Consider the following 57,671-nt stretch of genomic DNA (forward strand, 5'->3'; position numbering starts at 1 on the left):
GCTGAAGCTCAGGCTGATGACGCGGAACGTGTCGGCGACGCGGCGCTCGTCGTCCTCCTCGTGCGTCGCGTCGAAGTCGTAGCCGATCGAGACCTTGTAGTCGAGGAGCGCCATGTACTTGCCGAGCGCGTCCTCGTAGAGATCCTGCTTGTAGAGGGTCCAGCCGAGCTTGTAGAGCGCCAGCTCGTAATAGGACGACTTCGCGCCCATCGCGGTGATCGCGCCATAGGCGCTCTCGGCGTCGCGGAAGCGCCGGCGCATGAAGAAGTACTCGCCGCGGCGGTACTGGACCTCGTCGACGTGCGGCGAGCTCGGGTTGGCGCGGATGAGACGCTCCATCGTCGCGATCGCCTCGTCGGTCTGGCCCAGCTCGTCGAACGCGCGCGCCTTCTGATAGAGGATCTGGTCGCTGTCCTTGTAGTTCGGGTAGTCCGCGAGGAGCTTGTCGTAGAGCGCGATCGCCTCCCGCGGCCCTTCGGGATCGGCGGCCTGACGGTCCCAGGCGACCTCGCTGCCCGTGGTCGTGCGCTGCTCGAAGTCCTCGTCGGACTCGCGGGCGCCGGCGGGCAACGGCGCTTGCGCCTTCGCCGCCGTCGGCACCGCTGTCGGCGGCTTCTGGAGCCCGAACTGCTTCTCGAGCTTGAGATCGGCGAGGCGGCGCATCGCCTCCGGCGTCATCGAGGTCTCCGGCGTCTCGTCGAGAAACTTCCGGTAGCCGGACATCGCCTGATCGAGGCCGCCTTCGACCTTCGCATCCTTCACGTCGGGCTTGACGCTCCGCAGCTCGGCCAGCGTCCCCGTCTTCGGGGCCTCGTGATGCGCGGGAGCGCAGCCGGCGACCAGGACCGGCACGACGACGGCGACGAGGGCGCGGCGGCGCATCACCGCTTCTCCTCGTCCGCGGACTGCGCGCGCGCCGCACGGTCGTAGCTGTCGGCGACCGCGTAGCGCGCCTGGGTCTGTTGCGCCGCGAGGCGCGCGCGGCGCGCGGTGAGCTGATCGATCGCGGCCGTCTCGATCTGCCGCCCCTGGCGGGCGATGAGACCGTCGACCCCTTGCTCCGCCTCGCCGACGCGCTCGCGCAGTCGCGCGATCGTCACGTCGTAGCCGGCATAGCTCTGCGTCGCGGCTTGGCGCGCTCTCACGAACGCGTCGTACTGGTGCGTGAGGGTGTCGATGCCGGCGTTCAGCTCGTTCAGGTGCACGAACGCCGCGGACAGGCGCGCGGGGTACTCCGACGCGAGACGCCAGGTGATCGCGCCGCGCAGGCGGGCGACCCGTGCGCGCGTCGCGGCGTCGGAATCCCCGAGCCGCTTCTCGATCGCGGCGAGGCGCTCGCCGGCGATCCGCTCGTCGGCCGTCGCGAGCTGCTCGGGCCTCGGCGCGGTCAGGAGCGCCTGGAGGCGCTTCGCGGCGCTCCGGCGCTGCTCGAGACGGAGGCGCATCCGCGAGTCCAGCTCGCGGAACTGCGCATCGACCGCCGGGAGCAGCGGCTCGTAGTTCTCGCGCCGGAGCCGGATGATCTCCTCGAACGCGTCGAGGCCCGTCTTCCAGGCGGCGAGCTTCGTCTTCAGATCCTCGAGATCGAGGTAGTTGCTGAGCGCCGTCTGGAACTCGTGCGACGCCATGAGCTCGGTGAGGTAGAAGGTCTCGGGCTCGCCGGGAAGCGTCCGAAGACGGACGACCCAGCCCGCGTCCTGGCGGCTCTCCTCGCGGGTGAGCGCGCCCAGGAACCGTCCTTCGCGGATGCTGGCGATCGACGCGTCGACGCGCTCGATCTGCCCCGAGAGCTGCTCGAGCGCGCGCCCGTAGAGGAGCGCCGCGCGGCCGTGGAGGTTCAGGCTCTCGTACGCCGACGGGAGCGCCAGCATCGCCTCTTGCACCGCGGCGTCGGTCGGATCGCGATCGGCGAGCACGCCCCACGGCACGAGCGCGCGGTCGTACTGCTTCGCCGACGCTTCGGCCCAGCCCGCGCGGAGGAGCGCCTGGTTCGAGAACGGACCGTCGAGCCGCACGCGGTCCAAGGACTGCTTCGCCTCGTCGAAGCGCGACCCTTCGAAGAGCATCGCGCCGAGCACGAGGTTCGTCTTGTCGCGGATGGCGAGCCCCGCCGGGTCGCCGGCCGCAAGCTGGCCGGCGCGGTCGAGCTGCTTCACGGCATCGCCGGTCCGGCCGTCCTCGAGGAGCGCGATGCCGAGGTTGTACGCGACGAAGCCCGACAACTTCGGATCGCTCTTCACGCCCTCGAGCACGAGGGCGGCGTCGTGCGGCTTTCCCTGCGCGAGATCGACGCTCGCGCGCAGGAACTCGACGTCGTCGACGATCTCCGCCGGCATCTTTCCGTGGATCCGCGCGAGCGCCTCCTGCGCATCGCCCCACTGGCCCTTCTGGAAGTGGATGCGCGCGAGGCGGAACGCGGCCTCGTTGCGCACCGACTCGTCGACCGACGCCTCGAGCACCGCCTTGATCGCGCGCCCGGCGCGGAGGTGCATGCGGTAGTCGAGCTCGAAGTCGCCGACCGAGAATTCCGCGTCGCCGATGTGGTAGTGCAGCGTGTCGCGAAGCGGATCGTCGAGCCCGTGGTACATCGCGAGCTCCGTGTCGAGACGCTGGAGCGCGTCGAAGTACTGCCCCTGGTAGGCGTGGAACAGCGCATCGCCGAAGAAGAGGTCCTTCAGATCGGCGGAGACGCCGGGGCGGGCCGCGAGCGCCGCGGCCAGGCCGATTCCCAGGAGGCGGGGCGACGGACGCACCGGATCACCACTCCTCGAGCGCGACCGGCGTGCTTCCGGACCCGGCCACGCGCAGACCCACGAGCTTGGGTTTCACGTCCTTGCGAAAGGCGAGGTGCTCGGTGCGGTTGACGTCGGCGCCGCCGTCGAGCTTCCCTTCGACGACGACGTCGAGCTTGTGCTCTCCCGTCGTGACGTTGCCGACGTAGAGACGCTGCACGCCGCCTTTGCGCAGGGCCTCGAGCTCCTTGAAGCTGTAGATGTACTCGGCCGCGCGCTGCCCGTCGATCGTCAGTCGCACCGCGTCGAGGCGCATCGTGTCGCCCTTCGCGAGCGCGACGAAGACGGCCACCTCGGTGCCCGACGGATAGAGCAGCTTCTCCTCGAGCCGGCTCAGCTCCTGCGCGATGCCGAGGACGTCGGATTTCATCGCCTGAACTTGCTCGTCCAGGCCCGGAGGTGGCGCCTGGTCGCTCTTTTGCGCGCGGGCCGCCACGCTCATGCCACAGAGAAGGGCAGCGCAGAGGATCACGCGGCCTCGCGTCCGAACCGGTTCGCCCATGACGTTCCTCGTTTCGCTCACGAAGCGCTCGAGCGGGCAACAGCGATCCCGCTCGGCCGTGAGGGCGCCCCCCTCCTCGGCTCGCGGAGGGATTGCAACGCCTCTGCCAGGAATGGAATGTGTGGGAGTGACCGGCCCGCGAGGAGCGCGGTTTAGGAATTCCGGACGCGGCGGCTACGAATCCCGTAACTCGGATTCAAGGACGTATGCGACGGAGTTAACGGAAGTTCACCTTGATCGTCGTGACCGCGCGGGCGCGCGAAGGCACGCGCACGACGTCGCCGTCGATGGGGAGATCCTTTCCGTCTTCTTCCAGGAAATTCGTCGCGCGCGCGCGGCTCGGCTCGCGGTCGAACGTCACCGCGGCCGTCGTGTCCTCACCCTTGGGGTCGTACCATTGAACGACCCATGCGTTCGAGTCCTCGGCCTTCTTGAGAGTCGTGAGAACGAGCGAATCGGGGGCGAGACGGACGAACGAACGGCGGGGCGATTCCCCTCGGTGCGCCGTCTCGACGACGGCGAGGAGCGGGTTGTTCATCTCGTAGCCGCGGCGCACCGTGGCCGCGCCCGAGATCCCGCCGGCGTGGGGAAGGAGAGCGTAGTCGATCGTGTGCTTGCCGCGGTCCGCCGTCGGGTCGGGCCATTCCGGGGAGCGGAGGAGCGAGAGACGCATCGTGTTGCCCTTGATGTCGTAGCCGTACTTCGACGTGTTGAGGAGGCTGACGCCGAACCCGTCCTGAGAGAGGTCGGCCCAGCGCTGCGACGGCACCTCGACCTTCGCCTTCTGCCACGCGTCGCCCATTCCCGTCGAGCGCTCGATCGTCCCGTACGGGATCTCGTAGGTGGCGACGTCGCTCTTGACCGCGACGGGGAAGGCAACCTTGAGCATCGTCTTCGTCTCCCACCAGTCGACCGCGGTCGTGAAATCGACGCGATCGGATCCGGCGTCGAGGACGATGTCCTGTGTGAAGAACGTGGACGGGAAGTCCTCGGTCGGGAAATCCTTCTTCGTGCCCGGCTTGAGGTAGTCGCGCTTGAGCCGGACGACGGCGCGGACCGGTCCGCGCTCGATCACCTCCGCCCCACGGAAGGTCGAGGGGAACTCGGTGCCGGTGAGACCGACGTTCCACGCGTCCCACGCATCGGGCTTGTCTTCGAGAAGCTGAAGCTGGTTTCCGGGGCCGGCGAGCACCTCGCGACCCGACTTCTTGTCGACGATGCTCGCGATCCAGCCGGTCTTCGCGTCGATGCGCACGCGGAGCGCGTCGTTCTCGAGGGTGTCGGCGGTGACGGAGAGGGACGTCGTCGCCGCGGCCTTCTGCGGGCGCAGGTCGTAGACGGCGTAGCCGAGAGCCGGAACGCGCGCCCGGAAGATCACGTCGCGCTGGTAACGGCCGTTCGCGAGGACCTGCGACGGAAGCTCCGTGCTCCCGTCGAAGACGGCGACGTCGCCTTCCATCCCTGGAGGAAGCGTGACGCGGACCACGTCGCTCCGCTCCCATCCCAGCGCGTTGAAGACGACGACCGGCGCCCCTTTCGACGCTGACGTGTCGGCCTTCGATGCGATCGCGTGGAGCGCTCCGTCGAGCACGTGGTTCCCGATCGTCTCGGCGTCGCGGTAGTGCTCGCCGGCATCGATGTAGTTCTCGCGGATGCCGGAGCCCGGCAGGAGGTCGTGGAACTGCTCGAAGAGGACGTTCCGCCAGGCGTCCTCGAGGCCGGCGTTCGAAGTCCCCGCGAGCGTCGAGAGCTTCTCGGCGTTCGTCAGGAGGACCTCGTCGCGGCGGTTCGAAGACTTCATCTTCGCCTGGGTCGTGTAGGTGCCCTGGTGGTACTCGAGGTACAGCTCGTCCTTCCAGACCGGCACCTTCGAGAGATCCTGCGCGCGGAGCCACGAGAAGTAGCTGCCCGCGTTCCCGTGCTCGATCGTCGGGTAGAGATCGAGCTTCCGCAGCTTGTCGATCCGGTCGAGCATCGCGAGCGAGGGACCGCCGCCGTGGTCGCCGACGCCGAAGAGGACGAGCATCTTGCGGAAGCCGCTGTTGGCGTCGTGCTGCCGCAGCCAGTCGACGAGCTGGAACGGATCGTCGACCTCGTTCACGTAGTCGAAGGGGAAGTACGTGAGGACGCGCGAGCCGTCCGGCGCCTGCCACCAGAACACGCGGTAGGGAAAGACGTTCTTCTCGTTCCATCCGATCTTCTGCGTCACGAACGCGCCGATCCCGGCGTTCGCGTAGAACTGCGGAATGTTCGCGTTGTAACCGAACGAGTCGGGGTTCCACCCGATCGTGACGTCGGCGCCGAGCTTCTGCCGGAAGTAGCGCTTGGCGTAGAGGAGATGGCGGGCCCACGACTCGCCCGACGGGAGGTTGCAGTCGGGCTCGACCCACATCCCGCCCACGACTTCCCAGCGTCCGTCCTGGACGCGCTTCTTGATCCCGGAGAACAGCTCGGGATCGAACCGCTCCATCCATTCGTAGTACGCCGCGGCGCTCTGCGTGTACGTGAAGTCCGGCCGCGCGTCGAACATCTTGAGCACGGAGCCGAACGTTCTCCGGCACACCTCGACGGTCTCCTTCTCGCGCCAGAGCCAGGCCGCGTCGATGTGGGCGTTGGCGGCGAAGTGCAGGGTGTAGGAGTGGACGAACTTGGCGATCGGCGGAAGCTCGCGGCGCAGGGCGGCGAGCGACGCGCGGAACGCGGCGAGGTCGCCGCGCTCGAGCGATGCGGTGTCGACCTTGGCCGCGAGTTGCTGGAGCAGGTCGTTCAGCCGCCGCTTCTCCGCGGGGTCGGCGGTCGAGCGGTCGGTCCCGGGGTCGATCCGGTTGCGCGCACTGGTTTGATACGTGTCGAAGCCGAGGAGCTTCTGCGCCACGCGCAGGCTGATGCCGAGCCCCTCGATCTCGTCCTTCGCCTCGGAAGGCTCGGCCAGCTCGAAGTCGGCCTGGAGCAGCCGCAACGGGCCGCCGGTGTTGATCGCGTGGATCGCGAGATGGAGAACGTCGCCCGGCTTGACATCCTGACTCAGCGTGAAGGAACCGCTCCAGTCGAAGCGGCCGAGGTCCTTTCCATTCACGAACAGGAAGCCGTAGTCGTCGACGGTCACCTTGAAGGTGAGCGGCCCGTGCGGCTTCCGGCCGGCGACGCTCTGGGGCACGACCACGGTCTTGCGCATCCAGCAGGAGTCGACGCGCAAGCTCTCGTCGATGCCGAGCGGCTTCCAGCCGCCGTCGTCGTAGTCGTCCTTCGCCGGGTCGTTCCCCTCGATCGGCCCCGGGCTCACCTTCCATCCGCCGAGATGCGTCATCGTCAGCTCGTCGAAGCGCGCGACGAGCTTGTCGACGGCGGTCTCCGCGCGTGCGACACCGATCGAGACGAGAAGGACGACTCCCGCGATCATGGAGCGACCGGTCATGTGCGTCTCTCCCGCAGCCGGTCGAGGAGCACGGCGAGGAGGATCACCGCGCCCACGACGACTTGTTGCACGTACGAGTTCACGTTCAAGAGGTTGAGCCCGTTCCTCAGGATCGCGATGAGCATCGTGCCGAGGAACGTGCCGGCGACCGAGCCGCGGCCTCCGGACAAGCTCGTGCCGCCGACGACGACGGCGGCGATCACGTCGAGCTCGAGCATCAGGCCGGCGTTCGGCTGGCCCGAATTCATGCGCGAGGCGAGCAGGACGCCGCCGAGGGCGGCGAGACCGCCGCAGAGGACGTAGGTCGATGCGACCACGCGCGCGGTCCCGATTCCGGCGAGCCGCGCGGCCTCGGCGTTGCCGCCCACCGCGTAGACGTGACGACCCCAGCGCGTGTGCTTGAGCGCCGCGTGCGCGACGACGAAGACGAGGACCATGACGATCGACGGAAACGGGACCCCGGCGAGACGTCCGCCGCCCAGGCCCGCGAACCCCGGCGGCAGGTCCCAGACCGGACGCCCCTCGGTGGCGACGAAGGCGAGACCGCGCTCGATCGTCATGAGCGCGAGGGTGACGATGAACGGGGCGACGCCGAGGCGCGTCACGAGCGCTCCCGCCACGACGCCGGAGACGAGGCCGATGCCGAGCCCCGCCGCGATCGCCGTCGCGTACGCGTGGCCGCCCGCGAGCGCCGCGGTCGTGGCGATGCCGGCGACCGCGACGACCGACCCGACGGACAGGTCGATGCCGCCGGTGAGGATGACGAACGTCATGCCGGCGGCGACGATCGCCGTGATCGAGGCCTGGAGCGAGACGTTGAGCAGGTTCTCCGCAGTGAGGAAGTGGGGCGAGAGGAACGAGAGCGCCGCACCTTCGATGACGACGGCGGCCGCGATGGCCGCCTCGCTGCCGCGCAGCCTCACGCCGCGGCGCCCGGTGCCGCGAGAGCGAGCAGACTCTCCTGCGTCGCCTCGCGCGCGAGCACCTCCCCGGCGATCTTCCCCTCGCGCATGACGAGCACGCGGTCGCAGATCCCGAGAACCTCGGGCAGGTCCGAGGAGACGACGAGGACGCCGATCCCCTCCTCGACGAGGCGCCGGATGATGAGGTAGATCTCGCGCCTCGCACCGACGTCGACTCCCGCCGTCGGCTCGTCGAAGATGAGGACGCGTCCCTCGGTCTCGAGCCACCGCGCGAGCACGACCTTCTGCCGGTTCCCGCCCGAGAGCGCCCCGACCGGCCGCTCGACGTCGGCCGGCTTGATCTGGAGCTCGACGGCGCGCGCGCGGGCCGCCGCGGTCTCGCGTGAGCGCGAGAGCAAGCGGCGCAAGCGCGCGAGCGTGATGTTCTCCCGCACGTTCATCGTGCCGACGAGGCCGAGACGATCGCGGTCTTCCGTGAGGAGACCGATCCCGAGCGCGATCGCCTCGTGCGGCGAGCGCGGATCGATCGGGCGTCCGTCCAGTCGAAGGCTCCCCGACGTCCGCCGGTCGGCGCCGAAGATCGCGCGCACCACCTCACTGCGCCCGGCGCCGACGAGCCCCGCCATCCCGAGCACCTCGCCGCGTCGCAAGGTGAAGCTCACCGGACCGGCCCGCCCTGCCACGAGCCGGTCGACCTCGAGAACCGTCTCGCCCGGCGTCGACCGTCTCTCCGGGTACTCGTCGCCGAGATCGCGCCCCACCATCGCGCGGATCAGCGCGGGACGATCGATCTCGCCGGCGCGCGCGGTCGCGACGTGCTCGCCGTCCCGAAGTACCGTCACGCGATCGGCGAGGGCGAAGATCTCGTCCAGGCGATGCGTGATGTGAATGACGCCGACGCCTTCCGCTGCGAGCCTGCGCACGACGCGGAACAGCCGCTCCGCCTCGTGCGGCGTGAGCGGCGCGGTCGGCTCGTCGAGCACGAGGATGCGCATCCGCCGCGAGAGGGCCCGCGCGATCGCGACGAGCTGCCGGCGCGCGAGGTCGAGCGCCTCGACAGGCGTCCCGGGATCGATCGGCTCACCGAGCTGCGCCAGGAGCGCCTCGGTCGCGCGCGTGAGCGCGGCGCGATCGAGGATCCGTAAGCCCCTCCGTCGCGGCTCGTGCCCCAGGAAGACGTTCTCCGCCACGGTCAGGTGCGGCACGAGGTGCAGCTCCTGGTGGAGGATGCCGATGCCGAGCGCGAGCGCGTCCGCCGGCGAGCGCAGCGACACCGGCGCTCCTTCGAGCGACACGGTCCCGGAGTCGCATGCCGTCGCACCCGAGAGCACGCGCACGAGGGTCGACTTCCCTGCTCCGTTCTCGCCGGCGAGCGCGTGGATCTCGCCGCGCTCCAGCGTGAAGTCGACCCGGTCGAGGGCGCGCGTCGTGCCGTAGCTCTTCGTGATCTCCCGCATCGCGAGGAGCGGGGACAAGGTCATCGCGGCGCCGCGCTCGAAAGCGCCGCCTTGTCCACGATGCCGACCGGCACCGGCACCACCTTCGGAACCGGCTTCCCGGCGAAGTGATCGCGGATCTCGTCGATCGTCGCCGCCCCGATCTTCTTCGGGTACTGGACCACGTCGGCCGCGAGCGCCTCGCCCTTCTTGATCGCGTCGACCGCCGGCTCGGTCGCGTCGTAGCCGACGATCACGATCCCGTCGCGCTTGAACTGGCGCACCGCGTCGAGCGCGCCGAGCGCCGAGTCGTCGTTGATTCCGAAGATCCCGCGCAGGTCGGGATGCGCCTGGAGGACGTCGGACGCGGCCTCGAGCGCGCGGTCGCGCACGCCTTGCCCGTTGACGTCGGCGACGACCTGGATCCCCGGATGCGCCGCGATCGCCTCGCGGAACCCCTTCACGCGGTCGAGCACCGAGGTGATGACCGGCTGGTTGATGATCGCGACCGCCCCCGATCCGCCGATCGCCTTCGCGAGGTATTCCCCGGCGAGACGTCCGCCGGCGACGTTGTCGGACGCGACGTGGCAGACGACGTCGCCATCCTTCGCGGCGATGTCGGCCGTGAAGACCGGGATGCCGGCGGCGTTCGCCTTGCGGATCGCCGGCCCGACGCCGCTCGAATCGACCGGACAGACGACGATCGCGTCGACCCTGCGGGCGACGAAGTCCTCGATCTCGGAGGTCTGCTTGCCGAGATCGAAGTCGGCCGCGGTCACGACGAGCTCGTACCCGGGCGACTTCGCGGCGTCGCGGAGGCCCTCCTCGAGATCGCGGTAGAAGAGGTGACCCCGCGTGAGCAGGGTCACTCCGATCGTCTTCGTCGCCGCCGGCGCGTGTGCCGACTTTCCGCCGCAGGACAGCAGCGCGGGCAGCAGCAAGCAGGCGGCGAGGCGTCTCATGGCGCGGCGCTCAGTCTGCCACGCCTTTCCCGGAAGTCGGGCGAGCGCGGCGCAGCAAAGTTGTTTCACGCTTTTCCTCATTGACAGCGGCGACCGATGGGGTGTTAGCTACCGGCCGTTTGCGCAACTTGGCGCAGCACAGGAGGTGTCGATGAACGAGAGCAAGACGGTGGTGTTGGATCTCGAGATCGATGAGATCGAAACGCGGGAGAAGGCGAGCGGGACGTGCACGTCGTCCACGACCTCGCCCCGTTGCACCTGCATGTGCATCTTCCCCACAACACTCGCCAAGGACACGTTCAAGTAGTCTCTGAACGCGGCGCGGAGGGATCGCACGACCATCGCTCCCTCCGCGCCGGAAAAAACGCCCCGCCCCATGCGTGACGCGCTCGCCGTCTCGATCCCCTCCCCCAAGGCTTCCCAAGACGCCGTGATCCGAGGCGAGATCGCCCTCGTCATCGCGGCGCTCGCCGGAGCGACCGAGCTCGAGGCGATCTCGTTCGAGCGATTCAACAAGCCCGATTGGGGGGTCAGGCTCCGCGTCCTCGGCGCGCGCTCCTGGCTCGACGATGTCGTGCGGCCGGAGATCGAGCGCCACCTCGCGGCGACGACGTTCGCGTTCGGCGAGCCGGCCGCGGAGGACAAGTGGGTCGGCGGCCGCGAGGACGAAGATCTCTTGATGGCGTTCGACCACGCCGACACCGCGGCGTGCTTGGCGTTCCTCGAGGCCGAGGCCGCAGGACGGCTCGAAGCGTCGCGCGCCCAGTGGAGCCTCCACGTCGTCGAGGCGATCCTCGGTCTCTTTCCGCTCCGCGCCGACGAACGTCTCGCCTTCTACCGCCGCGGATGGGAATGGACCGCCGAGTCGGGGCGCTGGGACGACGAGGTGTTCGCGATCCTCGACGGGAAGTACGAGGCGCAGGAGAGCATGCTGCGCGAGGCGGTTTCTGGGAAAGCTGCGTGGGGCGGCAGGGAGCCTGAAGAGATCGCGCTCGCCCTCATCGAAGCTCTGCGCGGTCCGATCGGCGCGATCCGCGCGGCGGTCGCGTCCGGGAAGACGTCGAAGTCGGTGATCGATCTCGCAGTCGTCATCGGTCACGGTCACTCGAACCGCCTCGGCATCCACGCGACCCAGGAAGCGACGATGCGCTACCTGGTCTGGCGCGCGCTCGGCGGGCGCAGGCCTCCCTCGGCATAGAGCCGGTACATCAGGTAGCGGAGGATCGCCTCGGGGACGACGTCGATCCCCAAGCGGTTGCAGTGCAGGTGCGTGTACGACCACGCGAGATCGACGAGATCTTTTTGAACGTGACCGGCGGCGTGGGCCGCGAGCAACTCGTCGACGACGGGTCGCGTCGCCTCGAGGCAGCGCCCCGCGATGGCGCGCGCCGTCTCGTCGCCGAACGTGAGGACGCGCTCACGCAGACCGTCGCGCATGCCGTCGTACCTGCGCTCGAGCTTCGGCCGGTCTTCGTCGCGGAAGACGCCGTCGCGGAACGCCCACTCGTGCCCCGTGCGATAGAACGCGGTCCGCTGAGCGTCGTCGAAATGGAAAAGATCGAGAAACCGCTCGGTGAAGACGAGGCTGTACTCGCGGCGCGGCACTTTCTCAGACTCGAGAAACTCCAGGCACGCGACCGAATCGTGGAAGAAGATCTTCTCCGCAAGCCTCATCCCGGCCGGGCCGCCGTAGCGTTCCCACTCGCGCGCGTACTCGCCCCACACGACCTCGCCGATCGCTCCCGACGCGACGAACGGCCGGAGCGCCTTCTCGACCCTCGGCCGCACGAATCCGTCGACCCACTCCGGACGCCCCAGCACGCGGAAGCGAAGCTGCCACTCGGGGTCGGCGTAGCGGACGAAGAAGAGCGAGTCGAGATCGGGGTGCTCGCGGATCTCCGCGACGACGGGAGCGACGAGCTCGTGGAGAAGGCGGTCGTGGCTCTCCGCCGGCGACGTCATCGCCGCGTAGAGACAGGCTTCGGGCTTCTCGACGCTCACCGGCACAGTATGAGAGATCGTGGGGTTGAGTACGAAGCAAAGCTCGAAAAGGGGGAACGCAAGCAGCTGACCCAGCTCCTGAACAAGCCGGCGACACCCTAGGCCGCCGCGAGGTCCGCGGCGAGGTCGGCCGCGCTCGCGTAGCGCTCGTCCGGTGACTTCGCGAGCGCCTTCATGACGATCCGCTCCAACTCCTCGCCGACGCCCATCGCGGCCGGCTCGTCGAGCACCGTCTCGTTCGTCGCACCGGGAAACGCGGGCCGCCCTGTCGCCATCTCGTAGAGCACCGCACCGAGCGAGAACAGATCGCTCCGCGCATCGGTAGAGTGACCGAGGATCTTCTCGGGAGCCATGTAGCCGCGTGTTCCCACGGCCAGCAGCCGACTCGACTCCACACCCGGCGGAGCCGACGAGAAGCTGGCGAGCCCGAAGTCCGAGAGCATGGCGCGTCCGCCGGCCGCGATCAGAATGTTGTTCGGCGACACGTCCTGATGGAGGACCCCTCGCGCATGCGCGAAGGCGAGCGCCGAGGCAAGCCCGGCGCCGTGTCGCACGACGTCGGCGAGCGGTAGCGGTCCGCCGCCGTCGATCACTGCGCCGAGACTCGTGCCCTCGACGAACTCCATGACGAGCCACGGAGAACCGTCGTGCTCGAATCCGCCGAGCACACGGACGATGTTCGGGTGGATCAGCCTGGCGGCGAGACGCACCTCGCGAAGGAAGCGGCGCAGTATGTCGGGACCGCCGCGCGGCACCTTCAGCGCGACCGTGCGCCCCGAGCTGACGTCGGTCGCGCGGTACACCTTCGCCATCGCGCCGCCGCCGATCGCACCTTCGATCCTGTAGTGCGAGACGAGCGTGCCCGCCTCGATCACGGACAGGCGGCGCGCGACGCCGCGATGCCCGCGTCCCGTCCTCCATGCTGCGACGGCGAGCCGCCGTCATACGTCCCGCGCCCGCGGCAGTTCGACGCCCTCGCCACGAACCAGACGCCGTTCCCCGGCGGCGGCACCGCCGTGGGATCGTCGGTGGTCGTGACCGCGATGCGGTTCGCGACGCACTTCGTCGTCGCTTGGCTGTAATCGCCGCCCGACGAGCGCAGGACCGAGAGCGGCCCGGCGACGACGTCGTACCACGTGGCGCCGCTCGATGCGTCCCACGAGAGCGTGGCCACCTGCGAGCCCGCCGGCCTCGACACCTTGAACCCGGTCAGGAATCCGGGTGCGGCGGCGACTCCCTGGCACCACGACGTCCGCGCGGTCCACGTCTCGGGCGGTCCCGACGAGAAGGTGATCCATCCGTCGTTCTCGCTCCAGGCGCGTCCCGAGAAGTAACCGGTCGCCGGATCGATCGTCACGCCACACGTCGGATCGCCGAGACAGGTCGTCGGCGCGAAGTTGATCCAGCCGGCGTTCTCGCTCCACGCGAATCCGGACAGATGCCCCGATCCGTCGTTGGCGACGCCGTACTGAGTGACGCCGCAGACCTGCGTGTTGTCGCAGGCGAGGCTGATCCAGCCGATGTTCTCGCCCCACATCCAGCCGAGGAGCGTGAAATCTCTCACTTCGACGCCGTTGCCGCCGTCGTCGTTCGGCTCAGCGTTGATCCAGCCGACGTTCTCGGCCCACGCGTACTGGTGGCCGTCGCCGGCGGGATCGATGTTCTCGCCCCCGATCGCTGCCGCGTTCACCGCGAGCAGCCCGAGGGTCAGAATCGCGATTCGATTCCTCATCCAACCCCTCCAGTGCCTCGCGGCGATCAGTACACGTAGTTCGCCTCGGGATGGCCGGAGTTGGGGATCGCGCCGATGTCGCCCGTGCAGAACACGATCGGCCCGTACGCATTGCCCTGGCCGAGATCGAACGCTGTCCCGCACTCGGTCGCGCAGTTGCCGATGAGGAGGTTGGGAGAATTGATGCCCTTGAACGCGATCGGGCAGGTCCAGACGCCGCACTGTTCGACGAGTGATCGCACGCCGCTCAGGGTGAAGCCGTTGCCGCCGCTCGAGTAGCAGTCGCAGTCGTACGCCTGCCCGCGATCGCCGAGGAAGAACCCGCCCGACGACGAGTTGATCGAGGTCACGTCCCAAACGATGAAGAGCGAGGCGTGCTCGAAATCGACGCCGCGTCCCCATCCGACGACCGTGCCGTCGTACACCGTCACGTTCGACTGGTCGCAGACGATCGCCGAGCCCTGGGGCAAGCCGTTCGGCGGAGCGCCGAGCATGTGGAATCCACCCAGGTGGAGATCGACGTTGGGCGACGCAATCCTGATCCCGTGAACCCCACCGACTCCCTGGATGTTGTCGGTCAAGTAGTAGGAGCCGGGCGACGAGAGCAGATACTGGCAGTCGGCTCCCGCCGGCTGGCCCTGGACGGGCATGCGCGGCTCCGAGATCCCGCCGGGCGTCCTCGCGATCATGGCTGCGATCTCGGAGTTCGTGCGGCCGGTCGGACCGACCGCCCCCGGCGGCGGATTGAGCTGCCCGGCGAGCGCGGGCCGCGCGAGCATCGAGCCCGCGATCGCCCCGCCGACGCCGGCGAGCAAGACCCTGCGGTCGAAGTTCTTCTTTTCCATGCTGACCCCCTCTGGATTGCAGACTGAATCGACCGCTTCTATATGCCGCTTGCCAGGGGAGGGCAACAGGAAACTAGCCTGCTGCGCTACGGCGAGGTCTGCATCAAGACCGGCGTCGAGCTCCAGAAGCACGACGGGGACGATGCGCAGTCGATCGACCCGTCCGGCTTCATGCGGTACCAGAGCGAGATCGAAGCGCTTGGATTGACGAGGGCGCCGCCGTTCGGAACGACGATCGCCGCGAGCGTCCCAGCCGTCATCTGCTGGAGCTGCAACGTCGTGAGACCGAGGACGTAGTTGCTCGTGCCGACGTGCAGGGCCACTTGGTCGAGAACGATTCCGCCCGGGAGCGCGTCCGATTCCGACATGTCGATGCGCAAGTCGGAGCCGTGGCTCGTGGCGACGAGCCGCCCCGAGCATGGGACGCACGGGTCGGACTCGGGCTCGGGGTGCGTCGGCCCGCCCCACGTGTCGATGCTCGGGATCGCGTCGGGCGGCGTCGCGCGGCCGGCGGAAACCGTGACCGCAGCGGCGGCGGGATCGCCGCAGCCCGGCTGCGTGGGCCCGAGCAAGGCAGCGAAGATCGACGTGACGGCTGCGTTGCACCACGGCGTCGCTTTGCGTCCTTTCGCGAGCACGTAGCACCCGCTCGCCGGGCTCCATGCCGGCATCCACGTGCCGTCGCCGAGCTGGTCGAGAACGTCGGGATGGTCGAGCAGAGCGACGAGCCAACCCGAGAGGAGCGCGCTCGAGTACGACGACCCCGCGGGCGCCGGCCACGCGTCGAGGCAGAGTCCGTATCCGGGAATCGTGGCGGCCGCTGCCGGCGGCGTCTCCCAGGCCGGTCGTGTGGCGATGCCCGCGAGGAACGCATTGAGGTCGACCATGCCGGCGTCGACCACCTCGTCGAGCGCTCCGGGGAAGAGGCTGTCGCGATGGTTGCCGGCGGCGGCGACGAGCCACGCGCCGGACTGTGCGACGTGGTGGACGACCTGCGCGACCTGGCAGGCGGCGTTCTGCACCGGACACGACGAGGACGACGCGGGGTCCGTGGCGCGCACGCGGCGGCCGAAGCTCATGTTGACGGTCCGCGGTGCCGGCAGCGCTCCCCCGTCGACGTCCTGCGCGATCTCGCACAGCCTTGCGAGGACGTGGAAGTCGCCGACCGGCCCGAGGACGTCGAGCGCCGGGTCGTCGAGCGGGGCGAGCGCCGGCGTGACGTCCGGCCCCGCGATCTGCCCGGCGAGCCACGAGGTGCTCTCGCCGTGCGCGTCGTCGAAGTCGACGACGGCGATCCACCTCGACACGGGGCCGAGGCTCGTGAAGCCGGCGGGCGATTCCTGAGGAGCGATGTCGCGGAGCCGCGTCATGTGCAACGGGAACGGCTGCGTGGCGGGCGGCGAGGCCGGATAGACCGGCGGCTCTTCTCCTCCCGACGCGCGCGGAGTGCACCCGGGCGGCGGGGTCGACTGAAGGATCATGAACCGCCCGTACGTTCCGCAGGCGATGTCGACCGCGGCGGCGCCACCGGCGCAGCTTGCGTCGTAGAGGTGCCAGTCGATGGGCGTTGCGTGCGAGGCCGACACCGATGCGGCGAGGAGGGCGGCGAGCCAGGCGAATCGAGAGAGCTTCATGGTGCATTCTCCGTCCGGGCGGTGATCGTGAGCGAGACACGGTAGATGCGTCCCCCGGTCGCCTCGGTGAGGGCAAACTCGGAAGTCTCCGGCGGCGCAGCCACGCGGTCGGGCAAGCGGGAGCGACGAGAGACGACGATGAAGAAGGGACGCGTCCCTTCCGCCGGTCCGACGAGGTGGTCCGCCTCGGCGGTGAGGGAAGCGCTGCCGCGATCGGCCGCGATCGTGATCTCGTCCGGCTCCCTGAGGCGCGTGAGGCCGCCGTCGTCCCGGCGATACGCGCCGAACATCAGACCGGCCGCTGCTTCACCACGCGGCTCGACGACGACGCGCACGCGCTCCGAGGCGAAGGCGCGCGCTTCGCCGGGGACACCCCGTGTCGAGGCGAGCCCCTCGACGCGCACCGAGAAGTCGGGAAGCGGCGGCCTGCCCCGCCCGACGACGAGGAGCACGGTGATCCCGATCGTCGCCGCCGCGGCGAGCATCGCGGCGACGAGCTTCATCGGCCGCGAGCGATGCTCCGGATGCGACTCGAGATGGACTCCGGCCAACGTCGCCAACCGCTCGCGTCCGTGCCGGCTCCCGGCGAGGCGCCATTCGAGGCGTGTCGTCTCGTCCGCCGGCAGCGCGCCCGCGCGGTAGGCGCTGAGGAGCTCGTCAGGGGGAGCCGGCCCGTCGTCGTGAGACTCCACGCGTGGCAGATCCCACAGCCGGTCGTCTTCGAATCTCGAAGTCATCGCAGCCCCCCCGCAAGATGGGGAGTCCGCGCATCGGCCGTTTGCCCCCCTCGATCGGCGTCGGCGCCGCTCAAGAGAACCCACGCGCCCCACCGCGAGGCCGGGCTGCGGCGGCGAACGGCTTCGAGACCGGAGCGATAGGCGTGGGGAACGTCGCCCCCGCCCGCGAGGGCCGCATAGAACGCCCGATTGAACGCGGCGGCCAGGGCATCGGCGAGCGGCGCCCGGGCTGCGACGACCCACGGCACGCCCGAGCGCGCGAGAAGGCCGGCGATGCCGAAGCGGCCGCTGTCCGCGCTGACGGGCGCGCGCCCGGTGGCGCAACCGCTCAAATTGGCGAAGACGAGGCCCGGCCCCCACGCGGCCAGCTCCTGCCCGGTCGTGACACCGTCGGCGAGAACGATCGTCGAGAGCTCGGGAAACGCAGGCTCGTAGTGCGCGTGCGCGTCGACGTGAAGGAGCGCTGCGCCTGAAAGGGCCCGGCGGAGCGCATCGCGTGTCGCCCCCTCGCCGCGAAGGATCGTCGCGGGACCGCCGCTCCACGCAGCCGTCGCACCGAGGTCGCCGCGAGGATCGGAGACGACGACGGCTCCGCCGGCGGCACTCTCGCGTCGCACGGGTGTCGCGATCGCCGTGCGATGGACCGGTGCGGTGACCTCGCCGAGCCATCGCCGGGCTGCGTCGGCTGGAATCCTGAGCGCGGCGAGCGGAACGTCTTGAAGGATGCCGTGCATCGCGAACGCCGTGGCGGCGGCGAGATCCTCCGCCCTGGGTGCGAGCGCTCTTCCCAGGGGTTCGACGAGCTGGTCCCATCGGGCGTCGTCGACGTCGCCTCGCTCGAGGGCATCGCGCACGGCCGAAATGCGCGCGACGAGCTCGGCGCGCGAGAACGGCGTCCGCCGGTAGGTGACGATGCGACCGCCCTCCGTTCGCCGGAGGACGATCACCTCAACGTCGACGGGGAATGCGCGGTAGTCGGTGGAGGCCTGCTCGCGCTTCGACGGAGCGTCGTGCGAACGGATCGCCTCGCGCATGCGGTCGAGCGCCGACCAGCGAATCGCATCGCGCTCCTCGCGCCGCGACGACGACGCGGGGCGCTCGAGCTCGGCCAGGAGAGCGAGCCACGGCTCGAGCGACACCGGCGCAGGTCGAGGTGGTGTCTCTCGGTCCTCGTCCAGGGCTTCCAAGATCGCCCACGCCTCTTCGGGGCGCCCGCCCTCGACCTCGACACGCGCCGCGGCGTACGCGTCCTCGGCCCAAGGGCTCGGCCCCAGCGGATCGTCGAGCCGCGTCGCATTCGACGCCGCGTGGAGCGCGAGCGCCTTCGCGTAGCTCGCGCTCGCCTGCTCGAGCTTTCTCAGCTTCCGCAGTGCAGCTCCGGTGGCGCTCGCGGCGAAGGCGCGGACACGCGGGCTCGCAGCGGCCGCGTCGATCCGTCCGCACGCCGCGAGGGCGCGGTGCGCATCGCCCTCGTCCATGTCCCGCCGAGCCTCAGCAAGGTCGGCCCACGCGGCGAGATCGTGCGCCCGCGCGGAAGCGTCGTTGCCGATCAGACCGCGCGCACGCGCCAGGGCGTCCACGGGCGCGCGGCCGGCGCGCACCTCGAGGAAGGCAAGGTTGAGAAAGACGTTCGCCTGCTCGAGTTTGTCCTGCGACGCCGGGGCTTCGGATCCGATCGCCGCCACGCGGCGCGTCGCCGCGTCGATCTCCTCGGGGGATGAATCGGGATCCGAAGCGACGAGCCACGCCCACGTGCTCTCCACGGAACGGACGAGCGACGGGTCGCACGGGGCGGTGCCGCACACCGAGACCGCGAATCGGAGACGCTCCTTCGCCTCGCCGAGAGCGCCGGCGCGGGAGAGGACCTCCGCCTGCTTTCCGGCGACGGCGATCCACTTGCGATCGCCGCTCAGCCGGAAGCTTCGTTCGGCCGTCCGGAGGAGGCGCCAGCAACCGGCGAGATCGGCTCGAGCGTCGAGCGCGAGCGACGCGCGCTCGTAGTCGAGCGGACCCGCCCAGCGAAGGCCGGCGGTGGATCGCACCCACGGCGGGTCGTCGCGCAGCAGGAGCGTGGCCTCGGCACGCGCCGAGTCGGACCCATCGCGGCGCAGCGCGTACGCCGCGATGAGCTTTGCGCGGAACGCCAGTCCCGTGTAGCCGTCAGCCTTCGCGTCGTCGGAAAGCGACTCGAGCGCGGATGCCCCTTTGGCCAACGCGGAAGGGATCCGCTTGTCGAGCTCCGCGATCGCTCCATCGTCGGTCTCGAGCCGGAATGGCAGGCAGGGCAAGCTCTGCGTCTCTCCGTCGAAACGGTCGCGGAGGACGGCGCACATCGTCCGCGTTCCATCGGCGAGGCTCGCGGGGATCGGCGCCTCGAAGCAGACCGTCGTGTCGAGGCGCGCGACCGGACGCACGAAGGTGCCGTCGAGCACGCGCGCCTCCCACTGGCTCGTATCGGTTTGAGGCGGTGCGTCGAGGCAGAACCCGATCGGCGCGGACCGCCCGATCACGCGCGGGACCGGAGCGGCCGCCCCGGCGACGTCGATGTCGCGGTGGCCTCGAAATACAGGAGCGGGATCCGCGATCAGGCCGGAGCGTCCTGCGACGCGACACGCAGCCGCCGCGAGAGCGACCGCGATCAGCGCAGGCCGAGACGACGCGCGCATCGGTCGATCGCTCCATCCAGGACCGACCGCAGCTTGTACGTGATCTTCCGCGACCAGCCGGTCACGACCGCGATCTCATCCGGAGTGAACCCGTCGACGAACCGGAGCTTGTAGTAGAGGTACGACCGGCTCCCGGCCCGCTTGAGACACGCCTTGAGCTTGCTCAAGAGGTCGCGGTCGAGCGTGAGGCGCTCCGCATCGACCGGGTCGACCGCTTCCTCCACCGGCATCGACGAAGCGGCAGGCTTGCGCCGCGCCGAGCGCAGGCGGTTGCTCGCGATACCGCAGGCGAGGTCCCACAGGTACGCGTCGAGCCGCGTCTCCGTGCGTTGAGCCGCCGGGACCTCGTCGAGGAATCGTCCGAAGGTGCGCGGCGCGCTCTGGAAGAAGAAGAGGAAGGTGTCCTGGAACACTTCCTCGACGTCGACCCCGCGGAACCGCGCGTACCGCGCGCGCAGCCGGCGTGAGAGGCGCGGCGCGAACGTGTCGTGCAGCCAACGCCGCGCTCCGTCGTCGCCGTCGACGATGCGCGTGAGGCGCTCCGTCAGCTCCGCTCCCGCTCCGCGAGGCTCGAACTCCGGGAATGCCGTGGCCGACATGGCCTTGAATCTACTCCGGAGACCGGCCTCCTCGGCGGATAAAGTTTCGGCCGCTCACGGCCCCGGCGTGCACTCCGCGACGAGCTGATCGACGCGCTTCCGGTAGATCTGCCGGTTGTCCGCCGCGTCGTGCACCTCGACGGTGATCCAGTCGCTCGACGAGACCCCCAGGATCGAGAGGAGAACCTCGCCGTTCTGGATCGGGTGAGAAGAGTCGGGCCATTGCGCCGAGTAGATCGACCGACTGTCGTTCAGGAGAACCGAAATCGACTTCAGCGCGTTCGAGTCGTCCCACCATCCGACTCGAAGTTGGGTCGCAGCGCAGTTGCTCGTCGAGATCGCCGCGTCCGCGGTGGGGTGGTACCAATCGAACTTGTAGCCGATGGGGTTCGGAATCGTGTTCCCGGTATCCCGCGGCATGTGGTTGTCGATCCACTTCCCGAGCTTGAAGAGCCACGAGGCATACGCGGCGTCGCCGGTCGTGCACGGGTGCCCCGCACTGTTGCCGAGATTGTCGTGGATTGAGGAGTAGTAGTAGCCGTACCGCGTCTTGTCATCGCAGCCGGTGCAGTTGACGTTCGCCGGCGCCGCGGTGTTGTCCCGATTGTCGGTGCGGCGCCCGCGTGCCGCCCAGAAGAGGGGGCTGCCGAGCGCGCCGAGCCCCGAGCTCGCGTACTTGCGAAGATTGAGGGTGGCGTACACGAGATCCGACGTCGGGATCGACGTGTCGGACCAGGAGAGGGCGTTCTGCGCCGTCGTATTCCCCGAGCTCGACGAGTTGTGACAACCGCCGCAATAGGTATTCAAGCCCTGCCAGATGTCGGCGCGCCACTCCGGGTAGTCGACCGCCGGTGCCCGTGTCGGTGGGTCCACCTGGATCTGGCAGTGCGCGTCGTACGAGATCGTCGTGGTCGAGCGCACGAGGTCGAGCGGCGGCTGCGTGCTCGCATAAGAGTTCTCGAACCGTACGGGCGAGGGGGCATCGGCGGCGTGCTGATGGCATCCACCGCAGTCCGTCCGCGTCTCCTGCGGCTTGAGGCTGTGCCAGCTCGCCTGATCGGTCAGCTTCATCCCGTAGGTCGAGTCGATCGCCTGGAGCTCGATCGGCACGTTCGACGGGATCAGCGCGAACGCCGATTGATCCGTTTGGTTTCGGACGTCGTAGATGCCGAGGAGGCGCGAGGCCTCGGTGGCACGGCCATACTGGCCGTTGCCGAAGTGCACACCGTCCGACGTGTACCCGAGCGCCGAATCGTTGAGATTCGTCTTGTCGCTGGTGATGTTGATCACGAGGCCGAGGATTTGCGACGCCGGCGGCGGAACGCAGAAGTTGTTCGGGGGGCTCACGTTGACCCAGGTCCATGGCGCCTGGTTCTGCGTGATCAGATCGCTTTCCTGGCCGACGCCGTAGTTGCCCCACGGGTTGAAGTACAAACGAGCCCCGGAGGCCGGTTGCCTGAGGTAGCACTCCCATGGACGCCGATCGGTATTCCCCATCGCCGAGGTCCCGATGCGGGCGAACGGCTCTCCCGGGAGGATGTCGGGAGTCGGCGTGATCAACGACTTCGTCGCCACCCGCTGGGTCGCGTCGCCGTTCGAGCGGGTGCTCCACGGCACGATCGGCACCGGCCAGACGAGGTTCGAATCGCCGTTCCGCTTCCGGATGACGATGGAGCTCCCGTCGTAGTGGTTCTCCGGGCTTGGCGTGACCCCCGGATTGAACCAATTGAGGTTGGGTCGAAAGTCGATACGCGCGCGGTAGCGGCCCTGGTTACATTCCGCGTCGTAGTTGTAGCTCTTGTAATTCGCGCCGGTCGGCGTGTACGAGAAGTAGAGCTCATCGACGCCTCCGCAACGCGGCGAGGTGAATTTCCCGTAGAACACGCCGGGCGATCGCAGAGGGGACGGCTGGTCGGTCGAGAGTGAAAGAGGCGATGGCGTGAGCAGCTGAGATCCGACCTGCAACGGAACGTACCAGTTGTTCTGCACGAGGTTGGCAGGGTCGTTGTAGGTGTTCTTTCCACGGATTGAAAGGTCTTGCGACCACAGCGCGCCGAACCCCTCGTTGCTCCCGTTGTAGTAGCGGGCGGCGACGAGGCGGTCGCCCAAGACGCCGTTGTCGTTCGTCACGCAGAACGTGGCGAGGTGGTAGACCTCGGGGTTCGAGCCGTAGCCGATGATCGGGAACCAATACCCCTCGGAGTCCATCCCCTGGATGTGCCACATGCGCATCGCGTCGGTCGATGCTTGATACGAGAAGGCGAGGCCGTTTCTGAGCGGCGTCGGAGATAACGCGGAGGTCGTCGTGTAGTACTGGAACTGCCCGTCCTCGGGGCCGAGCGTGCCGTCCGGAAGGATCGGAGCGACGTGAATGTTGAAGTTGTTGTTGGAGTGACCCATCTGCTGGTTCGAGTTCGCGAGCCGGCGCTCGTTGCTCACGTAGGCCAAGCGGAGTCCGGCGCGCGTTCTGAACTCGGTCGGATGCATGAAGACGGTGCCCCAGTTCGTTTCGTTGATGCTCGTTTGCTGCGCCATCGTCGGATTCATCGCCGCTTTGTCGCGGTCGGCGGGGTCTTGCACCATGTATCCATGATCGAACACATAGTTTCGGGTCGTCAGACGCGTCACGACGAGCGTATCGGGATTCGTCAGCGGCTGGCTCAGGAGAGGGCCGATGTCGATCGCGTAGAGGTCGGCGCCGGTCCGCGAGAGCGTCATCTGATCTTGATGCGTGCTGTTCGCGTCGGTCGCGTCCTGAAAGTACGCGAAGTAGATACGCCGGCCGTCCTCCGAGAGGCTCGGCTCGACGACGGAGCCGACGGCCGCTGTGAAGTCGATGACCGAATGCTCGTGGATCGGCCGCGGGAAGAGCTTGACGACCTGACCCACGGATGGGAGATAGATCCACAGCTCGTTGCCCGGATCAGGGTCGTTCGCGGAGAGCACGTCGGTCCCGACGTGGTAGTGACCGACCGTGGCGTTGGGGAAGGGCGTCCCTGAGCAGGTCTGCGGATTATTCGGGTCGTAGGCGTAACAAGACGACCCGATCAGGCATAAGGGATGACTCCACTCGACGACCGGCGACTTGACGAACGCGATCGGATACGAGGGGAGGTAATACGCGGGATCCCCCGGGTTCACGAACGCGGTGTCCCAGCCGGGCGTCGGATCCGGAACCTGTTGGAGCCCACCCGGCGCCGCCGAAACCGCACCACCCACGAGGACGGCCAACGCCGTCGCGCAAAGTTTCTGCCCCATCGCACCCTCCCTCCTGAGACCTCTTCAGAAGAGAGGGAGTCCGCGTCGTGGCCGATTGCCCTCTGCGGTACGCTACTTTCGTGGGGCGCGTCAAGATCCTCGCGATGCTCGTGGCGGCCACGCTGCCGTTCGCCGCCCACGCCGCCCGGGCTCCGATCCGCCACTACACCGCCACCGACGGGTTCGCGGAATCGCACGTCAACCGTCTCAAAATCGATCCGAGCGGTGTCGTGTGGATCGCGGGCGCGTCGGGGTTGTGGAAGTTCGATGGCGAGCGCTTCGATCTTCTCGGTGCGGATCTGGGTCTCCCGCGCGCGGAGGTCCAGGACATCGCCCTCGCCGGCGACGGATTGCTCTGGGTCGCGACCGACGTGGGGCTGTTTCGCGGTGACCCTTCGCAGCGGAAACAGGAACCGGTGTTCGCGCGCTTCGAATTCCCATCGGAGGAGAACGGATCCGCGCCGGCTCCGTTCCGCCTGCTCGCCGCCGGCGACGGCACGATCTGGGTCGGCACGCGGCACGGCTTGTGGCGGATCCCACCGACCGGCGGAGGCGCGTCGAGAATCGACGGCGTGCCGCAGCTCGGGCGCGTGACCAGCCTCGCGGAGGGACCGGGAGGCGCCGTCTGGGTCGGGACACATCGCTCCGGTCTCTATCGCATCGCACGCGACGGCCGCGTCGATCATCACGATGATGCCGAGCCGGGCTACGGGTTCGTCAGCGACTTCATGTTCGACGACGACGGGAGCGTGTGGACCGCCTTCCTCGGCGGCGTCGCGCACTTCACGGGAGATCCGTTCGCCTCGCCCGCTCCAGGGCCGGCCATTCTCGGAGAGTCGGACGGCATCAGCATCAGCCCGAGCAGCCTCCTGCGCGTCGATCGCGACCGGTTCCTGATCGGCACGCTCGCGGGGATCGACGACGTGCGGCGCGATGCGAGCGGGCGCTTCAAGGTCGAGGGCAAGCTCGATCGATCGTCGGGCTTGCCCGATGCCGCCGTGCAGACGGTCGCCTTCGACCGCGAGGGAAACCTGTGGTGCGGGATGTTCTACCGCGGGTTGGCCAAGCGCGTCGCGAGCGGTTTCACGCAGCACGACGAGGTCGACGCGCAACGCTCGATCATCATCGGTGTCGCCGGGGATCGAGAGGGCCGGGTCGCCGTGCTCACCCGAGGCGAGACGTCGCTCACGCTGTACACGAGCGGCGCCGCGGACTTGGTCGCGCGGGCGCTCACCCTTCCGTTCGCTTCGGGACTCGTGGGCTGGCGCACCGCGGGGCAGTTCGCCCAGGATCCGTCCGGAGATTGGTGGGTAGGCGGCTCCATGGGCCTGCTCCGCTTTCACGGTGCGACGCCGGTGCGCGCACCGGCCGGCGGAAGCGACCTCGAACGCGCCGAGGCTTCGGCGGTCTTCGTCGCCGCGAACGGCGACCTCTGGATCGGCTCCCCGAGGGGCGAATCGGAAGCGAGCACGCTGTCGTGCCGGCATCCCGGCGGCACCATCACGACCTTTCCGTCCTCGGCCATCGGGACGCACGCCGTCGCCTACGCGTTCGCGGAGGACGCCGCGCACGACATCTGGATCGCCTTCGAGGACGGAAGGATCCTCCGCTACCGCGACGGAAATTTCGAGCGCCTCCCGGTCCCGGTCGCGGCCCTCGCGGAAGCGCCGTTCTTCGTCGATCGCGCGGGTGCGCTGTGGATCTTGGGTCAAGGCCTCGCGGTCAGCTCGGATCCGGCATCCGCGCATCCGGCGTTCGAGCGGCAGCCTCTGCCTGCTCGGTATGCCGATCTGGCGACGACGTGCGGCACGGAGGATCGCGACGGCCGCTTCTATTTCGGCACGACGCGCGGCGTGCTCCGTCTCGATCGCAAGACCGGCGCCTTCCGCCTCTTCACCGACGACGACGGCCTCCCGCGCGGCGAGATTCGATACGCCTTTCGCGACACCTCCGATCGGCTCTGGTTCGCGGATGCGATCGGCCTCGCGCAGCTCATCCCGGGTCCCGATCCACCGTCGTTCGAGGCGCCGATTCGCATCCGTTCGATCACCGTGGAAGGGACGCCGCTCCCCCTCGCTCCCCTCGGTGCGTCAAGCGTCGGTCCGCTCTCGCTTCGAGCCGGCGAGCGGACGCTGCGCATCGAGTACCTGGCCGTTCATCACGCACCGGGATCGTCTCCGCAGTTCCGCACCAAGCTCGAGGGCGCCGACTCGAGCTGGAGCGCGCCCACCGACGAACGCTCGGTCGTGTACTCGAATCTCGCGCCCGGCCATTACCGCTTTCTCGTGACGTCCGCGACCTCGAACGGCGGATCGCCGGCGACCGTCGTCTTCCACGTGGCGGCGCCGTTCTACAAGCGTGGCTGGTTCGTGAGCCTCGTCGCCGTCCTCGGTGTCGCCGCCGCGTTCGGCGCGTACCGTGTTCGCGTCGCGCACCTGCTCACGCTCGAGCGGTTGCGCACGCGGATCGCCACCGACCTTCACGATGAGGTCGGCTCGAGCCTGTCGCAGATCGCCGTCTTGAGTCAGGTCGCGGAGCAAGCGCCGGCGCCGCGAGCGCTCGGCCGGATCACCGAGCTTGCGGGCAGCCTCGTCGATGCGATGAGCGACACGGTGTGGGCGATCAGCCCGGGCGAGGACCGTCTCAGCGATCTTGTCCATCGCATGCGGCGCTTCGGGGCCGACCTCTTCGCCGACGGCGCCGCGACGGTGCAGCTCGATCTGCCGGAGGCGCACGGCGACGAGCGCCTCGAACCGGACGTCCGGCGGGCGATCTACCTCGTCTTCAAGGAATCGCTCCACAACATCCACAAGCATGCGCGCGCGCGGCACGTCCGCGTCGCCCTGGAGCGGCGGGGCGGAGGCTTCCGGCTGACGATCGGCGACGACGGCCGCGGCTTCGACCATTCTGCGATCACACCCGGCCACGGTCTCGCGAGCATGCGCGCCCGCGCCGAGGCGCTCGACGGGCGCCTCAACGTGGAATCGGTCGTCGGCAGCGGCACGCGTGTCGTCCTCGACGTCCTCCGGCCGAAGCGATCGCTAGCAAGATGGATAGTGTGGCGTCGCAGGAACCGGATGTAAGGATTCGGAGACCATGACGATGGACATCGAGACCTCCGTCATCCGTGTCGGGATCGTCGAGGACCAAGACGATATCCGCGAGGGCCTTGCGACCTTGATCGCGGCCGCGCCCGGCTTCGCCTGCGCCGGCGCGTGGCCGGTCATGGAGTCCGCGCTGCCCGAGCTCGAGGCGAAGGAGCCCGACGTCGTGCTCGTCGACCTGGGCCTTCCGGGCATGGGCGGGATCGAGGGAATCCGCCGTCTCAAGGTGTCGCGGCCGACGATCCCGAGCGTCGTCCTGACCGTCTATCAGGATGACGACCGGATCTTCCAGGCCCTGTGCGCCGGCGCGTGCGGCTATCTCCTGAAGAAGACCCCGGCACCGCAGCTCCTCGCCGGCGCGGCAGAGGCGGTGCGCGGCGGCGCCCCCATGTCTCCCGAAATCGCGCGTCGTGTGGTCGGGTTGTTCTCGCGGTTCGAGCCCGCCCGCCACGCCGATTACCGCCTCACACCGCACGAACTGCGCGTGCTGAAGCTCCTCGTCGAGGGGCACTCGTACAAGACGGCCGCGGCGGCGCTCGACGTCTCGGCGGCGACGATCGCCTTCCACCTGCGTCGGGTCTACGAGAAGCTCCAGGTCCACTCGAAGACCGAGGCGGTGTCGAAGGCGCTTCGCGACGGATTGGTGCGCTGATCCGGGCCGATTCCTAACAATCCAGATAGTGGGCACCGGCTCCCCGCGCCGGTATACCGGAGCCCACCATGAGCACACGCTTCGTCAGCCTCATCGCCGCAGTTCTCTGCGCCACGGGTCTCGCGATGGCCACGCCGGAGATCGACACGTTCGTCCTCACGGTCGGTGGCCAGTCGCAGCCGACATTTCCGGATCCGCCGCCGTTCTCGTGCGGCACCTATGGAACGCCGCCGCCGGTCTTCCCATTCTTCGGTGGGTTGGGCGTGTCGATGCCCACGGAGGGTTACGCCGCCTGCGACATCGCCGGCGGGTATCGGACGCGGACCGGCCCCGCCGGGCCGTTGGCCGATGCCACCTCGCTCGACGTCGACTACGACAACTTCGACAACGATCACTCGACCGGATCGGCCGACGCCAAGGCGGACTTCGGCGTGCTGGGAGCGCGAGCGTACGCTCGGCTCCTCGCAACCCCCGGCTATGCCGCACCCATCGTCCAGGGTGCCGAGGCGTACGGAAAGTTCACCGATACGCTGACGATCACGAGCCCGAACGTTGCGAGCGGGGCCTCGGGCTACGTTCGCTTCCACTTCTGGATCGACGGCCACCTGAACTTCACCGGCAACGACGACGTTCGCATGACCGTGCTCTACCAGGCGAGCCCGGGACCGATCTATCCGCTGATGATCACCGGCGGCGCCAACAACAACCCGCAGCCGTACATCAGCTACCCGGCCGGCTTCGGCGGCGCGAGCGGCCCCGGCACCTTCGGCGGCTTCACGCTCGCCGCCGGCTCGTCGAGCGGCGCCGGCGAGTTCGTGACGTTCCTGCTGCCGATCAACTTCGGCACATCATTCGACTTCACCGCGGGGCTCATGGTCTACGTCCTCCCCGGTGCGACGCTCGATGGGTTCGTCGATTTTCTCTCGACGGCGCGTCTCACCGGGATCGAGGTCATGGATGCCGGCATGACGCCGGTCCCAGCCTTCAGCGTGGCGGCGGGATCAGGCACCAACTACGACGCAAACGGTGTGCACTATCCGGTGGATCCGTGTGCACCGATCGTCTCGAGCGGCGCGCCGGTGCCGGCCGGCACCGGCATCGTGACGTCGTTCGCAGAAGGACCCGTGAGCCGCGGCGGGCGCGACGCGTTCATCGCTTCGGGAACTTCAGGCCAAGAGGGCGTCTACGTGCGCGCGACTCCGCCGAACCCGATCAAGGTGGCCGATCTCGCGAGCGCGATCCCCGAAGGTACCGGGACGTTCACGGGATTCGGCAACCTGTCCATGGCGGCGTCGCTCCTGGGATTCATCGGCAGCGGTGCCGGGCAGGAAGGCGTCTACGTCGCCGACCTCAGCGATCTGCAGGTTCCGCCCAACCCCATCGAGGTGGCGGACCTTGCCTACGGCATCCCCGGAGGATCCGGCACCTTCACAGGCTTCGGCGATCTCTCGCTCGCTGGAATTCCGCCGACACCGATCCGGGCGGCGTTTGTCGGCAGCGGCGTGGGGCAGCAGGGCGTCTACCTCGCCGACCTCAGCAATCTACAGATTCCACCCGACCCCATTCGGCTCGTCGATCTCACGACCGCAATTCCGGGAGGGACCGGCGACTTCACGGCGTTCCGCGAGGTCTCCATGACGATATCCCCATCCGCGAGCCACGTGGGCTTCGTCGGAAGCGGAACGTCGCAGGAAGGTTTGTACCTCGCCGATGTCACGGACCTGATGATACCGCCAAGCCCGGTCCGGATCGCAGATGGAACGACACCGGTTCCGGGCGGAAGCGGCGCCTTCACCGGGTTCGGCCATCTGTCGCTCGCGTCACCGCGCGTCGCCTCACCGGCGGCGTGGCCGACACGCATCGCTTTCGTCGGAGCCGCCGCAGGCCAACAGGGCGTCTATCTCTCGGAGGTGAGCAACTCCCTCGTTCCTCCCTCGCCAATCCGGCTCGTCGACCTCAATACGCCGATCCCGGGTGGCACCGGGACTTACACCGGCTTCGACGCGGTGAGTGCCGGTGGAAACGTCACCGCGTTTCGAGGGATGGGAAGCAACGGTCAAGCCGGGATCTATCTCGCGAGCCCGCCGACCAAGGTCATCGCGATCGGCGACACGCTCGAGGGAAAGACGGTCACGGGCGTCACCCTCGGGCGCGAAGGGCTCGACGGCGATCAGCTCGACTTCGGCGCGTCGTTCTCGGACGGATCGCAGGCGATGCTCGTGTACACGGTGCCGTCCTTGCTCGATTCAACAGGAGCCGGCACGGTCGGCGACTCGTTGCGCGTCGACAGGTCCGTCGCGACCCCCGGCAACGTGAAACTGAGCTGGAGCGCGAGCTGCTCGGTGAGCGCGACCGACTATGCGATCTACGAAGGCACGCTCGGTAACTGGTACAGCCACACGATGCGGACATGCACTGACACCGGTGCCGATCTGACGGAAGACCTCGCGCCCGCGGCGGGCAACCGCTACTACCTGATCGTCGCGCTCGGGTCCGACGGCGAAGGCTCCTACGGCACCGACTCGACCGGCGCCGAGCGGCCGATCGGCTCGGGCTCGCGCTGCGAGGCCGTTCAGTCGATCGGGCCGTGTCCGTGAGCTAGGGACAGTCGGGAGGTGGGGCGACCCGCCCATCGGGATCTTGAGCCGCGAGGAACGACTTGATGTCATCGGCCTCCGGATTCCCGGGGTCGACGCGCAAGACGCACCGATAGCTCTCGAGGCCCTTGCTCAACAGGCCGGCGTCGCTTCCGGCGCGTCCGGCCGCCCTTTGTGACTGCCCGAGATTGAGCCACGAGCTCCATGCGTACGGGTGGAGCTCGGCGTTCAGACCGCACACGTCCAGCGCATCGGCATATCGCTTCGCAGCCCGCAGCGCTTGGCAGGGCTCGCGAAGCTCGATCTCGGTGGGTGGTTGCCACCACGCGAGCGCGGCGAACTCCTTTCGGCGTTCGACGACCGTCTGCCTCGCGAGCGGACTGCCTTCCGCCAAGGCGATCAAGGGCACACTTCGCATTTCGTCGCCGCGCAGAATGGGATCGACGGCGGGATCGCGGCCGCTCATGTAGTCCGAGCTGGAGAACGGCGCGGCGACGTCGACGGGGATGAACTCGCGGATGTCGTCCGAAGCGCTCAATTGCCAGCGCAAGGTGGACACATGCAGCCGCAACCCGGTCCGGTCGTAAGTGCGCGTCGTCGCATCGCCGAACTGGTTCAGGGCGCTGCCGGCCGGTTCGCCGACGATCGTCAGCGGAACCTGCCCAAGCAAGGCGTGCACCGCCATCACGCCCGCGCCGAAGGTGCGTCGCCCCGTGAGAATGTAGAGCTCCCGCCAGGGTGGGCTGCCCTGACGCTTGGTAAACTCGCGGGCGATCGCCGGCACGATGCTGCCGTCGCCGCCGAAGTTGTAACGCCAATCGATGATGAGGCGGCGCGGCTTTTGCGCGTCCACCTCCTTCATGATGCTCTCGAGGAACGGCATGAAGCCGTCATCGAGGAGATCCATCCGGGCGTAATACGCGTCCTGACTCGGCAGAGGGCGTGCGCTGAACGGCTTTCGATCGGATAAGTGAGCGGGCGGGGAGGCGCTGATCCATTCCGAATCTGAGCGCGCGGGCGGTCCAAACATTTCGCGTCGAGAGCGCCATGCGAACGTCGCGTCCTCCGAGCCTGTCATCGGATGCAGCGTTTGCCGGACGACGTCCCCCGCTCGCGTCCGGACCGTCACCTCGAGATCGCCGCTCTCGGAAGCGAACCCAAGGCCTCGCATGAGACGAGCGTTGTGGAGCGCGAAGAGGTTTTCGAGGCTGCCGCTCGGGTTGTCGGCGCCCATCAACGTTCGCGCCGCGGCCAGAACCTCGTCGACGGGGTGCCCGCCGATCTCAAGGACCTCAGCACCGGCAAGCTCGGCGACCGAACGCTCCGCGGCGGTCACGAAAAGCCCGTCGGTGAATGAGTAGAAGCGAACGGGATACCAAGAGGCAAAATCGTGCCTCGATGGCTCGAGCTGCGTATGGCCGTCGCCGATGGACGCTACGAGCCGCATGGCGGCAACGACACGTTGTTCTTTGGTGAGCTCCGGTATCCGATCGCGGAAGGCGGCCACACGCCGGTCGAACGCGAGCTTGCCGATCGTCGTGAACGGATCGGGATGGAGCACGCGAATGTCACGCACGATCTCGTCGAGGTCGTGCCGCCAGTCGGTGACGCTCTGCGCTCGGGCGCGTGCGACCGAGGCGCAGCCCAGGAAGACGAGCGCGAGGGTGGTACGACGGACGGACGGCATACATGACCACGAACGCGCGAGCCGACGGAAAGTTGCGTTCAGCGCAGGGCTAGCGAAAACCCTTCATGAGGACGGCATCCTGTGTCTCGTTGCCGTAGGTGAAGATGACGGTCTTCCCGTCCCGGGTGATGCGGAGATCGAAGACCGACCCCGTCAGGAAGTCGGTGAGCGCGGCAGGATCGCGACCGTCGGACCCGACGGACCAGAGATTCGCCACGTCCCCCATGCGGCGGACGAGCAGGATCGTCTTTCCGTCCGGCGCCCAGGCGTAGTCCTGGATCTGACCGTCGGTGAGCTTGGTGATCGGCTGCGCGGCCCCTCCGGAGAGCGGCTTGAGAGACAGATTCGGCGCGCCCGCATCCGCGAGGAACGAGATCGCCTTGCCGTCGGGAGTCCACTTGAAGTTCGACGAGTTGGGAGGGAGGGTGATCTTCGCCGAAGGCTCTCCTCCACCCGCCGGAATGACGAGGAGGGTGCGGTCGGAGCGCCCTTCGATCTCGGGCGGTCTGAGATACGCAATCCTCGTGTGGTCGGGGGAGAATCCGACGACTTGATCCGAGTCACCGGCGAGCTTGCGAGCCTCGCCGCCCTGGGTCGGCACGGACCAGATGTCGCGCAGGCTGTCCACCTTGATGAAAAGGATCGTCGAGCCGTCGCCCGAGATGTCCTGGATCCATTCGCCGGCGCCTGACGCGATGCGACGGAGGTTCCCGCCGTCGGCATCTGCCCGGGCCATGTGGGCGACGTGGTCGTCGCCGTACGTCGCCGCCACGAATCCGCCATCGGGCAGGCTGCGCACTTCGGGGTCATCGGTTCCCGAGGTGAGCTGGCGGAGCCGCTCGCCGTCCGACCCGATCGAGTAGACGTGGGATTGGTGCTCCGCGGTCGCGGAGAAGAGGATCGTCTCGTTCCCGGCGGGGCTGAAACGGCTGACCGAGCTGTCGCTGCTCGTGTTGAACGTGATCTGTCGGGGGCGGACTTTCCCGGCGAGCGGCAGGGTCCAGAGGTTCGCGACCCTGGATTGGCGGACGCACGCGAGGACAACGCCGTCCCGGGACGTGCTCACGCCGTAATAGCTGCTGGTGTCGTTCGTGATCCTCCGGCTCTCGCCCCCGGGATACGCGACGTCCCAGATCAGGCCGTACTCCGATGCGCCGTACTTCAAGGCGCCGAGGATGAGACCGCTGCCATCCGGCCGCCACACCAGCGAGTTGACCTCCCAGCCGGTCGTTCCGAGGCGCTCCTCCTTGCCGTCGTCCACGCCGACGACGACCAGCTGGGCGTGGATCCCGTTGGCCGGGGTGTGCACCGCCGTGGCGATCGACTTGCCGTCCGGCGACCAGGCTGGATCTCCCTCGAAGCTGAAAGGCAGCTTGACGTTCTGGAGCGTCTTCTCGTCGCCCCCGGCGAGGTCGTGGAGAACGAGGGATTGCTCCCCGGTCGAAGGGTTGCCCCTGACGAAGCAGATCCTCTTGGCGTCGGGGGAGAACCCAATTCCCGAGAAGATCTGGGTCGTGATCTTCTTCGGTGCGCCGCCCAGCGCGGGCACCTGATACAGCGTGGCGCCCTCGGCTTGCGAAGTGACGTCGACATACCAGACGTGCTCGCCGCTGGGCGAGAAGGCGGCGACGAACACGGTCGGCCGCTCGGAGGTCAGGATCTTGATCTCGCTGCCGGTCGAGACCTGTCGAACGATGAGGGCCGACCCGCCGCCGGCGCCGCTGACGTAGGCGAGGTAGCGGCCGTCGGGAGAGAGGGCGACGGAAGAAACGCCCCCGCGGCTCGGCACGCTCGTGACTGCCAGCGCGGGGGGCGCGGCGGCGGCGCCCGTCGCCACGCCGTGCCGCGCCCGCATCCCGTAGAGCACTCCCGCGATCCCGAGGACGCCGATGAGCGCGACGGCGGCAACGCCGGCGATCCACGCGCGCGACGTCCCGCGAGGCGGAGACGGAAGCGCCGCGACGACTCCCGTGCTCTGAGAGGAGCCCGAGCTCCCCGATGCGGAGAGCGTCTCGAACTCGTCGGCGATCTCGCGGAGGTCCAGCGCGACGTCCTTCATGGACTGCATCCGCTGGTCGGGACTCTTCGCGAGGCACTTCCGGATCAGGCGCCGCAGCTCCGCCGGCGCCGCCGGGTTGAGCTCTTCGACCGGCTTGGGCTTGTCGTGCAGGATCTTGTGCATCGTCTCGACCACGGAGTCGGCGTTGAACGCACGGCTGCGCGTCGTGGCCTCGTAGACGATGCAGCCGAAGGAGAAGACATCCGATCGCGGATCCACGATCTTGCCGAGGGTCTGCTCCGGGGACATGTACCCCGCGGTCCCGATGGCGACCCCGCCCTGGGTGTGGTCCCCGTCGTGGGTCGGCGCGGTCGAGAGGGCCGGGTCGGCGGCCTGCGTTTCCGTGAGCTTGGCCAGGCCGAAGTCCAGGACCTTCGCGAACCCGTCGTCCGAGACCATGATGTTGCCGGGCTTGAGGTCGCGGTGAACGATCCCCACAGCGTGCGCCTTCGCGATCCCCTCGGCGGCCTGCGCGAGATAGCCGAGTAGCGTGCGTAGGTCGGTCCGCTCGTCGTAGATCTTCGCCGCGAGCGTCTTCCCGGCGACCACCTCCATGGAGATGTACTGAAGCGGTCCCGACGAAATCCCAGCTCCGCCGGCGGACGAGCGGACCTCGGCCTCGCCGATCTCGTAGATCGTGACGATGTTGGGGTGATTGAGGGACGACGCGGACTTCGCTTCCTGGACGAAGCGGCGCACCCGCTCTTGGCTGCGCACCAGCTCGGGCGGGAGGATCTTGAGCGCGACCTGTCTTCCCAACGTGCCGTCCTGGGCGAGGTACACCTCGCCCATTCCGCCCGCCCCGAGCGGGGCGACGATCCGGTAGTGGGCGATCTGGTCCTCGGGCTGGAGCGTGCGCGCCGCCACCGTCTCTCCCTGTTTCTTGTTCCCCGCTGCAACGGGAACCGTTGCAAAGCGCGGGAGAGCTTACCCCGATTCGTCTTGCGGCCGCTCGCGGATCGGCTCGACGTCGAGCACGCGACCCCCGTGGCGGATCGTCTCCGGTGGGGCCCGGCGCCGCGTGGCGAGAAAGACCGCCAACGTCCACGAGGGCACGAGGTCGAGGCCCGGCACGAGCTCAGCGGCGAACGTGGGAAGAAATGTCCAGTGCCATCCGACGAGCGACGTGAGGACGACGGCCATCAAAACGTCGAGCGTGAGGTCGAAGACCGACAGACCACCCTCGAGGAACAGCGGAGCTAGACCGATCTGGATGACGTCGGCCGCCACGGCGAGTCCGCGCGCGATCCAGATGCGACGAGCGCTCATCCCGCGAGGGTAGGCTCGGTCGGTCGAGTGGTCAAAGCCTTCGCCCAAGCGCGTGAGCCGAAATCACCCTGCGATTTCGCGAGCAACGCGCGCGCGCTGCGAGGCCGTTCAGTCGATCGGGCCGTGTCCCTGAGCGGGGGCGTGCTATAAGCGCGCTACGTGCGACCCCGTTCCGTCTGGCCTGCCTCGACATGGATCGCGCTCATTGCAGGCGCCGCGCTCTGGGCTGTTCCCGCCCTCGGCGATGCCGCGAGCGTCCCGGATCCGGTGTGCGCGTATCGCGTGCTGCACTCGTTCGGAAAACCCGGCCCAGGCTCGCTCCCACGCGCGACGCTGCTCCGGGGATCCGACGGCGCGCTCTACGGCACGGCGCAGCACGGGGGCAGCAACGACTTCGGCACCGTCTTCAGGATCAACCCCGACGGCTCCGGGTTCAGAGTGCTCGTTCACTTCGACCGAGCGACGAGCGGCGCCTATCCATGGGCAGGAGTGATCCAGGGAACTGACGGCGCGCTCTACGGCACCACGCCGGAAGGCGGTGCGCACGGCCTGGGCACTGTGTTCAGGGTCAAAATCGACGGCACTGCATTGACGGTCCTCGAGAGTTTTTCCGGCGCCGAGACGGGGAGCCATCCGTACGGGACGGTGCTCCAGGGCGCCGACGGTGCGTTGTACGGGACGACGTCCGATGGAGGAGCCAACGGGACCGGCACCGTCTACAAGATGAACCGTGACGGCACCGGCTTCACCGTGCTGATGAGCTTCGCCGATGCGACGACCGGCTCCTATTCCTACGCCGAGCTCATCCAGGGTCCCGACGGCGCCCTCTACGGAACCGCCAGCTCCGGCGGAGCCGCCGGTTGGGGAACCGTCTTCAGGCTTCGGACCGATGGCGCAGGCTTCGCTGTCCTGAAACACTTTGCGGGGGGTGCGGGCGGCGCCTCGCCCTGGGGCGCGGTCATCCGTGCGTCCAACGGCGTGCTGTATGGGACAACGAGCTATGGGGGAGCGTTCGACAACGGAGCGATCTATCGCCTAAACTCGGATGGAAGTGGGTTCGGCATTCTGAATAGCTTTCAATACGCGGCGACCGGCCAGTTTCCCGCGACGGCACTCATCGAGGGCGCCGGCGGGTTTCTTTATGGAACGACGTCGTACGGCGGCGGCTTGAGCGCCTACGGCACCGCCTTCAAGATCGGCCTTGATGGAGCTCTCTTCACGACCCTGACCACGTTTCAATATCAAGCCACGTCCGACAACCTTTCGGATCGGACAGGTGGCGTCATCCTCGGCGGCGATGCGATGCTGTACGGCACGACACCGGGGGACTCGGAGACCGGCGCGGGGCGCATCTACCGGCTCAACGTTGACGGATCGGGGTTCGAGCTCATCTTCAGCAATTTCTCTTTGTATCCCGACATGACCGAGGGCGGTGGCGAGCCAGGCCCTGGAGTGATCGAAGGCCACGACGGGTGGCTCTATGGTGTCGCCTACGCGGGCGGTCTTTTCGACAGCGGCACGGTTTTCAAAGTTCGCACGGACGGCACCGGTTTCACCGTGCTCAAGGATCTGTACCCGACGACGGGGTCGCATCCGTCGGGGGCATTGGTGCAGGCCGCCGACGGAACGCTCTTCGGCACGACGTTGGTCGGCGGGAACCCCGGTGACGGCACCATCTTCAGGCTCGAGACCGACGGGAGCGGATTTTCCGTCGTGAATACATTTCGGCGAGTAACGACCGGCGCGTACCCGACGGGGTTGACGATCGCCTCGGACGGCCGCTTGTACGGCACGACCCGGGAAGGCGGCAGCTCCAATTCCGGCATTGTCTTTCGGGCCAACATCGACGGTACCGGGCTTAGCGTGCTGAAACAGCTCGGCGGGACGAGCGGCGGGAGGCCACTAGCCCCTGTCGTGCAAGGCTTGGACGGCTCCCTTTACGGGACCACGACGAACGGGTCGAACGTGGCCGGCACCATGTTCACCCTTCACACCGACGGCTCGGGATTTGCGACGTTGCTCGACCGCGGTTCCGACAAAAGATTAGCGCAAGCACCGGACGGGATGTTCTACGCCACGATCGACGCTGGTTACCAAAATTCTGGTTACATCTACCGCGTGCGTCCCGATGGCAGCGGCTATTCCGTCCTCCATACGTTCCCCGTCGCTGGAGAGGGCATCAACCCGGCAGGGATCATGCTCGCCGCCGATGGCAGGCTGTACGGGACAACGATGGGTGGTGGGTTCGATGACGCGGGAACCCTCTACGGCTTGAACATCGACGGCAGCGGTTTCTCCTCGCTCGTTGAGTTCGAGCGAGTTCTTCAAGGCCAGTTGCCAGAGTCCCCGTTGATTCAAGGTACGGACGGTGTGCTGTACGGCACGACGGCCCGCGGTGGAAGCGCCGGCGGCGGCACCGTCTTCCGCTACGACCCGTTCGTCAACCACACTCCGCCGGTGGCGCGCTGCAAGAATGTCACCGTCGCTTCGACCTCCGCCTGCACGGCCGACGTGTCGATCGACGATGGGTCGTTCGATCCGGATGCGGGAGATCGCATCACGATGTCGCAGGAGCCGGCGGGGCCGTACCCGGTCGGCGACACGCTCGTCACCCTTTCGGTCACCGATCGTGGTTGCGCCACGACGACCTGCACCGCCACGGTGACGGTCCTCGCGGGGACGCCGTGTGACGACGGCAACGCCTGCACGACGGCCGATCATTGCGATGAGACGGGATGCATCGGCGGGCCACCGTTGAATTGCGACGACGGCGATTGCTGCACGATCGATGGTTGCGATCCGGCTTCGGGGTGCACGCATGCGCCCTACACAGTGCCGCCGGCGATCGTCGTTCAGCCCGATCTCGACGGCGGAGGCGGAAGCTGCCCCGCGCTCTGGCCGCCGAACCATCGATATGTCGACTTCGGCGTCGCCGACACGGGAATCGAGGCGACGTCCGCTTGCGGCGGAGTCACGTACGCGTTCGAGAGCTGCGACTCGAGCCAGGCCGAAGACCAGCCCGGTGGTGCGGACGGCATCACCCTGCGTGATTGTGTCTACGAGAACGAGGCCTTGCACCTCCGCGCGGAACGCGACGGCACCTGCAGTCCGAAGGGTCGCCGCTACACGATGACGATGATCGCTACGGACGCGTGCGGCAACTCCGTCACCTCTTCGCCGTTCACCGTCTGCGTCTGGCACGACAAACGGAATGGGCCCGATGGATCGGGAGGCAACGTCTACGCCCCGACACCTGGCACCGGCGACACGCGACCGGGGACGAACGGCACCTACGGCGCCGCGTGCGGCTTGGGATGCGGCCTCGTCTGCGGCGAAGAGGGGCAAGTCCACGATAGCTCGGACGATGACCGGCCGAGCTTGACGCTGACTCCGCTCGCGAGCGGCGGCGTCCGCCTCGACTGGGCGCTTCCTGCGCCCGGCGATCCGTACCCCCCGAACGCGAGCTATGAGATCTGGCGTCGTGTCCGTGGCGAGACGCGGTTCGAAAAGCTCGCCGAGCTTCCGCACAGCGTCAACACGTACACCGACCTCGGGGTCATCGACGGCATCGACTACGAATGGTCGGTGAACGCGCTGTACTGAGAATCCCTCACTTCTCGCGCACCGGCTCGAACGCCACGCGCGTCAGGGCGTGCACCCCGGAATCTGCTGGCACGTCGGGCACTTGTTGCAGCTCCCGCCACCGAGCTGGTAGCAAGGGGGGCACGCGATCGCGCGGCAGTTCTTGCACGCCCCGGCCTCCGGCGTCGGCAGCACGAGAGCGAGCGTCCCGAGCGCGATCACGAACATCAGGAATGTCCCGAACCGCTTCTTCATATCGTCCTCCCGTGGTCTAGGGCGTGCAGCCCGGAATCGGCAGACACGACGGACACTTGAAGCAGCTTCCCCCGCCGAGGTGCGTGCACGGCGGGCAACGCGGGACGATGCAGTGCAGGCACGCGTTCGCGTCTTGAACAGGTGCGAGGAGCGCGATCGTTCCGAGCGCCATCGCGACGATGAATCCCGTTCCCAAGAGCTTCTTGCGCATGGTCATCCTCCGTTCCGTTCAGCTCTGCTTGCCAAGACTGCCCAGGCCGCCGCGCACGAAGTTGAGCGCTTCGCCCAGCAGTGAGTGCTCGTTCTGAGGCACGCTTCCGTTCGGGGTGAGCTTGTCGATCACCGCCGGAAGCGCCGTCGCGAGGAACGACGCGGCCATGGAGGGCGTGATCCCGAGGTTCCCTGCGATCTCCTCGATCTTTCCCTGGCCGATCGCCGACTGCACCTGACCGGGCGTCGCGGGAGGATTCGGTCCGGTGCTGATCCAGCCGTTGACCAAGTTGCCGAGACCTTGCTGCTCGAACTTTTGCGCGATCCCGGAGATCCCGCCGGAGGACTGGAGCAATCCCATCACGGCGCCGACCGCGTTGGAGTTCAGGAGGCCGGGGCTCGTGCCGGTGGACGCGTTCTGTTGCAGGTGCGCGGTCAATTCATCCAGTAGTCCCATGTCGATCCCTCCTCCTCAGTTGGTCGTCGAGCTGGGCTTCGCGCCGCCCTTCTTGGCCGCGTGATAGCCGGCGGCGTTCGCATCGGCCTCGGTCATGAACTTCCCTTCCTTGGTCTTCCCGTACCACTGGTCGCCCTGGTAGTGATACGTCTTCGTCGCCGTGTTCACCCACACCATACCCGGCGCCGGAGGCGTCCGTTCGGGGTACGCGGACGGAGTGTGCGAAGAGGATTTCGGCGTGGCCGACGCCGGTGCCGGCGCGGCGGGAATCGGGGGCGGCGGCGCCATGGACGGCGCCGGGGCGGCAGCCGGAGCTGCGCCGGTTGGAGCCGTCGCTGCCGCATGATGCCGCGAGGACTTCGACGCGGAGGCTGCCGGCGCTGCCGGAACAGCGGCCGCCGCGCCGCCGCCCGACACCGTGACGCTCGGCGAGATCTTCTGGATCGTCGATGCGTTGACGCCGGCCTTGGAGAGATCGCCGACCGATGCGTACGGGCGTCCTGCGACGATCTTCTTCGCGGTCGCCGGACCGACACCCGGCAGTGACTCGAGATCCTTCTCGCTCGCCGTGTTGAGGTCGATCGGACCGGCGGGCGAGGAAGGAGTCGTGGACGCAGAGGAAGTCGCCTGCGTCGACGTGTGCTTCGTTTTATGAGAAGCCGTCGTCGCGGTTGCGGGAGCGGCGGGCGCCGCAGCATTCGGCGTGACCTCGACCTGCGACCGGATCTTCTCGATCGTCGACGCCGGCACACCTGCGCGCGCCAGGTCGTCGACGGAGCTGTAGGGACGCCCGGCGATGATCTTCTTCGCCGTCGCCGGTCCGACCCCCTGGAGGGCCTCGAGCTGTTTCTCCGTGGACGTGTTGAGGTTGACCGCGGCCGCCCATGAGCCCCGGAATGCGAGCGAGCTCAGAACGATGGCGACGAGCGCGATTCGGCCGATGGTTGAACGCACGGGACTCTCCTTGTTGAGCACTCTCTTACGGGATTGATCCACGCTACCACCGACCGGGCGCGCGCTCGGTGGCGAGGTTCAGCCGCCGTTCAGGCGCCGAGGACTCTAACCGACGACAAACATGTATCTTCGGAATCGCTTCAACTAGAGTCTTAGGAGGTTTTGATGAGCCGAAAGCTTCGCATCGTTCTTCCCCTGCTGTCGTTTTTTGCCGTCACGGTCAGCGTGATTCCCGCCCACGCACAGGACATGCCTCCCGGCCAGGGTCCGGGCGGCCACGGAGGTCCGGGCATGATGGGCGGGCGCGGTGGCGAATCGATGCTCGATCAGATGAAGAAGCGGCTGAACTTGACGCCGGAGCAGGAAGCGCAGATCAAGCCGATCCTCCAGGAGAATGCCAAGAAGTTGCAAGAGATGCGCGAGAAGCACATGGCGGCGAACCCGGGGCAGCCCGCTCCCCCGGATCCCGAGACGCGGAAGCAGATGATGGCGATGCGGGAGGAGACTGACGCGAAAATCGCGAAGATCCTGACGCCGGCCCAGATGGAAGAGTGGAACAAGATGCGAGCCGAGGCGCGCCAGCGCATGATGGGCGGCCCCGGAGGTGACGCTCCTCCGCCTCCTCCGAGCCGGAACTAGTGTGAGTGTGAGCGCGGCGGCCCCTTCACGGGCCGCCGCTCGCCCGCTACTTCGTCTTGGCTTCCAGCTCCGCCCACCGCGCATACAACCGGTCGACTTCCTCGCGCATGGCGTCGCGCTCGACGATGCGGAGCTGCAGCGCCGCCGCGTCGGAGGCGATCGATAGGTCGTCCGCACGCGAGCGCGCCTCTTCCCATCGAGCCTCGGCGGCGAGCACGCGAGCTTCCATGCCGTCCCATTCGCGCTGCTCGAGGTACGAGAGCCTCTTCGTCTGTGCCTTCGACGCCGTGGCACTCTCCGCCGGCCGCGCCGCCTTCGTCGATCGCACCGGCGCGCGCTCCCTGCGCTCCCACTGGTCGTAGTCCGCGTAACGCTCGATACCGCCCTGACCATCCAGGGCCAGGATCGCGGTCGACACGCGGTCGATCAGGTGCCGGTCGTGCGTCACGAGAACGAGGGCGCCGGGGAAATCGAGGAGCGACTCTTCGAGCACCTCGAGCGTGGGGATGTCGAGATCGTTGGTCGGCTCGTCGAGAACGAGCAGATCGGCCGGCTGGAGCATCAGGCCCGCGAGCACGACGCGTGCGCGCTCACCCCCGGAAAGCTGCGAGACCGGCATCTCGAGCTGCTCGGTGCGGAAGAGAAAGCGCTTGGCCCATGAGACGACGTGGACCGGCCGATCGCGGTAGATCACCGTGTCGCCGTCCCTGGCGAGCGCGCGCTTGAGCGAGAGATTCGGATCGATCGTGCTTCGGTTCTGGTCGAAATAGACGACGCGCAGCGCTTCGGCGCGGCGGATCTCGCCGGCATCGAGAGAAAGCTCACCGACGATCATTCGCAAGAGCGTCGTCTTGCCGGAGCCGTTGGGGCCGAGCACGCCCAGACGCATCCCAGGGGTCAAGAGCAGCTCGAGCCCGTCGACGATCGCGGTCGCGCCGAATCGCTTCGTCAGCGAGGTGCCGTGCCAGAGCCGCTTCGTGCGCCGCCCTGTCGCTGCGAGCTCGATGCCGGCGGATGTGACGACGCCTCGGTCGCGGCTCTCCTTCAGCTCGTCGATCGCGAGATGGGCCGCGCCGATCCGCGCCGTTGATTTTCGCGTGCGCGCCTTCGCACCGCGGCGCAGCCACGCGATCTCGCGGCGCACCCGATTCGCGAGCGACTCTTCGTAGCTCGCTTGCTGGGACAGGATCTCGTCGCGCTTCTCCAGCAGGTCCGCGTACGAGCCTTCGACCTCGATCATCCCTTCGGCGTAGACGCGGTCGATCTCGAACATCCGCCGGCCGACGTTCTGCAAGAAGTAGCGGTCGTGGCTGATCACGACGAACGCTTCCGGCGATCCGTTGAGCAGCGACTCGAGCCACAGCCTCGATTCCAGGTCGAGGTGATTCGTCGGCTCGTCCAGGAGGAGAACCTCCGGATCGGCCGCCAGCGCTCGCGCGATCGCGAGCCGCGTGCGCCATCCTCCCGAGAGCGTATCGACGGACACGTCGGGATCGGCCCACCCCACACGGCTCAAGGCCACCGCACCTCGCTGATCCGCCGGTCCAGCTTCGGCGAGGATCTCCGCCGCCGTTTTCCCCGAGGGGAACGCGGGGTGCTGCGGCACGTACCCCACGCGCACGTTCTTCCGACGTGTGGAGAGGCCTTCATCGGGGACCTCGAGGCCCGCGAGGATCTTGAGCAACGTCGATTTCCCCGCGCCGTTCGGCCCGACGAGGCCGATGTGATCGCCCTCGTGGACGGCGAGGGTCAGCCCGGAGAAGAGCGGCCGGCTCCCGAACGCCTTGGAGATGCCCTGGCAACTGAGGAGGATCGGCGGAGGCATCGGCCCTGAATATCAGTTGTCTCCGACGATCGCCAGCCGCGGATTCATCGTCGTCGGCTACCAGGCCAATCGGCACCCCATCCCCAGCGCGTTCGTCCAGTTTTCTTGGATCAGATAATCGCGCGCGCCGAGGTGCATGTTGGCGACAGAGCCGTTGGGCGCCGCGTAGGTCGACCCGAATTTCCAGATGCACTTGTCGGCGCTCTCGCGCCCCAAGCCGTCGTACCAGGCGTTCCCGTCGGGATCGGTGACCGACTCTTCCAGCTCGTGCGCGATGATGTTGATCGCGCCGTCCACTCCGGTGTCGCCGTTGGGGCTCACGCCTTGCTGGCCCGCGCATTTGCTCGGGCAGCGATCGGAGTCTTCGACGAACGCGTACTTGAGATCGGTCGTGCCAACCGTTTCATTGTTGTGCCAGCCGCAATAGGCGGTGCAAAACCCGTACATGTCCACGTCCGGCGAAGCGATGACGAAGTAGACGCCGTTGGGGTCCATCGGAAGGGAGCCATTGTCGATTGCGGTCTGAACGATCGTGAGGATTGAGGCGGGACTGAGCGACGTGCCCTGCGAATAGTTGTCGGCGGTGGTCGCGCCGAGCCGAACCGAGTTCGCGACGGGCGTATTGTTCGTACCCCAGTAGGTCGTGTTGATGTTGAAGTACGGAGATCCACCGATCGTCGCCCCGAAGTCTTCGAGGATCGTCTTCTGTGACGCCGACCAGGTCCCGTAGTACACGTAATAGATCGCCGTCGTCCCCGTCATGATGGGTCCACCGTGGTAGTAGATGCCGTACTGGGCGCTGTGCCTGTGGCCGCCCGGGTACCGAGGGGGAGCGTCGGGCCGCGCTTCTCCCCAGCCTTTTCCAGTGGGTGCGAGGTCGGTTGTCGTGGCGGGTTTCGGAAGCATCCGCACGACTCCTGCATTCAGCGCCGTGCTCGCGAGTGCGGCTGCGACGAATACGGGCACAACGTTCCTGAGCTTCATGGGATCACGCCTCGCGGGGATGAACCTCCTCGACGTCGAGGAGGTGAGGGCGCCCCCCGGCACCCACGGCGGTTTCAATTACAGGCAAGAAGGGACGGAGTCAATGGAGGCAACTCGACAGGAGATGATGCAATTAAGTGGGCGTGCGCAACGCGAAGGATGCGATGCGGCGGAGCGCTACGGATTCATGGGGAACTTCGGTGTCACGCCGAGCTCGTGGAAGATGAAGCTGTAGAGGTCGGCCGTCTCCGCGATGAACTCATCGAGCGAGGTGCCGATGCCGTGGCCTTCGAAGTTGATGCGCAGGAGCACCGGGTGCGGCGAGCCCGTCGCCTGGAGCGCCGCGGCGAATTTCTTCGAGTGCCACGAATCGACGCGTGGGTCGTAAGCGCCCGTGGTGAGAATGACCGACGGGTAGACGACCCCGGTTTTCACGTGGTGGAGCGGCGAGTAGCCGTACAACGCTCTGAACTGCGCCGGGTCTTTGATCGAGCCGTACTCGGTGACGTTGAACTGACCGTTTTGCGTCGTCTCGACACGCAGCATGTCGTAGATGCCGACGCGGCTCGCCACGACGCGGTACATCTCGGGATGCTGCGTGAGCACGGCCCCCATGAGCAGCCCGCCGTTCGAGCCGCCGTTGATCGCGAGCATCTCGGGCTTCGTGTAACCGTGCTCGACGAGCCAGCGGGCGGCGGCGTAGAAGTCGTCGAAGACGTTCTGCTTCTTGAGGAGATTCCCGTCGAGGTGCCACTGATCGCCGTATTCACCGCCTCCGCGGATGTTGGCGACCACGTACACACCGCCCTGCTCGAGCCACACCCTTCGCGGCGCCGAGAAGTTCGGGCCCTCCGAGATACCGAAGCCGCCGTAGGCGTACAGCAACGTGGGATTCCTGCCGTCGAGCTTGGTGCCGCGGCGGCGCAAGATGTTGAGGGGGATCTTCGTGCCGTCCTTCGAGACGGCGAACTCGCGCACCAGCTCGCAGTCGGAGAAATCCGCGGCACTGCGCACGGCGAGCGCGGTCTGCCGCGCTTGGCCGACCTTGGGGTCGAATCGGTACCACGCTGGGGGCTTCAAGTAGCTGACGTTGTTGAAGAGCACGGAGCCGTCGTCGAGGCGCGCGAGCTCCCCGACGCTCGAGACATCGAGAACCGGGACGTCTTTTTCGCGCCGTCCGGTGGCGAGATCGAAAACCCGGAGGTCGGCCGGACCGCCGAGGCGCGAGACGACGTAGAGCCTGGTCTTCGTCGTCGTGAAGCCCGCGATGGCTCCCTCACCCTCCGGGACGGCGACGCTTCCGCGATCCACCGTGGGGGTGGAGAGCGGCACCCGGATGATCTTTCCTTTGGGCGCATCCTTGCGCGACAAGAAGTAGATGTTTCCGTCGAGGCCGATTTCGGAATTCACCAAACGGTCGGCGAACGTCGAGACCTGCGTCCAGCGACCCGGGGCGGCGCTCGTCTCCCTCACGAAGTACTCGACCTCGCCACCGTCGCCGTTCTTGACCTGGGCCACGACGTACCTGCCGTCCTCGCTCGCCTCGAGAGTCGTCTCGCCGATGCGTGGGAAGTCCTTTCCGATCTCGTAGACGTCATCCTCGGTCCGGGTGCCGATCTTGTGGAAGTAGACCTGCTGGAAAAAGCCTGCGTCTTCCGGGGGCCGCTCGTTCCCGCGTGGGTAGCGCGTGTACCAGAAGCCGTTGCCATCAGCCGCGAAGGCGACGCTGCCGCCGGCCGTTCCGTTGTTGACGCGCGGAAGGAGCTCGCCGATCTCCTTCGCGCCGGCGACGTCGTACAGATGCACATCGCCGGCCTCGCTGCCGTTGCGCGATAGCGAGACGGCGACGCGCTTGCCGTCGAGCGAGGGGACGAAGAAATCGATGGCGATCTTCCCGCTCGCATCGAGCACGTTGGGATCGACGATGACTCGCTCCGACGGCGCGTCGTCCGCGTTCTTCCGCGTCACGAGGTACGGCTGCTGTTTCTTTGGCTCCAGCTTGAGCGCAAACAGAACGCCGCCGCGCTGAACGAGGCCGAAGTAGCTCTCGCTCGACGAGCGGATGAGCGTGTCGAGCCGCTTACGCACCGGCTCGCGGAAGCTCAATGCGTCGAGGAAGGCACGGGTGTGAGCCGTCTGCGCGTCGCCCCAGGCCTTCACCGCCGGATCGTCCGCGTTCTCCAGCCACCGGTAATCGTCGCTGACCTTCACGCCTTGGTACTCGTCCACGACCGGCTTCTTCGGCGTGTCGGGAAGCGGTGCCTTCGTGGGGGCGGCGGAAGGCGATGCGGCAAGTAGCGCAAGCGCGAGCGACAAGGCGATCATCAGCTTCCTCCTGTCTCGCGGGCCGGCACGTCGATCGTCTTACTTGGCGGCTTTGTCCCCGGGGAACGGGATCTGATCGAGGAGGTCGAGACGCATGGCGGTCGTGATGTAGTCATCGACCAGCGCGAAACGGCCGGCGGTCTTGGCGTCGAGCTTCCCGCGATAGATCTCGAAGTACTTCAGCCGCAGGTCGACGGTCTTGTGTTGAAGCGCGACCATCTCCGTGACGATCTCCTCGATGTCGGCATCGGCGACGCCGTTCGCGCTCGCGAACGAGTCGACGTACTTCTTCGCGAGATCGATGCGGCTCGAGGTGATCGCATCCTTTTCCTTTTCGTAGTCCGCGTAGACGCCCCAGAACGCCTGCAGCTGCTCGGCGGAGAGATTGCTCATCGACGCAGCGAACAACTTGCGCCGCGCGCCCGTGAGCGCCTCTTTGAAGCGGTCCAGGTCGACGGGTTGATGAGTGGCGGGGGCGTGCATCGTCGGCTTCGCTGCCGCAGGTGCTTCCTGCGCCAGGGTCGGGATCGTAGCAACGAAGGCCGCGAGCAGAATCGTCACCAGAGCTCGTTTCATGTCGTCATCTCCCGCGGTCGCTGGTAGCGCCCGCTCTCCCTGTGATTCGATTACGGCACGTGTGTGACCGCGTGCTCGGACGGAAGCGGCGCCATTCTAGGTCAAGACGGCCTCGAGCTGCGGCACGCTCCTCGCGTCGAAGTTTGTCCGTGCGCTGAGCGAGCAGGGCTACCGGGCGATAATGCGTCATTGTGGGGATTGAATTGAGGATTGACCGACAACAGAAGGAGGCCACATGCCGATGCCGATCTCTCGAAGAGCCTTTGCCGGAGTCATCGGTTTCGCCGCCGGCGCGGCGCTGCTCGACAAGCCGCTGGTGCGCGCCGCTACGGACCGTCGACCGCAGCGAGAGGGCGCGATTCGCCTGGACTCGAACGAGAATCCCTACGGACCATCGGCAAAGGCCCTCGCGGCACTCATCGCCGCGAATCCCATCGCCAACCGATATCCGGACGATGCCGAGGAGACGATGCGCTCGGCACTCGCCAAGCTGCACGGCGTCGCGTCCGAGCAGGTCGTCCTCGGGTGCGGGTCGTCCGAGATCCTCCAGATGGCGGACCTCGTCTCGACTGGTCCGGGGCGAGCCGCCGTTGCTGCGGAGCCGACGTTCGAGGCGGTCCTTCACTACGCTAGGGTGCTTCGCGCAGACCCGGTGACGGTTCCGCTCACGTCGGACTTCCGGCACGACTTGCCGAAGATGGCGGCGGCGTGCCGGACGGGAGCGGGCCTCGTGTACGTCTGCAACCCGAACAATCCTACCGGCACGATCGTCTCGGGCGACGAGCTCGCCGGCTTCGTGTCGAACGTGCCGCTTGGGACCACGATCCTCATCGACGAGGCGTACTTCCACTTCGTGGAAGACCAGACTTATCGGAGCGCGATCGAGCTGATCCCGAAGCATCCGAACGTCGTCGTGGCGCGGACCTTCTCGAAAATCTACGGAATGGCGGGCCTGCGCTTGGGGTACGCGGTCGGCGCGAAAGACCGCATCGCCGAGATGGCGAAGTACGCGACGTTCTCGAACGCCAACGCCGCGGTTCTCGCAGCCGCGCTCGCCAGCCTGCAGGAACCCGACCTCGTGGCGCGCCAACGCGGCCTGCTGAACGATACGCGGCGCTGGCTGATCGCCGAGATGAGCCGGCAGGGGCGAAAGACGATCGCGTCGCACACCAACTTCGTCATGATCGATGTCGGCGGCGACGTGAAACCGGTGATCGAAGCCTTTCGCGAGCGGAACATCCTCGTCGGCCGGAAGTTCCCGTCCCTCCCGAACTGGCTTCGTATCACGATCGGACTGCCGGACGAGGTGAAGGCATTCGCGGCCGCTCTCCTAGAGATCGTTCCCTCGAAGGCCGCCGCCTAACCGATTCGAGTCGAAGCTGCGTCGCTCGGTCCCGACGCTGGGCCAGAGGCGGAAGGGAATGCCCCCACCTGGACTCGAACCAGGGACCAGCGGATTATGAGTCCGCCGCTCTGACCGACTGAGCTATGGGGGCGCCGGCATTGTAGTCGCGCGGCGTAGCTCCGCGTTCCGAACTTGCCTTTCCAGCCCTGCGCGCTCGCCGGCTGCGTCGGATCCTCAATGCCCCGGCGACTTGTCCAGGAGCTCTGCCAGCAACAGCTCGACCGCCCGGACCCGCTCCGGGCTGCCCGTGCGCATGAAGACGGCGAGGCTTCTCAGGATGTTGATCTCGCGAGGCGAGTAGGCCTCGCGACCGTCGGCGCGTGTCACTTCGGCGCTGCCGCGGATCAGTTGAAGGAGACAGTCGCCGCGCGCGCTCACCGGGCACACGGGATGACGATGCGGTTCGTGGCTGTCGGGCGTGTGGAGATCGTCGAGGTCGGCATGCAGCGCTTCGAGGACGCGCATGACCGTCGTGAAGCTCGGGTGCACACGCGACGTTTCGATCCGCGAGAGATACGCGGGCGCGAGGCCGGCGAGACGCGCGGTCGTTCCCTGCGAGAGTCCTCGGCCCGCGCGGATCGCGGCGAGGCGGGGTCCAATTTCAAACGTTGAAGAATTCCGTGTCATCAGAAGCCGACCCGGTGACTTTCAGGGCATGGCTTTGTCCGTCGAAACCTGTCGGCGGAATTCTAGGGCGCCTACCTTGCCTCCGCAGTAGGTCGAGTCTCCGAATTACAGACCAGCAGTATCCGAAGGAGGGTGTCGATGACCGAGGTCATGCAAGCGCTCAACGAAGTGAAGGACCTCTACACGAAGTTCCTCGGGCAACCGGCGCCCGAGATCGGACCGGGCTGGTATGCCCCGTTCCCGCCCGGCGCGGACCCGATGAGGTACGCCATTGCGGAGGTCGAGGAGCTGAAGAAGCTCCTTCTCCACGCCCGCACGCCGCAGATTCCGATCGCCTGGATTCCGCGCGCCGACGTCTTCGCGGGGCGCGAGGCGGTCGTGATCCGCCTCGAGATCCCCGGCGTGAAGCGGGACCAGCTCAAGGTGCTCGTCGCCGAAGGGGAATGCATCGTTCGCGGCGAGAGACCGACTCCGGCCGAGGACAAGAAGCTCCAGCCGATCGGCCTCGAGTTCCCGTTCGGAACGTTCGAGAGGCGCTTCGCGCTGCCGATGCACGCCGCGCCGGAGAAACTGACCGCCAAGTACGCCGACGGCATCCTCGAGGTGACGGTCCCGATCGTGGAGCTGCCCGCACCGAAAGAGATGAAGGTCGAGATCGCATGAACACGAAGCCCGCTCTCAACAAGCCGACGGAAGCCCGCGAGGCAGCTTCCGACGATCTCACGATCGCCTATCAGGTCCACACGCTCGTCCAGATGTTGACGATGCGTCTGGCCGCGCCGCAGCACACGATGCTGCCGGCGCCGTTTCCGCCGTTCGTCCACTGAGGCCGAGATCGCACGCGTCCATGGAGGACGCGCGCTCGAAGCGACAAGGAGCCGCACCATGTTCTGGAACGATCCGAATCTGTACAGCGTGGCCTTCAAGGACGTCCCCAACATTCCCCTGCCCTTCTACGGGACGCTCCCCCGGTACTTCACCCCGTTCACACCGTTCGACGTGAAGCCGAACCTCTTCACGCCGCAGATTCCGCCGACGATGTTCCCCCCGCAGATCCCGCAGTATTTCACCCCGCAGATCCCGCAGTACTTCACGCCGCCGGTCACGCCGTCGTACTTCACGCCGCAGATTCATCCGCTCCTGCACAACCCGATTCATCGGCTCATGGATCCGATGACCCCACAGCTCCCGTTCAACTACACGCTGCCCTACTTCCAGGGGTATCGGCCCTTCGGGCTGTAGCGGGCCTGACCTCTCCCGCCGGGGAGATCGAGGCGACGATGTTCTCGGACGTCCTGAAAGCGGCCTTGGAATCGGAGATCGCGGGACAGCCCGCAGCTATCGCGAGCGCCATCCGCGGAACGACGCGCGTGATGAGCGGGCTGACGCCGCGCGAGCGGAGCTGGTGCGCCTACATGTTCATGGGGCCCAGCGGCACGGGGAAGACGCAGCTCGTCCGCACGCTCGCGCGGACGCTCCACGGCGAAGGGCGTGGCCTCTTCATCGCCGATTGCGCGCAGTTCATGCACGGCGACCCGTGGTGGGCCTTCTCCGCGCAGATCCTTCCGATGTTCTCCCAGCCCCGATTCGAAGACGGGGGGGCTCTTCTCGAAGCGCCGCCCTTCTCCGTGGTGCTCATCGAGTACCTCGAACGGGGACGCAAGGAGATCGGCAAGGCCCTGACGGCGGCCCTGGACTCGGGACGTCTCACCCTCCCCGGCGGAAGACTCGGCAGCTTGAGAGGCTGCCTGGTGTTCATCACGACGAGCCTGTGCTCGCGCGAGATCCTCGAGGAGAGCCCGAAGATCGGATTCGCCGGAGCGACGGGTCCCGGCCTGGAGGACGACCGCGTGCTCCAGATGTGCCGGGCGGAGGCTTCGGAGCATTTCGGGGACGATCTCGTCAACCGGCTCGACGGGCTCGTCGTCTTCCACAAGCTGCATGACGAGCACCTGCGCGAGATCTTCGACCGGCGGTTCGAGAGGATGAACCGCTGGATCTTGAGCCGCGGGTTCCGCTGCGAGCTTGAACCCGCCGCCCGGGCGTTCCTCCTCGAGCGCTCGAAAGGCGACGCCAAGTTGGGTGCGCGCGAGCTCGTGCGCGTCTTCCGCCGGCACCTCGAGTTTCCCGTGGCCGATCTGATGATCAGCCGCCGCATCCCCTCTGGCGGGATCGTGCGGATCGACCACGTGGAGAGCGAGGAGCACCTCCACTTCACGGTGATGCCCTCTCCCGCCGTCGCAACCACCGCATCGCCGCGAACACACGCCCCCCGCGAGGTGGGGATCGAGTGGGGGACCCTCGCGCCCTAGACGCGAACCGAGTCGCACGCCCATGCGAAGGGGAGCCTGCGGGCTCCCCTTCTTTTTGCGCCAATTCCGTGGTGTAGAGTGTGCGACCCCATGGCGTTCCGGTCGGAGAGGCTCGGCGCACTCGCCGCGTTCCTCGTGGCGGGGACGGTGCTGTTCGCAGGGCTCGGTGCCGTGCCGCTCATGCAGCCCGACGAGGGCCGGAACGCGGAGGTCGCCCGCGAGATGGCCGCGAGCGGCTCGTGGCTCGTGCCGACGCTCGAAGGCAACCCGTACCTGGACAAGCCGGCGGCCTATTTCGCCGCGGTCGCGGTGTCGCTCGAGGCACTGGGGACGAATGAGTGGGGCGCGCGGATGCCGTCGGCGCTGTTCGGTCTCGCGATCCTGGCGTGCCTCTACGCGTTCGCGCGGCGGTTCTACGACGGCGCCACGGCCGCGTTCGTGGTGATCTCCGTGGCGACGATGCCGCTCTTCATCGCGTTCTCGCGGATCGTGATCATGGACATCGCGCTCGCGCTTTGCACGAGCGTCGCGATCCTGGCGGCGTTCGTCGCCGAGGCCGGAGCGACGCCCGACCGGCGATGGCACCGCGTCAGCGCCGCGGCCGTCGGGGCCGGGATGCTCGTGAAGGGGCCGGTCGGCGCCCTCGTGCCGGGGCTCGTGCTCATCGCCTTCTTCTGGACGAGCGGCCGTCCGCGGGCGCTGCGGCGCGTGTTCTCACCGCTGAACTTCGTCATCGTGCTGGGACTGTTCCTTCCCTGGTTCTTCGCGCTCGTGCACGCGCACCCCGAGTTCTTCCACTACGGGGTCGTCGAGGAGTCGCTCAACCGGTTCTTCACGAAAACCTTCAATCGTGGGCAGCCGTTCTGGTTCTTCGGGCCGGTGTTCATCGCCACCACGATGCCGTGGACGATCCTGATGGCGCCCCTCACCGTGCTCGCGTGGCGCGAGCGGAAACGCTTGCAGCCCCCCGACCGGCTCTTCATCCTCTGGACGATCGTCGTGCTCGTCTTCTTCTCGCTCTCGCGCACCAAGCAGCCCGGGTACATCCTGAGCGGCGTGATCGCGGCGGGGGTGCTGGTGGGGCGAGGGCTCGGGGCCGCGCGCGCGTCACGGGCGATCCTGGGTGCCGCCCTTGCGCTTGCGGTCGTGACGCTGCTCGGCGCGCTGGCGCTCACCCTGGTCGCGCGACGTGGCTTCGGCGAGAAGCAGGCGTGGCTCGACCTCGTGTGGCCGCAGCTCGTCTGCGCGCTCCTCGTCATGGCGCTCCTCGGGCTGCTCGCGTGGCGCAGCCGCCGGCCCGGCTACGCCGCGGCTTCCTTCGCGACGCTCCAGATCGCGCTCTTCACGGTCGCGTTTCCCGGCGCACGCGCCTACGCGAGCACCCGGTCGGTCAAGTCGCTCGCCGAGGCGCTTGCGCCACTGCCGCGGACGACCGAGATCGCGGCGTTCGAGAGCTACCCCGCGGGCCTCTCGTTCTACCTCGGCCGGACGCTCACCTTGGTCGACGACGACGCCGCGGCGCTCCGCAGCAACTTCGTCACGTACTGGCTGAAGCGGCAGACCACGCCGCCGCCCGCGCTCGTCTCGTCGTCGGCTCGCGGCGCATGGCTCGCCGCCCGCACGGGCGACCTCGTCGTCGTCGCACCGGACGCCGAGCGTGACCGCCTCGCCGGGTGGCTCGGCGACCGCGCGCCGGTCCATCGGATCGCCGCGGGATGGTCGGGGGCGTTTCGCCCGGCCGGGGGCCGCTGAGATGTGCGGCATCTGCGGCGTCGTCGGTCTCGCGCCCGGTCCCTTCGAAGCGCGACGGGAGCGTGCGGCGGCATCGCTTCACCGCCTCCGCCATCGCGGCCCGGACGAGACGCACCTCGCCCCCGCCGGTAGCGGCGCGATCGGCGCGACGCGCCTGGCGATCCGCGGCCTGCACTCGGGCTCGCAACCGTTCGTCGACGAGCGCACGGGAGTCGTGGTCGCCTGCAACGGCGAGATCGACAACCACCGCGAGCTGCGCCACTGGCTCACGGGACGCGGGCATTCGATCCCCCAGGAAACCGACGTCGCCGTGATCCCGGCGCTCTACCTCGAGGAAGGCGACGCCTTCGCCGAGCGTCTCATCGGCGCCTTCGCCGTCGCCGTGTGGGACCCGCGCGCGCCGCGGATCGTCCTCGCGCGGGATCGTGCGGGAGAGAAGCCGCTCTTCTACGTCGTACGCGGCGACGAGGTCGCGTTCGCCTCCGAGCTGGCCGGCCTCGCGACCGACGCCGACCTCGATCTCCGCATCGACCCCGGCGCGATCGCCGGCTACATGCGGCGGGGCTGCTTCGTCGCGCCTCAGACGCCGTTCGTCGGGGTCTCGCGCGTGCGGCCCGGCGAGGTCGTCACGATCGAGCCGGGGCGCGTCGTCACCCGGAAGTACTGGAATCTTCGTTTCGCCGCCGACCCTGCGGTCGAGACGAGCGAGGAGGCGTTCGATCGCGTCTTCACGACGGCGGTCGCGCGGCAGAGCGACGTCTCGGTCCCCTGCGGCGTCTTCCTGTCGGGCGGCCTCGACTCGTCGCTCGTCACCGCGGTGGCCCGGAAGGTCCAGCCTCTTCGCCCGCTCCGCGCCTTCACGATCCGCTTCGCCGAGCAGTCGTACGACGAGGGCGGCGCCGCCGCCGAGGCCGCGAAAGCCCTCGACGTCCCCTGGACCTCGGTCGAGGTGGGCTCCGCCGACGTCCGTCGCGAGATCGAGCTGCTCGTGTCCGTGTCGGGCGAGCCTCTCGCCGACCCGGCGTGGATCCCGGCGTCGATGCTCTCGCGCCGGGCGGTCGAGGACGTGCGCCTCGTCATGGTGGGCGAAGGCGCCGACGAGCTGTTCGGCGGCTACCCGACCTACATCGGCGCGCTCCTCGCGAGCCGCTACGGCCGCCTCCCCGGCGCGATCAAATCGCTCATCGCCTCGGCGGTGAACGGGCTGCCGGTGAGCGACAAGAAGATCACGGTCTCTTACCTCTTGAAGCGCTTCGTCGAGGGCGATGCGTACTCGGGACTCGCGCGCCATCTCGTCTGGACGTCGCAGATCGCGCCGCATCTCCTGCGGTCGCTCGGCGTCCCGCCCGAGCCGGCGATCGGGGACGGAGGCGGCGACATCCTCGACGTCGTCCAGTGCAGCGATTTCGAGACGACGCTCGCCGAGGGGCTGCTCACCAAGGCCGACCGCGCGGGGATGGGATGCGCGCTCGAGCTGCGCGCGCCGTTCCTCGACCTCGACGTGCTCCGGTTCGCTTCGGCTCTCCCGGCGACGGACCGCGTGCGTGGGTTCACGACGAAGGTGTTCTTGAAGCGTTTCGCGCGGCGCTACCTGCCGGTCTCGCTCATCGAGCGGCGGAAGCGCGGCCTGTCGGTCCCGCTCGCGTCGTGGCTGCGCGGTCCGCTCTACGACTGGACGCGCGAGCGGCTCGCGTCGTCGCGCCTCGAGGCCGTCGGTCTCGACTCCCGCGCCGCAGTCGCCATCCTGGACGAGCACCGCGCGCGCAAGGCCGACCGCGCCCGCGCGATCTGGACGATCGTCGTGCTCTCCGTTTGGCTCGAGTGGCTCGCCGGAGTGCGCGGAAAGTCAGTCGTCGGTGGTCAGTAGTTCCTCTACGGCAACCGGTACATCGCGAGCTTCTCACCGTCGGCGGCGAACACCATCTTCTGCGCCAAGTAGAGCTTCACGACGTCGGCCTTCCCCGCGGAGAGGATGACCTTGCCCGATGCGGTGTCGACGACGTTGACGTTGTTCCCGTAGTGGGTGAACAGGTGCGCCGGGCTCGTCTTCTGGAGAAAGCCGGTCGTGTGATCCTCGTCGTCCGCGGTGAAGTCGTAGATCTTCTCCTGCTTCTTCACGGCGCCGTCGACGGACCATGCCGGCGCGCACGATCCCGGCACCGCTCCGGCCATACCGCTCTTCCCGAGGTAGACGATCTGGTCGCCGACGGAGTACGTGTAGAGGACGGAGCCGACGCCGAGCTTGCTCAGCTTGCACCCCTTCTCTTTCTTCGCCTTCGCTTGCACGCTGCAGATCGAGTTGTCCTTCGGCATCCCGCCGACGAACTCGTAGTCGTGCGACTCGAAGTCCGTGCAGCTCCACGACTCCTTGCCGGTCGCCGGGTCGAGGCCGACGAAGCCGTACGGGCTCTCGTCGATGTACACCTCCGGCTCCTCGACGTACGTGCGCTCGAGCGGCTGCGTCACGATCGTGACGGGGGCCCCGTAGTCGTTGGCGTCGGCATGGATCCCCTGGCGGACGATGATCGAGCCGCCGGAGTTGGCGAGGCCGGACACGAGCGAGAGATTCTTGCTCTTGCTCGTCCACTTCGCCTTCCCGGTCGAGGCGTCGATCGCGAAGATCTGATCGTTCCCCGCGGCGTAGATCACGCCGTCCCCTTCCACCGGCGCCGGGTTGGTCGGCACGTACGTGCGGTTCTGCATCATCGTCCGGATGATGCTGAACGAGTTGTGGCCCCAGTACTTCATCACGCGGTACGAGTTCGGGAGCCCTTCGTCGAGAGCCCAGCGCTCCTTGCCGTCGTCCCAGTTGTAGAGGCGCGCACCTTTGTCCGACGTGGCGAGGAAGACGCCTTTGGCCTTGTCGAGGTAGAACGGTCCGTTGACGCGCTCGCCGACGATGTGCCCCATGATCTGGCGGTTGTCGAGGATCTGGCCGTTGTAGGCGTGCCACGCGACGGCGCCGCTCTTGAGATTGATGCGGTAGAGGTGCAGCCCGACGTTCGGTGACCTGTCGCCCCCGCGCACCGCCGTGAGCGCCGCCATGTCGTCGCCGTTGATCGCGCCGCCCGCGGCCTGCCCGAGGATCGAGCCCTCCGGCGATTGAGCGAAGACCTTTCCTTCCTTCGGGTCGGCGAGCACCGCGCGCCCTCCGAGCGTGAGCAGCACCGGCTCGTTGCCGTCCTCGCCGCCGGCCTTGAACGCTTCGACGTCCGCTGCCGCCTCCTCGTTCGGGAACGTCTGCGACGCGAGCACCTCGCCGGTGGCGTTGTTGAGCAAGATGACCTGCTTCGAGAGATACACCAGCAGGAGACGGCCGTAATCGACGACCGCCGTGTTCGCGACGTCCTTCCCGCCGCGGCGGCGGTTCCCGGTGTCCTTGGCCGACCAGAGCTCCTTCCCGTTCGCGCCGACGTAGACGGTCCGTGACTTGAGGAACATGAGCACGCCGGCGTCCTGGTCGCCTTCCCGCGCCCAGGTGTCGGGCACCATGTCGTAGTCGAGCGGCTCGCGCGCGCTCCACAGCAGCTTCCCGGGATCGATGTCCCAAACCGAGACGCCGCTCTCGAAGGCGAACATCATCGCCTTCGGATTCCCCCGGCGCGGCAAGACGAAGGCGTCGGTCTTGATCCCCTCGCCCGGCGAGGCGTGCCACCGGTCGGTGCCCGTTGCGATGTCGATGCCGATCAGCTCCTTGCCGTTGCTGTAGACGTACGTCGCATCGCTGACGTGCCCCCACCAGCCCTTCTCCTCGAATCCGGGCAGCTCACGCTGGTACTTCTGCTTGCCGTCCTCGGTGGAAAGACCGGTGAAGTGCTTTCCATCACGCGCGTACACGACCTTGCCCTCGGCACCGACCCCGAGGCGGTTGAGATCGTATTTCCCTTGCGTCGCCCACACGGGCGAAGATGCCGGCGGCTTGTCCGCCGCCGAAGTCTGCGGCACGGCAACGATCGCGACCATCGTCCACGTGATCGCAAGTAAACCCGCCACCCCTGAGAACGCCCCACGTCGCATGATCGTGCTCCTTCGCAAACCGGCCCCCACTTCGCGCGGGAGCCGCCGGCGAAAGTACGAATTGCAAGGGCAATGCCGTGCGCGCGCGATCGATTGGCGCGGGATCGCCAGTCGCGACTGCCAGGGGACGCTCTCGATTCGTGGAGCGATCTCTCTAGTGGAAGAGATGCTCGTAGCGGCCGGGCTGATTCTCCGTCCACGGATGGTAGTCGTTGCAGAAGTCGATGCGCTCGCCGAGGAGCGGGTGGTCGGCGCGCCAGAGCTTGTAGAGGAGGCTGCGGCGCGGCACGCTCAGGTTCTCCTCCTGGAGGCGGACGAACGCCGTCGCGCAGGCGTGGTTGTTCTGCGTGATCTCGAGACCGAAACGGTCCGCTTCGTGCTCCTGCCAGCGCGAGTAGCCCGCGCCGACCGGCGTGATGACGAACGAGATCACCCCGACGAGGATCATGACGAGAGGCAGGGACGCGATGTCCGAGAGCTCCGAGAAGCGGAAGCGGTCGTGCCAGCGCGCGATGAGCCCCGCTTGCAGCCGGTAGGCGGCGTAGAGCGTGACGAGGATCAGGACGGAGAAGAAGAGGATCGACTTCCAGACGTGGCCGAGCACGTAATGACCCATCTCGTGTCCCATGACGAACAGGAGCTGGTCGGGTGCCAGCTTCTTGATCGTCGTGTCCCACAGCACGATCCGCTTCGAGCTGCCGAGGCCGGTGACGTACGCGTTCACGGTGTTCGTGTCGGTGCTCTTGTCGACCTCGAACACGCGGGCGCCCTCGATCCCCGCGCGGCTCGCGAGGTTCAGGATCTGCTGCTCGAGCGCCTTGTCGTGCATCGGCCCGAATTTGTTGAAGAGCGGCTCGACCGCGATCGGCTCGACGAGGAGG

The 57,671-nt window shown here is 67.8% G+C and carries 45 protein-coding genes and 1 tRNA gene (2 of these 46 running past the window's edge); 15 read left to right on the forward strand and 31 right to left on the reverse strand.

The window, feature by feature from the left end; all coding sequences use genetic code 11:
• The 7 genes from VFV19_16510 to VFV19_16540 form a co-directional block, all read right to left on the reverse strand.
• Positions 1-882: the beginning of a tetratricopeptide repeat protein gene (locus VFV19_16510; GenBank protein ID HEX4825904.1), read on the reverse strand. It extends 2,130 nt beyond the left edge of the window; the window shows 882 of its 3,012 coding nt (coding positions 1-882); its start codon is at positions 880-882; its stop codon lies off the left edge, out of view.
• Positions 882-2,753, reverse strand: coding sequence for a hypothetical protein (locus tag VFV19_16515; protein ID HEX4825905.1), 1,872 nt, complete (start codon positions 2,751-2,753; stop codon positions 882-884). The genes VFV19_16510 and VFV19_16515 overlap by 1 nt, the downstream gene beginning before the upstream one ends.
• A 4-nt stretch (positions 2,754-2,757) precedes the next feature.
• Entirely contained in the window at positions 2,758-3,294 is a 537-nt protein-coding gene (locus VFV19_16520) for a hypothetical protein (protein ID HEX4825906.1), read from the reverse strand.
• Positions 3,295-3,511: 217 nt separating this feature from the next.
• Positions 3,512-6,709, reverse strand: a complete 3,198-nt coding sequence (locus VFV19_16525) for a glycoside hydrolase family 38 C-terminal domain-containing protein (protein ID HEX4825907.1) — start codon at positions 6,707-6,709, stop codon at positions 3,512-3,514.
• Positions 6,706-7,632, reverse strand: coding sequence for an ABC transporter permease (locus VFV19_16530; GenBank protein ID HEX4825908.1), 927 nt, complete (start codon positions 7,630-7,632; stop codon positions 6,706-6,708). The genes VFV19_16525 and VFV19_16530 overlap by 4 nt, the downstream gene beginning before the upstream one ends.
• On the reverse strand, positions 7,629-9,113 hold the full coding sequence (locus VFV19_16535) for a sugar ABC transporter ATP-binding protein (protein ID HEX4825909.1): 1,485 nt from the start codon (positions 9,111-9,113) through the stop codon (positions 7,629-7,631). Before VFV19_16535 ends, VFV19_16530 begins: the two co-directional genes overlap by 4 nt.
• The gene (locus VFV19_16540; GenBank protein ID HEX4825910.1) at positions 9,110-10,030 is read right to left on the reverse strand and encodes a substrate-binding domain-containing protein; all 921 of its coding nucleotides are present in this window, start codon (positions 10,028-10,030) and stop codon (positions 9,110-9,112) included. The genes VFV19_16535 and VFV19_16540 overlap by 4 nt, the downstream gene beginning before the upstream one ends.
• Positions 10,031-10,181: 151 nt before the next feature.
• On the opposite strand from VFV19_16540, the gene VFV19_16545 reads away from it, so the two are divergent.
• A complete protein-coding gene (locus VFV19_16545; GenBank protein HEX4825911.1) occupies positions 10,182-10,337 on the forward strand; it encodes a hypothetical protein in 156 nt (51 codons plus the stop codon).
• Between the two features lie 69 nt (positions 10,338-10,406).
• Positions 10,407-11,228 (forward strand): hypothetical protein, encoded by an 822-nt coding sequence (locus VFV19_16550; protein HEX4825912.1) that lies wholly within the window; start codon positions 10,407-10,409, stop codon positions 11,226-11,228.
• On the opposite strand, the gene VFV19_16555 is transcribed toward VFV19_16550, so the two are convergent.
• From VFV19_16555 to VFV19_16595, 9 genes are all read right to left on the reverse strand, one after another.
• The gene (locus VFV19_16555) at positions 11,180-12,031 is read right to left on the reverse strand and encodes a thiopeptide-type bacteriocin biosynthesis protein (GenBank protein ID HEX4825913.1); all 852 of its coding nucleotides are present in this window, start codon (positions 12,029-12,031) and stop codon (positions 11,180-11,182) included. The two genes, VFV19_16550 and VFV19_16555, sit on opposite strands and share 49 nt — an antisense overlap.
• A gap of 98 nt (positions 12,032-12,129) precedes the next feature.
• Positions 12,130-12,906: a serine/threonine-protein kinase gene (locus tag VFV19_16560; protein HEX4825914.1), complete on the reverse strand. Its 777-nt coding sequence runs from the start codon at positions 12,904-12,906 to the stop codon at positions 12,130-12,132.
• Positions 12,903-13,763 carry a hypothetical protein gene (locus tag VFV19_16565; GenBank protein ID HEX4825915.1) on the reverse strand — a complete coding sequence of 287 codons (861 nt, stop codon included), beginning with the start codon at positions 13,761-13,763 and terminating at the stop codon, positions 12,903-12,905. Before VFV19_16565 ends, VFV19_16560 begins: the two co-directional genes overlap by 4 nt.
• Positions 13,764-13,789: 26 nt before the next feature.
• Entirely contained in the window at positions 13,790-14,608 is an 819-nt protein-coding gene (locus tag VFV19_16570; protein HEX4825916.1) for a hypothetical protein, read from the reverse strand.
• Between the two features lie 86 nt (positions 14,609-14,694).
• Positions 14,695-16,242: a hypothetical protein gene (locus tag VFV19_16575; protein HEX4825917.1), complete on the reverse strand. Its 1,548-nt coding sequence runs from the start codon at positions 16,240-16,242 to the stop codon at positions 14,695-14,697.
• A complete protein-coding gene (locus VFV19_16580; protein HEX4825918.1) occupies positions 16,239-16,979 on the reverse strand; it encodes a hypothetical protein in 741 nt (246 codons plus the stop codon). Before VFV19_16580 ends, VFV19_16575 begins: the two co-directional genes overlap by 4 nt.
• Positions 16,976-19,645, reverse strand: coding sequence for a CHAT domain-containing protein (locus VFV19_16585; protein HEX4825919.1), 2,670 nt, complete (start codon positions 19,643-19,645; stop codon positions 16,976-16,978). Before VFV19_16585 ends, VFV19_16580 begins: the two co-directional genes overlap by 4 nt.
• Positions 19,618-20,244 (reverse strand): sigma-70 family RNA polymerase sigma factor, encoded by a 627-nt coding sequence (locus VFV19_16590; protein HEX4825920.1) that lies wholly within the window; start codon positions 20,242-20,244, stop codon positions 19,618-19,620. Before VFV19_16590 ends, VFV19_16585 begins: the two co-directional genes overlap by 28 nt.
• Positions 20,245-20,298: 54 nt before the next feature.
• On the reverse strand, positions 20,299-23,502 hold the full coding sequence (locus tag VFV19_16595; protein ID HEX4825921.1) for a hypothetical protein: 3,204 nt from the start codon (positions 23,500-23,502) through the stop codon (positions 20,299-20,301).
• Positions 23,503-23,582: 80 nt separating this feature from the next.
• Between VFV19_16595 and VFV19_16600 the strand changes: the two genes are divergently transcribed.
• From VFV19_16600 to VFV19_16610, 3 genes are all read left to right on the forward strand, one after another.
• Positions 23,583-26,585, forward strand: a complete 3,003-nt coding sequence (locus VFV19_16600; protein ID HEX4825922.1) for an ATP-binding protein — start codon at positions 23,583-23,585, stop codon at positions 26,583-26,585.
• Positions 26,586-26,604: 19 nt separating this feature from the next.
• Complete coding sequence (locus tag VFV19_16605) at positions 26,605-27,258, forward strand: response regulator transcription factor (protein HEX4825923.1); 654 nt, start codon at positions 26,605-26,607, stop codon at positions 27,256-27,258.
• Positions 27,259-27,326: 68 nt separating this feature from the next.
• On the forward strand, positions 27,327-29,855 hold the full coding sequence (locus VFV19_16610; GenBank protein HEX4825924.1) for a hypothetical protein: 2,529 nt from the start codon (positions 27,327-27,329) through the stop codon (positions 29,853-29,855).
• A gap of 1 nt (position 29,856) precedes the next feature.
• Here VFV19_16610 and VFV19_16615 read toward each other — a convergent pair whose 3' ends face one another.
• Positions 29,857-31,191 (reverse strand): hypothetical protein, encoded by a 1,335-nt coding sequence (locus VFV19_16615; GenBank protein HEX4825925.1) that lies wholly within the window; start codon positions 31,189-31,191, stop codon positions 29,857-29,859.
• A gap of 78 nt (positions 31,192-31,269) precedes the next feature.
• Between VFV19_16615 and VFV19_16620 the strand changes: the two genes are divergently transcribed.
• The gene (locus VFV19_16620) at positions 31,270-31,548 is read left to right on the forward strand and encodes a hypothetical protein (protein ID HEX4825926.1); all 279 of its coding nucleotides are present in this window, start codon (positions 31,270-31,272) and stop codon (positions 31,546-31,548) included.
• Positions 31,549-31,591: 43 nt separating this feature from the next.
• Here VFV19_16620 and VFV19_16625 read toward each other — a convergent pair whose 3' ends face one another.
• On the reverse strand, positions 31,592-34,468 hold the full coding sequence (locus VFV19_16625) for a protein kinase (GenBank protein ID HEX4825927.1): 2,877 nt from the start codon (positions 34,466-34,468) through the stop codon (positions 31,592-31,594).
• Between the two features lie 60 nt (positions 34,469-34,528).
• Positions 34,529-34,870, reverse strand: coding sequence for a hypothetical protein (locus VFV19_16630; protein HEX4825928.1), 342 nt, complete (start codon positions 34,868-34,870; stop codon positions 34,529-34,531).
• Between the two features lie 159 nt (positions 34,871-35,029).
• Between VFV19_16630 and VFV19_16635 the strand changes: the two genes are divergently transcribed.
• Positions 35,030-38,473, forward strand: a complete 3,444-nt coding sequence (locus VFV19_16635) for a choice-of-anchor tandem repeat GloVer-containing protein (GenBank protein ID HEX4825929.1) — start codon at positions 35,030-35,032, stop codon at positions 38,471-38,473.
• 42 nt (positions 38,474-38,515) lie between these two features.
• Here VFV19_16635 and VFV19_16640 read toward each other — a convergent pair whose 3' ends face one another.
• From VFV19_16640 to VFV19_16655, 4 genes are read right to left on the reverse strand one after another with little or no spacing between them, the layout of a single operon-like run.
• Positions 38,516-38,707, reverse strand: coding sequence for a hypothetical protein (locus VFV19_16640; GenBank protein ID HEX4825930.1), 192 nt, complete (start codon positions 38,705-38,707; stop codon positions 38,516-38,518).
• A 16-nt stretch (positions 38,708-38,723) separates the two neighbouring features.
• Positions 38,724-38,918, reverse strand: coding sequence for a hypothetical protein (locus VFV19_16645; protein HEX4825931.1), 195 nt, complete (start codon positions 38,916-38,918; stop codon positions 38,724-38,726).
• An 18-nt stretch (positions 38,919-38,936) separates the two neighbouring features.
• Positions 38,937-39,374: a YidB family protein gene (locus VFV19_16650; protein HEX4825932.1), complete on the reverse strand. Its 438-nt coding sequence runs from the start codon at positions 39,372-39,374 to the stop codon at positions 38,937-38,939.
• Between the two features lie 15 nt (positions 39,375-39,389).
• Positions 39,390-40,328 carry a helix-hairpin-helix domain-containing protein gene (locus VFV19_16655; protein HEX4825933.1) on the reverse strand — a complete coding sequence of 313 codons (939 nt, stop codon included), beginning with the start codon at positions 40,326-40,328 and terminating at the stop codon, positions 39,390-39,392.
• A 165-nt stretch (positions 40,329-40,493) separates the two neighbouring features.
• Here VFV19_16655 and VFV19_16660 point away from each other — a divergent pair, with 165 nt between their 5' ends.
• Complete coding sequence (locus VFV19_16660) at positions 40,494-40,967, forward strand: hypothetical protein (GenBank protein ID HEX4825934.1); 474 nt, start codon at positions 40,494-40,496, stop codon at positions 40,965-40,967.
• Positions 40,968-41,013: 46 nt separating this feature from the next.
• On the opposite strand, the gene VFV19_16665 is transcribed toward VFV19_16660, so the two are convergent.
• From VFV19_16665 to VFV19_16680, 4 genes are all read right to left on the reverse strand, one after another.
• Positions 41,014-42,792, reverse strand: coding sequence for an ABC-F family ATP-binding cassette domain-containing protein (locus tag VFV19_16665; protein ID HEX4825935.1), 1,779 nt, complete (start codon positions 42,790-42,792; stop codon positions 41,014-41,016).
• Between the two features lie 57 nt (positions 42,793-42,849).
• Positions 42,850-43,776 (reverse strand): hypothetical protein, encoded by a 927-nt coding sequence (locus tag VFV19_16670; protein ID HEX4825936.1) that lies wholly within the window; start codon positions 43,774-43,776, stop codon positions 42,850-42,852.
• Positions 43,777-43,953: 177 nt separating this feature from the next.
• The gene (locus VFV19_16675; GenBank protein HEX4825937.1) at positions 43,954-46,101 is read right to left on the reverse strand and encodes a prolyl oligopeptidase family serine peptidase; all 2,148 of its coding nucleotides are present in this window, start codon (positions 46,099-46,101) and stop codon (positions 43,954-43,956) included.
• A gap of 39 nt (positions 46,102-46,140) precedes the next feature.
• The gene (locus VFV19_16680) at positions 46,141-46,677 is read right to left on the reverse strand and encodes a hypothetical protein (protein HEX4825938.1); all 537 of its coding nucleotides are present in this window, start codon (positions 46,675-46,677) and stop codon (positions 46,141-46,143) included.
• A 235-nt stretch (positions 46,678-46,912) separates the two neighbouring features.
• Here VFV19_16680 and VFV19_16685 point away from each other — a divergent pair, with 235 nt between their 5' ends.
• Positions 46,913-48,040, forward strand: coding sequence for an aminotransferase class I/II-fold pyridoxal phosphate-dependent enzyme (locus VFV19_16685; GenBank protein HEX4825939.1), 1,128 nt, complete (start codon positions 46,913-46,915; stop codon positions 48,038-48,040).
• 59 nt (positions 48,041-48,099) lie between these two features.
• Here VFV19_16685 and VFV19_16690 read toward each other — a convergent pair.
• Both VFV19_16690 and VFV19_16695 read right to left on the reverse strand, forming a co-directional pair.
• Positions 48,100-48,173, reverse strand: a tRNA-Ile gene (locus VFV19_16690).
• A gap of 83 nt (positions 48,174-48,256) precedes the next feature.
• Positions 48,257-48,709 carry a helix-turn-helix transcriptional regulator gene (locus tag VFV19_16695; protein HEX4825940.1) on the reverse strand — a complete coding sequence of 151 codons (453 nt, stop codon included), beginning with the start codon at positions 48,707-48,709 and terminating at the stop codon, positions 48,257-48,259.
• Between the two features lie 138 nt (positions 48,710-48,847).
• Here VFV19_16695 and VFV19_16700 point away from each other — a divergent pair, with 138 nt between their 5' ends.
• From VFV19_16700 to asnB, 6 genes are all read left to right on the forward strand, one after another.
• Positions 48,848-49,372 carry an Hsp20/alpha crystallin family protein gene (locus tag VFV19_16700; GenBank protein HEX4825941.1) on the forward strand — a complete coding sequence of 175 codons (525 nt, stop codon included), beginning with the start codon at positions 48,848-48,850 and terminating at the stop codon, positions 49,370-49,372.
• Positions 49,369-49,536 carry a hypothetical protein gene (locus VFV19_16705; protein HEX4825942.1) on the forward strand — a complete coding sequence of 56 codons (168 nt, stop codon included), beginning with the start codon at positions 49,369-49,371 and terminating at the stop codon, positions 49,534-49,536. Before VFV19_16700 ends, VFV19_16705 begins: the two co-directional genes overlap by 4 nt.
• A 58-nt stretch (positions 49,537-49,594) precedes the next feature.
• Positions 49,595-49,951, forward strand: coding sequence for a hypothetical protein (locus tag VFV19_16710; GenBank protein ID HEX4825943.1), 357 nt, complete (start codon positions 49,595-49,597; stop codon positions 49,949-49,951).
• A 38-nt stretch (positions 49,952-49,989) separates the two neighbouring features.
• Complete coding sequence (locus tag VFV19_16715; protein HEX4825944.1) at positions 49,990-51,021, forward strand: AAA family ATPase; 1,032 nt, start codon at positions 49,990-49,992, stop codon at positions 51,019-51,021.
• Positions 51,022-51,111: 90 nt separating this feature from the next.
• A complete protein-coding gene (locus VFV19_16720) occupies positions 51,112-52,773 on the forward strand; it encodes a glycosyltransferase family 39 protein (GenBank protein ID HEX4825945.1) in 1,662 nt (553 codons plus the stop codon).
• Position 52,774: 1 nt separating this feature from the next.
• Complete coding sequence (gene asnB / locus VFV19_16725; GenBank protein ID HEX4825946.1) at positions 52,775-54,640, forward strand: asparagine synthase (glutamine-hydrolyzing); 1,866 nt, start codon at positions 52,775-52,777, stop codon at positions 54,638-54,640.
• Between the two features lie 5 nt (positions 54,641-54,645).
• On the opposite strand, the gene VFV19_16730 is transcribed toward asnB, so the two are convergent.
• Positions 54,646-56,790, reverse strand: coding sequence for a PQQ-binding-like beta-propeller repeat protein (locus VFV19_16730; protein HEX4825947.1), 2,145 nt, complete (start codon positions 56,788-56,790; stop codon positions 54,646-54,648).
• Between the two features lie 154 nt (positions 56,791-56,944).
• Positions 56,945-57,671, reverse strand: the 3' portion of a protein-coding gene (locus tag VFV19_16735) for a M48 family metallopeptidase (GenBank protein HEX4825948.1). It continues 593 nt past the right edge of the window; the window shows 727 of its 1,320 coding nt (coding positions 594-1,320); its start codon lies off the right edge, out of view; its stop codon occupies positions 56,945-56,947.

The sequence above is a fragment of the Candidatus Polarisedimenticolaceae bacterium genome, from assembly GCA_036275915.1.
Classification (GTDB): Bacteria; Acidobacteriota; Polarisedimenticolia; order Polarisedimenticolales; family DASRJG01; genus DASRJG01.

Bases quoted from the DNA above. Each gene is read 5' to 3' on its own strand.
- VFV19_16520 (HEX4825906.1), bottom strand. From the start codon at position 3,294: ATGGGCGAACCGGTTCGGACGCGAGGCCGCGTGATCCTCTGCGCTGCC.
- VFV19_16525 (HEX4825907.1), bottom strand. From the start codon at position 6,709: ATGACCGGTCGCTCCATGATCGCGGGAGTCGTCCTTCTCGTCTCGATC.
- VFV19_16535 (HEX4825909.1), bottom strand. From the start codon at position 9,113: ATGACCTTGTCCCCGCTCCTCGCGATGCGGGAGATCACGAAGAGCTAC.
- VFV19_16540 (HEX4825910.1), bottom strand. From the start codon at position 10,030: ATGAGACGCCTCGCCGCCTGCTTGCTGCTGCCCGCGCTGCTGTCCTGC.
- VFV19_16545 (HEX4825911.1), top strand. From the start codon at position 10,182: ATGAACGAGAGCAAGACGGTGGTGTTGGATCTCGAGATCGATGAGATC.
- VFV19_16550 (HEX4825912.1), top strand. From the start codon at position 10,407: ATGCGTGACGCGCTCGCCGTCTCGATCCCCTCCCCCAAGGCTTCCCAA.
- VFV19_16565 (HEX4825915.1), bottom strand. From the start codon at position 13,763: ATGAGGAATCGAATCGCGATTCTGACCCTCGGGCTGCTCGCGGTGAAC.
- VFV19_16570 (HEX4825916.1), bottom strand. From the start codon at position 14,608: ATGGAAAAGAAGAACTTCGACCGCAGGGTCTTGCTCGCCGGCGTCGGC.
- VFV19_16575 (HEX4825917.1), bottom strand. From the start codon at position 16,242: ATGAAGCTCTCTCGATTCGCCTGGCTCGCCGCCCTCCTCGCCGCATCG.
- VFV19_16580 (HEX4825918.1), bottom strand. From the start codon at position 16,979: ATGACTTCGAGATTCGAAGACGACCGGCTGTGGGATCTGCCACGCGTG.
- VFV19_16585 (HEX4825919.1), bottom strand. From the start codon at position 19,645: ATGCGCGCGTCGTCTCGGCCTGCGCTGATCGCGGTCGCTCTCGCGGCG.
- VFV19_16590 (HEX4825920.1), bottom strand. From the start codon at position 20,244: ATGTCGGCCACGGCATTCCCGGAGTTCGAGCCTCGCGGAGCGGGAGCG.
- VFV19_16595 (HEX4825921.1), bottom strand. From the start codon at position 23,502: ATGGGGCAGAAACTTTGCGCGACGGCGTTGGCCGTCCTCGTGGGTGGT.
- VFV19_16605 (HEX4825923.1), top strand. From the start codon at position 26,605: ATGGACATCGAGACCTCCGTCATCCGTGTCGGGATCGTCGAGGACCAA.
- VFV19_16610 (HEX4825924.1), top strand. From the start codon at position 27,327: ATGAGCACACGCTTCGTCAGCCTCATCGCCGCAGTTCTCTGCGCCACG.
- VFV19_16620 (HEX4825926.1), top strand. From the start codon at position 31,270: ATGGCCGTCGCCGATGGACGCTACGAGCCGCATGGCGGCAACGACACG.
- VFV19_16630 (HEX4825928.1), bottom strand. From the start codon at position 34,870: ATGAGCGCTCGTCGCATCTGGATCGCGCGCGGACTCGCCGTGGCGGCC.
- VFV19_16640 (HEX4825930.1), bottom strand. From the start codon at position 38,707: ATGAAGAAGCGGTTCGGGACATTCCTGATGTTCGTGATCGCGCTCGGG.
- VFV19_16645 (HEX4825931.1), bottom strand. From the start codon at position 38,918: ATGCGCAAGAAGCTCTTGGGAACGGGATTCATCGTCGCGATGGCGCTC.
- VFV19_16650 (HEX4825932.1), bottom strand. From the start codon at position 39,374: ATGGGACTACTGGATGAATTGACCGCGCACCTGCAACAGAACGCGTCC.
- VFV19_16660 (HEX4825934.1), top strand. From the start codon at position 40,494: ATGAGCCGAAAGCTTCGCATCGTTCTTCCCCTGCTGTCGTTTTTTGCC.
- VFV19_16665 (HEX4825935.1), bottom strand. From the start codon at position 42,792: ATGCCTCCGCCGATCCTCCTCAGTTGCCAGGGCATCTCCAAGGCGTTC.
- VFV19_16670 (HEX4825936.1), bottom strand. From the start codon at position 43,776: ATGAAGCTCAGGAACGTTGTGCCCGTATTCGTCGCAGCCGCACTCGCG.
- VFV19_16675 (HEX4825937.1), bottom strand. From the start codon at position 46,101: ATGATCGCCTTGTCGCTCGCGCTTGCGCTACTTGCCGCATCGCCTTCC.
- VFV19_16680 (HEX4825938.1), bottom strand. From the start codon at position 46,677: ATGAAACGAGCTCTGGTGACGATTCTGCTCGCGGCCTTCGTTGCTACG.
- VFV19_16685 (HEX4825939.1), top strand. From the start codon at position 46,913: ATGCCGATGCCGATCTCTCGAAGAGCCTTTGCCGGAGTCATCGGTTTC.
- VFV19_16695 (HEX4825940.1), bottom strand. From the start codon at position 48,709: ATGACACGGAATTCTTCAACGTTTGAAATTGGACCCCGCCTCGCCGCG.
- VFV19_16700 (HEX4825941.1), top strand. From the start codon at position 48,848: ATGACCGAGGTCATGCAAGCGCTCAACGAAGTGAAGGACCTCTACACG.
- VFV19_16705 (HEX4825942.1), top strand. From the start codon at position 49,369: ATGAACACGAAGCCCGCTCTCAACAAGCCGACGGAAGCCCGCGAGGCA.
- VFV19_16710 (HEX4825943.1), top strand. From the start codon at position 49,595: ATGTTCTGGAACGATCCGAATCTGTACAGCGTGGCCTTCAAGGACGTC.
- VFV19_16715 (HEX4825944.1), top strand. From the start codon at position 49,990: ATGTTCTCGGACGTCCTGAAAGCGGCCTTGGAATCGGAGATCGCGGGA.
- VFV19_16720 (HEX4825945.1), top strand. From the start codon at position 51,112: ATGGCGTTCCGGTCGGAGAGGCTCGGCGCACTCGCCGCGTTCCTCGTG.
- asnB (HEX4825946.1), top strand. From the start codon at position 52,775: ATGTGCGGCATCTGCGGCGTCGTCGGTCTCGCGCCCGGTCCCTTCGAA.
- VFV19_16730 (HEX4825947.1), bottom strand. From the start codon at position 56,790: ATGCGACGTGGGGCGTTCTCAGGGGTGGCGGGTTTACTTGCGATCACG.